Source organism: Pseudomonas sp. EA_35y_Pfl2_R5, assembly GCF_963970805.1.
In the GTDB taxonomy this organism is placed as follows: domain Bacteria; phylum Pseudomonadota; class Gammaproteobacteria; order Pseudomonadales; family Pseudomonadaceae; genus Aquipseudomonas.
On sequence record NZ_CAXAOW010000019.1, the window covers coordinates 1 to 54,880 of the forward strand.

At 59.3% G+C, this 54,880-nt stretch carries 55 protein-coding genes, 5 tRNA genes and 1 pseudogene (1 of these 61 cut by a window edge); 31 read left to right on the forward strand and 30 right to left on the reverse strand.

The window, feature by feature from the left end; all coding sequences use genetic code 11:
- The 5 genes from AACX99_RS20270 to AACX99_RS20290 all read left to right on the forward strand — a co-directional run.
- On the forward strand, window positions 1–572 hold a 572-nt coding region (locus AACX99_RS20270), incomplete at its 5' end, for a calcium-binding protein (protein ID WP_339414233.1).
- 133 nt (window positions 573–705) lie between these two features.
- A complete protein-coding gene (locus tag AACX99_RS20275; RefSeq protein WP_339414234.1) occupies window positions 706–2,454 on the forward strand; it encodes a vWA domain-containing protein in 1,749 nt (582 codons plus the stop codon).
- A complete protein-coding gene (locus tag AACX99_RS20280) occupies window positions 2,451–3,032 on the forward strand; it encodes an RNA polymerase sigma factor (RefSeq protein WP_339414235.1) in 582 nt (193 codons plus the stop codon). The genes AACX99_RS20275 and AACX99_RS20280 overlap by 4 nt, the downstream gene beginning before the upstream one ends.
- Window positions 3,029–3,787 (forward strand): hypothetical protein, encoded by a 759-nt coding sequence (locus AACX99_RS20285; RefSeq protein WP_339414236.1) that lies wholly within the window; start codon window positions 3,029–3,031, stop codon window positions 3,785–3,787. Before AACX99_RS20280 ends, AACX99_RS20285 begins: the two co-directional genes overlap by 4 nt.
- A 423-nt stretch (window positions 3,788–4,210) precedes the next feature.
- Window positions 4,211–4,432, forward strand: a complete 222-nt coding sequence (locus AACX99_RS20290; RefSeq protein WP_339414237.1) for a hypothetical protein — start codon at window positions 4,211–4,213, stop codon at window positions 4,430–4,432.
- Between the two features lie 7 nt (window positions 4,433–4,439).
- Here the strand turns inward: AACX99_RS20290 and AACX99_RS20295 are convergent, their stop codons facing one another.
- Window positions 4,440–6,266, reverse strand: coding sequence for a long-chain-acyl-CoA synthetase (locus AACX99_RS20295; protein ID WP_339414238.1), 1,827 nt, complete (start codon window positions 6,264–6,266; stop codon window positions 4,440–4,442).
- A gap of 198 nt (window positions 6,267–6,464) precedes the next feature.
- Between AACX99_RS20295 and AACX99_RS20300 the strand changes: the two genes are divergently transcribed.
- Window positions 6,465–6,848, forward strand: coding sequence for a VOC family protein (locus AACX99_RS20300; protein ID WP_339414239.1), 384 nt, complete (start codon window positions 6,465–6,467; stop codon window positions 6,846–6,848).
- Between the two features lie 42 nt (window positions 6,849–6,890).
- Here the strand turns inward: AACX99_RS20300 and AACX99_RS20305 are convergent, their stop codons facing one another.
- The 7 genes from AACX99_RS20305 to AACX99_RS20335 all read right to left on the reverse strand — a co-directional run bounded on the left by AACX99_RS20305 (window position 6,891) and on the right by AACX99_RS20335 (window position 16,401).
- Window positions 6,891–7,709: an SDR family oxidoreductase gene (locus AACX99_RS20305; protein WP_339414240.1), complete on the reverse strand. Its 819-nt coding sequence runs from the start codon at window positions 7,707–7,709 to the stop codon at window positions 6,891–6,893.
- 91 nt (window positions 7,710–7,800) lie between these two features.
- Window positions 7,801–9,789 carry an acetyl/propionyl/methylcrotonyl-CoA carboxylase subunit alpha gene (locus tag AACX99_RS20310; protein WP_339414241.1) on the reverse strand — a complete coding sequence of 663 codons (1,989 nt, stop codon included), beginning with the start codon at window positions 9,787–9,789 and terminating at the stop codon, window positions 7,801–7,803.
- Between the two features lie 132 nt (window positions 9,790–9,921).
- Entirely contained in the window at window positions 9,922–10,719 is a 798-nt protein-coding gene (locus AACX99_RS20315) for an enoyl-CoA hydratase/isomerase family protein (protein ID WP_339414242.1), read from the reverse strand.
- Window positions 10,720–10,917: 198 nt separating this feature from the next.
- Window positions 10,918–12,075, reverse strand: a complete 1,158-nt coding sequence (atuD, locus tag AACX99_RS20320) for a citronellyl-CoA dehydrogenase (RefSeq protein WP_339414243.1) — start codon at window positions 12,073–12,075, stop codon at window positions 10,918–10,920.
- 24 nt (window positions 12,076–12,099) lie between these two features.
- On the reverse strand, window positions 12,100–13,716 hold the full coding sequence (gene atuC / locus AACX99_RS20325) for a geranyl-CoA carboxylase subunit beta (protein ID WP_339414244.1): 1,617 nt from the start codon (window positions 13,714–13,716) through the stop codon (window positions 12,100–12,102).
- A 4-nt stretch (window positions 13,717–13,720) separates the two neighbouring features.
- Window positions 13,721–14,599, reverse strand: a complete 879-nt coding sequence (locus tag AACX99_RS20330) for an SDR family oxidoreductase (RefSeq protein WP_339414245.1) — start codon at window positions 14,597–14,599, stop codon at window positions 13,721–13,723.
- 2 nt (window positions 14,600–14,601) lie between these two features.
- Window positions 14,602–16,401, reverse strand: coding sequence for an acyclic terpene utilization AtuA family protein (locus AACX99_RS20335; RefSeq protein ID WP_339414246.1), 1,800 nt, complete (start codon window positions 16,399–16,401; stop codon window positions 14,602–14,604).
- A gap of 228 nt (window positions 16,402–16,629) precedes the next feature.
- On the opposite strand from AACX99_RS20335, the gene AACX99_RS20340 reads away from it, so the two are divergent.
- The 3 genes from AACX99_RS20340 (at window position 16,630) to AACX99_RS20350 (ending at window position 19,042) form a co-directional block, all read left to right on the forward strand.
- A complete protein-coding gene (locus AACX99_RS20340; protein ID WP_339414247.1) occupies window positions 16,630–17,253 on the forward strand; it encodes a TetR/AcrR family transcriptional regulator in 624 nt (207 codons plus the stop codon).
- Between the two features lie 116 nt (window positions 17,254–17,369).
- Window positions 17,370–18,149, forward strand: a complete 780-nt coding sequence (locus AACX99_RS20345; protein WP_339414289.1) for a substrate-binding periplasmic protein — start codon at window positions 17,370–17,372, stop codon at window positions 18,147–18,149.
- A gap of 134 nt (window positions 18,150–18,283) precedes the next feature.
- The gene (locus AACX99_RS20350) at window positions 18,284–19,042 is read left to right on the forward strand and encodes a transporter substrate-binding domain-containing protein (protein ID WP_339414290.1); all 759 of its coding nucleotides are present in this window, start codon (window positions 18,284–18,286) and stop codon (window positions 19,040–19,042) included.
- Here AACX99_RS20350 and AACX99_RS20355 read toward each other — a convergent pair.
- The 8 genes from AACX99_RS20355 to AACX99_RS20390 form a co-directional block, all read right to left on the reverse strand.
- Window positions 18,993–19,751 (reverse strand): CPBP family intramembrane glutamic endopeptidase, encoded by a 759-nt coding sequence (locus tag AACX99_RS20355; RefSeq protein WP_339414248.1) that lies wholly within the window; start codon window positions 19,749–19,751, stop codon window positions 18,993–18,995. The genes AACX99_RS20350 and AACX99_RS20355 overlap by 50 nt on opposite strands.
- 22 nt (window positions 19,752–19,773) lie before the next feature.
- Entirely contained in the window at window positions 19,774–19,941 is a 168-nt protein-coding gene (locus tag AACX99_RS20360; RefSeq protein ID WP_339414249.1) for a DUF2897 family protein, read from the reverse strand.
- Between the two features lie 72 nt (window positions 19,942–20,013).
- A complete protein-coding gene (locus AACX99_RS20365; protein ID WP_339414250.1) occupies window positions 20,014–21,360 on the reverse strand; it encodes a class II 3-deoxy-7-phosphoheptulonate synthase in 1,347 nt (448 codons plus the stop codon).
- A gap of 106 nt (window positions 21,361–21,466) precedes the next feature.
- Window positions 21,467–23,257: an N-acyl-D-amino-acid deacylase family protein gene (locus tag AACX99_RS20370; protein WP_339414251.1), complete on the reverse strand. Its 1,791-nt coding sequence runs from the start codon at window positions 23,255–23,257 to the stop codon at window positions 21,467–21,469.
- A 148-nt stretch (window positions 23,258–23,405) separates the two neighbouring features.
- Window positions 23,406–24,137 carry a sulfite exporter TauE/SafE family protein gene (locus AACX99_RS20375; RefSeq protein WP_339414252.1) on the reverse strand — a complete coding sequence of 244 codons (732 nt, stop codon included), beginning with the start codon at window positions 24,135–24,137 and terminating at the stop codon, window positions 23,406–23,408.
- Complete coding sequence (locus AACX99_RS20380; RefSeq protein ID WP_339414253.1) at window positions 24,137–24,919, reverse strand: SDR family NAD(P)-dependent oxidoreductase; 783 nt, start codon at window positions 24,917–24,919, stop codon at window positions 24,137–24,139. Before AACX99_RS20380 ends, AACX99_RS20375 begins: the two co-directional genes overlap by 1 nt.
- Window positions 24,919–25,845, reverse strand: coding sequence for a bile acid:sodium symporter family protein (locus AACX99_RS20385; RefSeq protein ID WP_339414254.1), 927 nt, complete (start codon window positions 25,843–25,845; stop codon window positions 24,919–24,921). Before AACX99_RS20385 ends, AACX99_RS20380 begins: the two co-directional genes overlap by 1 nt.
- The gene (locus AACX99_RS20390) at window positions 25,845–27,191 is read right to left on the reverse strand and encodes a flavin-containing monooxygenase (protein WP_339414255.1); all 1,347 of its coding nucleotides are present in this window, start codon (window positions 27,189–27,191) and stop codon (window positions 25,845–25,847) included. Before AACX99_RS20390 ends, AACX99_RS20385 begins: the two co-directional genes overlap by 1 nt.
- Before the next feature lie 162 nt (window positions 27,192–27,353).
- Between AACX99_RS20390 and AACX99_RS20395 the strand changes: the two genes are divergently transcribed.
- A complete protein-coding gene (locus AACX99_RS20395; RefSeq protein ID WP_339414256.1) occupies window positions 27,354–28,127 on the forward strand; it encodes a spermidine synthase in 774 nt (257 codons plus the stop codon).
- Between the two features lie 308 nt (window positions 28,128–28,435).
- Here the strand turns inward: AACX99_RS20395 and AACX99_RS20400 are convergent, their stop codons facing one another.
- Window positions 28,436–29,227 carry a crotonase/enoyl-CoA hydratase family protein gene (locus AACX99_RS20400; RefSeq protein WP_339414257.1) on the reverse strand — a complete coding sequence of 264 codons (792 nt, stop codon included), beginning with the start codon at window positions 29,225–29,227 and terminating at the stop codon, window positions 28,436–28,438.
- Between the two features lie 332 nt (window positions 29,228–29,559).
- On the opposite strand from AACX99_RS20400, the gene AACX99_RS20405 reads away from it, so the two are divergent.
- The gene (locus tag AACX99_RS20405) at window positions 29,560–31,275 is read left to right on the forward strand and encodes a DEAD/DEAH box helicase (RefSeq protein ID WP_339414258.1); all 1,716 of its coding nucleotides are present in this window, start codon (window positions 29,560–29,562) and stop codon (window positions 31,273–31,275) included.
- 142 nt (window positions 31,276–31,417) lie between these two features.
- On the opposite strand, the gene AACX99_RS20410 is transcribed toward AACX99_RS20405, so the two are convergent.
- On the reverse strand, window positions 31,418–32,188 hold the full coding sequence (locus tag AACX99_RS20410; protein WP_339414259.1) for a DODA-type extradiol aromatic ring-opening family dioxygenase: 771 nt from the start codon (window positions 32,186–32,188) through the stop codon (window positions 31,418–31,420).
- Window positions 32,189–32,359: 171 nt separating this feature from the next.
- Here AACX99_RS20410 and AACX99_RS20415 point away from each other — a divergent pair, with 171 nt between their 5' ends.
- On the forward strand, window positions 32,360–33,016 hold the full coding sequence (locus AACX99_RS20415; protein ID WP_339414260.1) for a thiopurine S-methyltransferase: 657 nt from the start codon (window positions 32,360–32,362) through the stop codon (window positions 33,014–33,016).
- A 52-nt stretch (window positions 33,017–33,068) separates the two neighbouring features.
- On the opposite strand, the gene htpX is transcribed toward AACX99_RS20415, so the two are convergent.
- The 4 genes from htpX to AACX99_RS20435 form a co-directional block, all read right to left on the reverse strand.
- Window positions 33,069–33,941 (reverse strand): protease HtpX, encoded by an 873-nt coding sequence (htpX, locus tag AACX99_RS20420; RefSeq protein WP_339414261.1) that lies wholly within the window; start codon window positions 33,939–33,941, stop codon window positions 33,069–33,071.
- A gap of 144 nt (window positions 33,942–34,085) precedes the next feature.
- Window positions 34,086–34,538 (reverse strand): hypothetical protein, encoded by a 453-nt coding sequence (locus AACX99_RS20425; protein ID WP_269382392.1) that lies wholly within the window; start codon window positions 34,536–34,538, stop codon window positions 34,086–34,088.
- The gene (locus AACX99_RS20430; protein WP_339414262.1) at window positions 34,538–35,281 is read right to left on the reverse strand and encodes an SDR family NAD(P)-dependent oxidoreductase; all 744 of its coding nucleotides are present in this window, start codon (window positions 35,279–35,281) and stop codon (window positions 34,538–34,540) included. Before AACX99_RS20430 ends, AACX99_RS20425 begins: the two co-directional genes overlap by 1 nt.
- A gap of 12 nt (window positions 35,282–35,293) precedes the next feature.
- Window positions 35,294–36,505, reverse strand: a complete 1,212-nt coding sequence (locus AACX99_RS20435) for a pyridoxal phosphate-dependent aminotransferase (RefSeq protein ID WP_339414263.1) — start codon at window positions 36,503–36,505, stop codon at window positions 35,294–35,296.
- A 290-nt stretch (window positions 36,506–36,795) separates the two neighbouring features.
- Between AACX99_RS20435 and msrB the strand changes: the two genes are divergently transcribed.
- From msrB to AACX99_RS20450, 3 genes are all read left to right on the forward strand, one after another.
- Window positions 36,796–37,191, forward strand: a complete 396-nt coding sequence (msrB, locus tag AACX99_RS20440) for a peptide-methionine (R)-S-oxide reductase MsrB (RefSeq protein ID WP_339414264.1) — start codon at window positions 36,796–36,798, stop codon at window positions 37,189–37,191.
- Window positions 37,192–37,300: 109 nt separating this feature from the next.
- The gene (locus AACX99_RS20445; protein WP_339414265.1) at window positions 37,301–37,786 is read left to right on the forward strand and encodes a glutathione peroxidase; all 486 of its coding nucleotides are present in this window, start codon (window positions 37,301–37,303) and stop codon (window positions 37,784–37,786) included.
- The gene (locus AACX99_RS20450; protein ID WP_339414267.1) at window positions 37,783–38,256 is read left to right on the forward strand and encodes a MarR family winged helix-turn-helix transcriptional regulator; all 474 of its coding nucleotides are present in this window, start codon (window positions 37,783–37,785) and stop codon (window positions 38,254–38,256) included. Before AACX99_RS20445 ends, AACX99_RS20450 begins: the two co-directional genes overlap by 4 nt.
- Here the strand turns inward: AACX99_RS20450 and AACX99_RS20455 are convergent.
- Window positions 38,232–40,544, reverse strand: a complete 2,313-nt coding sequence (locus tag AACX99_RS20455) for a response regulator (RefSeq protein ID WP_339414291.1) — start codon at window positions 40,542–40,544, stop codon at window positions 38,232–38,234. The genes AACX99_RS20450 and AACX99_RS20455 overlap by 25 nt on opposite strands.
- 97 nt (window positions 40,545–40,641) lie before the next feature.
- Between AACX99_RS20455 and AACX99_RS20460 the strand changes: the two genes are divergently transcribed.
- Window positions 40,642–41,535, forward strand: a complete 894-nt coding sequence (locus AACX99_RS20460; RefSeq protein ID WP_339414268.1) for an ATP-binding protein — start codon at window positions 40,642–40,644, stop codon at window positions 41,533–41,535.
- Complete coding sequence (locus AACX99_RS20465; protein ID WP_339414270.1) at window positions 41,528–42,010, forward strand: GAF domain-containing protein; 483 nt, start codon at window positions 41,528–41,530, stop codon at window positions 42,008–42,010. The genes AACX99_RS20460 and AACX99_RS20465 overlap by 8 nt, the downstream gene beginning before the upstream one ends.
- Window positions 42,011–42,069: 59 nt before the next feature.
- Here the strand turns inward: AACX99_RS20465 and AACX99_RS20470 are convergent, their stop codons facing one another.
- Entirely contained in the window at window positions 42,070–42,732 is a 663-nt protein-coding gene (locus AACX99_RS20470; protein ID WP_339414271.1) for a glutathione S-transferase family protein, read from the reverse strand.
- Window positions 42,733–42,782: 50 nt separating this feature from the next.
- Window positions 42,783–43,553: a hypothetical protein gene (locus AACX99_RS20475; protein WP_339414272.1), complete on the reverse strand. Its 771-nt coding sequence runs from the start codon at window positions 43,551–43,553 to the stop codon at window positions 42,783–42,785.
- Between the two features lie 224 nt (window positions 43,554–43,777).
- On the opposite strand from AACX99_RS20475, the gene AACX99_RS20480 reads away from it, so the two are divergent.
- The 4 genes from AACX99_RS20480 (at window position 43,778) to AACX99_RS20495 (ending at window position 44,181) form a co-directional block, all read left to right on the forward strand.
- Window positions 43,778–43,853 (forward strand) — tRNA-Glu (locus tag AACX99_RS20480).
- 36 nt (window positions 43,854–43,889) lie between these two features.
- A tRNA-Gly gene (locus tag AACX99_RS20485) sits at window positions 43,890–43,965 on the forward strand.
- A gap of 43 nt (window positions 43,966–44,008) precedes the next feature.
- A tRNA-Glu gene (locus AACX99_RS20490) sits at window positions 44,009–44,084 on the forward strand.
- 21 nt (window positions 44,085–44,105) lie between these two features.
- Window positions 44,106–44,181: transfer RNA gene (locus AACX99_RS20495), tRNA-Gly, on the forward strand.
- Between the two features lie 105 nt (window positions 44,182–44,286).
- Here AACX99_RS20495 and AACX99_RS20500 read toward each other — a convergent pair.
- Complete coding sequence (locus tag AACX99_RS20500; RefSeq protein WP_339414273.1) at window positions 44,287–45,720, reverse strand: M48 family metalloprotease; 1,434 nt, start codon at window positions 45,718–45,720, stop codon at window positions 44,287–44,289.
- 106 nt (window positions 45,721–45,826) lie between these two features.
- Here AACX99_RS20500 and AACX99_RS20505 point away from each other — a divergent pair, with 106 nt between their 5' ends.
- Entirely contained in the window at window positions 45,827–46,078 is a 252-nt protein-coding gene (locus tag AACX99_RS20505; RefSeq protein ID WP_339414274.1) for a sulfurtransferase TusA family protein, read from the forward strand.
- Between the two features lie 68 nt (window positions 46,079–46,146).
- The gene (locus tag AACX99_RS20510; protein ID WP_339414275.1) at window positions 46,147–47,211 is read left to right on the forward strand and encodes an AI-2E family transporter; all 1,065 of its coding nucleotides are present in this window, start codon (window positions 46,147–46,149) and stop codon (window positions 47,209–47,211) included.
- A gap of 52 nt (window positions 47,212–47,263) precedes the next feature.
- On the opposite strand, the gene AACX99_RS20515 is transcribed toward AACX99_RS20510, so the two are convergent.
- Both AACX99_RS20515 and AACX99_RS20520 read right to left on the reverse strand, forming a co-directional pair.
- Window positions 47,264–47,737 (reverse strand): peroxiredoxin, encoded by a 474-nt coding sequence (locus tag AACX99_RS20515; protein WP_339414276.1) that lies wholly within the window; start codon window positions 47,735–47,737, stop codon window positions 47,264–47,266.
- Window positions 47,738–47,750: 13 nt separating this feature from the next.
- A complete protein-coding gene (locus tag AACX99_RS20520) occupies window positions 47,751–48,308 on the reverse strand; it encodes a glycine cleavage system protein R (RefSeq protein ID WP_339414277.1) in 558 nt (185 codons plus the stop codon).
- Between the two features lie 234 nt (window positions 48,309–48,542).
- On the opposite strand from AACX99_RS20520, the gene dapA reads away from it, so the two are divergent.
- The 3 genes from dapA (at window position 48,543) to AACX99_RS20535 (ending at window position 51,514) form a co-directional block, all read left to right on the forward strand.
- Complete coding sequence (dapA, locus tag AACX99_RS20525) at window positions 48,543–49,421, forward strand: 4-hydroxy-tetrahydrodipicolinate synthase (protein ID WP_275963535.1); 879 nt, start codon at window positions 48,543–48,545, stop codon at window positions 49,419–49,421.
- 17 nt (window positions 49,422–49,438) lie between these two features.
- Entirely contained in the window at window positions 49,439–50,557 is a 1,119-nt protein-coding gene (bamC, locus tag AACX99_RS20530; protein ID WP_339414278.1) for an outer membrane protein assembly factor BamC, read from the forward strand.
- Window positions 50,558–50,644: 87 nt separating this feature from the next.
- Complete coding sequence (locus AACX99_RS20535; protein ID WP_339414279.1) at window positions 50,645–51,514, forward strand: phosphoribosylaminoimidazolesuccinocarboxamide synthase; 870 nt, start codon at window positions 50,645–50,647, stop codon at window positions 51,512–51,514.
- A 157-nt stretch (window positions 51,515–51,671) separates the two neighbouring features.
- Here the strand turns inward: AACX99_RS20535 and AACX99_RS20540 are convergent.
- Window positions 51,672–51,761, reverse strand: a tRNA-Ser gene (locus AACX99_RS20540).
- A 209-nt stretch (window positions 51,762–51,970) separates the two neighbouring features.
- A pseudogene (locus AACX99_RS20545) lies at window positions 51,971–52,063 on the reverse strand (DNA-binding protein); the annotation flags it as partial.
- A 477-nt stretch (window positions 52,064–52,540) separates the two neighbouring features.
- On the opposite strand from AACX99_RS20545, the gene AACX99_RS20550 reads away from it, so the two are divergent.
- The 5 genes from AACX99_RS20550 to AACX99_RS20570 all read left to right on the forward strand — a co-directional run.
- A complete protein-coding gene (locus AACX99_RS20550) occupies window positions 52,541–53,038 on the forward strand; it encodes a hypothetical protein (RefSeq protein WP_339414280.1) in 498 nt (165 codons plus the stop codon).
- Between the two features lie 164 nt (window positions 53,039–53,202).
- Window positions 53,203–53,646 carry a hypothetical protein gene (locus tag AACX99_RS20555; RefSeq protein WP_339414281.1) on the forward strand — a complete coding sequence of 148 codons (444 nt, stop codon included), beginning with the start codon at window positions 53,203–53,205 and terminating at the stop codon, window positions 53,644–53,646.
- A gap of 49 nt (window positions 53,647–53,695) precedes the next feature.
- On the forward strand, window positions 53,696–53,902 hold the full coding sequence (locus AACX99_RS20560) for a hypothetical protein (protein WP_339414282.1): 207 nt from the start codon (window positions 53,696–53,698) through the stop codon (window positions 53,900–53,902).
- A 58-nt stretch (window positions 53,903–53,960) separates the two neighbouring features.
- Entirely contained in the window at window positions 53,961–54,437 is a 477-nt protein-coding gene (locus AACX99_RS20565) for a DUF2569 domain-containing protein (protein WP_339414283.1), read from the forward strand.
- Between the two features lie 21 nt (window positions 54,438–54,458).
- Window positions 54,459–54,880, forward strand: the 5' portion of a protein-coding gene (locus AACX99_RS20570) for a hypothetical protein (RefSeq protein ID WP_339414284.1). Its footprint extends 328 nt past the window's final position; 422 of the gene's 750 nt are visible here — the first part of the coding sequence; its start codon is at window positions 54,459–54,461; its stop codon lies off the right edge, out of view.

The following is a 54,880-nucleotide window of genomic DNA, read 5'->3' on the forward strand; positions in this document are numbered from 1 at the left end:
ATGTCGAGAACCTGACCCTGACCGGCAGCACGGCGATCATGGGGCATGGTAACGAGCTGGATAACACTATTCGCGGCAATAGTGCGGATAACCACTTATTTGGTGGCGATGGGAATGACCGGCTCTATGGTGGGGCTGGAAATGATGTGTTGGATGGTGGTGCCGGTAACGACAGCCTTGACGGCGGTGAGGGTTCTGATACTTACCTGTTTGGTATCGCTTCAGGTCATGACCTAATTACCAATAATGACAGCTCGCTGGGTAGCGTCGATACCTTGTTGTTTAGTGACGGTATATCACTGGAGCAGCTGTGGTTCCGCAAGGTCGGCTCAAGTCTGCAAGTCAGCGTCATCGGTACTGACGATAAAGCAATGGTGAGCAACTGGTATTCTGGCAGCAACTATCATCTGGACCAGTTCAAGACTGCCAATGGTAGAACTTTGTTGGACGGGCAGGTGCAGAGTTTGGTCGACGCCATGGCCTCGTTCGGTGTACCGCCTGGTGGTGAGGCTAACCTCACTGCCGATCAGCGCGCGCAACTGGATGTGGTGATCGCCGCCAACTGGCAGTAAACCCAACGTAAGTGCTTAAACAAAGGCCCATCCGATGATGGGCCTTTGTTTTTATATCCATCTAACCCGTCTTTGCGCAGCACTGCGTCTACCTAAGCGAATGGTTTGTTCCGATCGCTCAGGAGATGCGCCCATGTCTGCTTACCCCGTATTGCTTACTCGTCCTCTGCTTGCTGGCTTTGCCGCTGGCGTACTGATCAGCCTCGGCGCGTGCAGCGCCGCCAACCCTGAAGCACCGGCCACCGAGGCTGGCAGCCCGCAGCTCAGCGATCAGGCCCATAAGCGTGAACGTGCCGAATTGCATGAACAGCTGACCGCAGCCCCGGCGGAACTGCAACGCAAAAGCCAGGTTGCGGGCAGAGCCGTGATGCCCAGCGTGGCGTATGCGCCGATGCCGATGTCTGTGCAGGCCGATGCCTTGCCGCCAGGCTACCGTGACGAGAATCGCGAGCAGTACCAGAAACTGGCCAATAACCCGGTGCATGCGGTGGCCGAGACGCCGGTGTCGACCTTTAGCATCGATGTGGATACCGGCAGCTACGCCAATGTGCGGCGTTTTCTCAATGGCGGGCAGTTGCCGCCGCAGGATGCGGTGCGTCTGGAGGAACTGGTCAACTACTTCCCCTACGGCTATCCGCTGCCGAAGGGCGATGTACCGTTTGGCGTGCACACTGAGCTCGCGGCCACACCGTGGAACCCGCAGAGCCGCCTGCTGCGTATCGCTATCAAGGCCTCGGATCTGCGCGTAGAGGAATTGCCGCCGGCCAATCTGGTGTTTCTGGTGGATGTCTCCGGCTCGATGGATCGCCGCGATGGCCTGCCCATGGTGCAAAGCACGTTGAAGCTGCTGGTCGAGCAGCTGCGCGTCCAGGACAAGGTATCGCTGGTGGTGTATGCCGGCTCATCCAGCGTGGTGCTGGAGCCAACATCCGGCAGCGAGAAATCCAAGATTCGCGCCGCTATCGATCAACTTACAGCGGGCGGTTCAACGGCTGGTGAGTCGGGTATTCAGCTGGCGTACCAGCAGGCACAGCAGGGCTTTATCGATGGCGGTATCAACCGCATTCTGTTGGCCACCGATGGCGACTTCAACGTTGGTGTCAGCGATTTCGAAACGCTCAAACAACTGGCTGCCGATAAGCGCAAGACTGGCGTCTCTCTGACCACCCTGGGTTTTGGCACCGACAATTACAACGAGCGGTTGATGGAGCAGCTGGCCGACGCCGGCGACGGTAACTACGCCTATATCGATAACCTGCGCGAAGCGCGCAAGGTGCTGGTTGATCAGCTCAGCTCGACCCTGGCGACGGTTGCCAGCGATGTGAAGATTCAGGTCGAGTTCAACCCGGCTGAGGTCAGCGAGTATCGCCTGCTGGGTTACGAGAACCGCGCGCTAAAGCGTGAGGATTTCAGTAACGATAAGGTCGATGCCGGTGAAATTGGCGCAGGCCATACCGTGACCGCGCTCTATGAAGTGGTGCCGGTGGGCGGCAAGGGCTGGTTAGAGCCGCTGCGCTATCAGGCCGCTGCAAAAAACGACGGCAAAGCGGGCGAACTGGCCTGGCTGCGCATTCGTTACAAGGCGCCAGGGCAGGACGTCAGCAAACTGCTTGATCAGCCGATTCAGGCCAGTGATGTGCCTGCCATCAGCCAGGCCAGTGAGGATCTGCGCTTTGCTGCCGCGGTGGCCGCCTTTGCTCAGCAGCTTAAAGGCGATACCTACACCGGGCGCTTCAGCCTGGCCGACAGCGCCGAACTGGCGCGCAATGCCAAAGGTGACGACCGCTTCGGTTTGCGCGGCGAGTTCGTACAGCTGGTGGAACTGGCGCAGAGTCTGCAAACTGCGACGAACCGTTCAACTACCGCACGAGTACAGCAGTGAATCGACCCCTCACGGATGACGACGCCGCCTTGTTGCGGCGCTACCGCCGCGGTGACGCGGCGGCTTTCGCCGAGTTGTACCAGCGCCACCGGCTTGGCTTGTTCCGTTTTCTGCTTGGCCTATGTGGCGACCACGCCCTGGTCGAGGAGGTGTTTCAGGACACCTGGATGAGCCTGATCCGCAGTCAGAGCGAGCAGCGCGAAGCGGTGCAGTTCAAGACCTGGCTATACCAGATCGGCCGCAACCGGCTCATCGATCATTGGCGCAAGCACGGTCGGCACCAGGCGGGGCATGATGAATATGATGAACAACAACATGCCCCGCACGACCCGCAACCGAACCCCGAACAACAGCTCAGCCTAAGCCGCGATCAGCAGCGTTTGCAGGCTGCTCTAGCGGATTTACCAGAGGAGCAGCGTGAAGTGTTTCTGTTGCGTACCCACGGTGATCTGGAGCTGGCCGAGATCGCCGAGCTGACCCAGATACCCACAGAAACGGTGAAAAGCCGTTTGCGCTATGCCCTGCAGAAGTTACGTCGGCTGCTGGCTGACCCGGCCGCCGAGGAGTTGTCCGTATGAACCACGATCAACATAGGCCCGATGAGCAGGAACGGCAGATGCTGGAGCATTTCCGCCAGCACAGCGGCGGTGAGCCCAGTGCGCAACTGGATGCGCAGATTCTCGCAGCCGCCAACGCCGCCGTGCGTAATGCGGCCATAAATGAGGCTCAGCCCAGTTTGGGCGCGCGCCTGCACAGCTGGCTGTTTGGCGCTGGTGGTCGGCAGCGCTGGTCAGTGGCGTTGGCCGGGGTTGCCTGCCTGGGGGTTGGTGTAAGCCTGACCTGGCGTACTTTCGAGCAGGCACCGGATGCCTTTGATGCCGTGCCCAGCGGCGCACCCATGGCGCCGGCTGCGGCGAGGATGGCACCGCAATCTGCGCCGATGCCCGCACCACTGGCGGAGTCCGCAGCGGTGGCTGATGAGCCCGAGCGTTCGCGTGCGGCGCAGTCTGCACCGGTGATCCAGAGTTACAGCGCCGATGCTGCCAAGGCCGAGAAAAAGCTCTCGGCCGGTGCGTCCAATCAGCTGTTGCGTGAAGAGGCCGAGGTCGATGCGTTGCATGATGTTGCGCCCGCTGTATCAGCCCTCGGTAAAGCGGCAGAAGCGGCGGCCAACCAAGCCGAACAGCAGCTGCACAGCGAGTTGCAACGCTTGCTCAAGTTGCGCCGTGATGGCTGGGTGGATGAGGCTGATGCCTTGTTATTGCAACTGATGCGCGAGCATCCCGAGCTGGATATCGACGCACAGTTGCAGCAACTGCAGGCGCCTGAATAGGCGGTGTAGGCAAGTCACTGGCGGTCATCGACACCGATGTGCCGTCGGCTGAACCTCACGCGTTGTTACCTGCTGTACCGACTACGGGCTTGCCAGAGTGCAGGGCAGGGGCCAGCATAGTGGCTTGTGTCACTGCCTTTGTATCTGCTTATGTTGCCTATTCGAAGCCTCGCCCTGCTGCTGACTCTGTTGTCAGTGGCTGCCTGCGAGCAAAGCACCAACCCGCCTGCAAAGCCCAAGGTTGAAACCGCCAAGTCTCAACCGGCGCCAGCTACGGCTACCAGCAAACCAGCCAAAACCGAGCCTGCACCCGTCGTAAACCAGCCAGCGCAGCCCAGCGCCCCTGAGCCCAAACCTGCGGCAGTGGTTCAAGCCAAACCAAAACCTGTGGTTGCTCCTAAGCCTGAACCTGCAGCGCCAAAAGTGCCACTGGATCTGAGTCTGCATACCGATGTGTTTGAGCCCCTGCCGCCAGTGGTTCCACTCAGCGACCTGTCGATCCCGTTATTGCCGCCTATGTTTGGCGACAAGGATAAGACTGAGGGTCCTTTTCAACTCAATGGCAAGCTGATCACCAACGAGCGCGATGATGATTACTGGCAATCGGTCGAGGGTGCACAGCTGGAATTTGAGTTCAAGCGGTAGCCGGCAATCAGAAACGGTAAGTCTGCTCGCCGATGGCGGTAAACAGGCTGTGATCCAGCGGGGTAAAGTGCGCCTCGCCCGGCAGGCGCACCCACAGTGGTTCCTGCACCGCAGCGGGGTTGTAGGCGGCCTGTTTGAGGTCGGTCTTCTTGTATTTGAAGGTGCCGGTGGTTTCCACCTCCCCGAGCAGGCGGATAAACAGCGGCGCGGCGTACACCGGTAATTCAGCATCCAGATGCGCGGCAAGGGCGGCGCTATCCAGCTGCTGGCCCTCACTCAGGCGCAGCGCGGCCATGCCGCAGCGGCCATTGGTGCCGGGGATTTCCACGCCATAGACCACTGCATCCTCGACGCCGGGGAAGGCCCCCAGGGCGTTCTCTACCTCGGTGGTGGAGACGTTTTCGCCTTTCCAGCGGAAGGTGTCGCCCAGGCGATCAACAAACTGCGCGTGTTTGCAGCCGATATCGCGCATCAGGTCGCCGGTGTTAAACCAGGCATCGCCCTTCTTGAATACGTTGCGCAGGATCGCCGCTTCGCTCTTGGCCGGGTCGGTGTAGCCGTCGAAGGGCCATTTGGCGCTGATTTCACTGATCAGCAAGCCCGCTTCGCCCTTTGGGGCTTTTTCCAGAAAGCCTTTCTTGCCGCGTACCGTCTGGTCGTTCTCCAGGTCGTAACGCACGATGGCGTAGGTGGCAGGGGAGAAGCCCACGGTGTTGTCGAAGTTGAATACGTTGGTAAAGCCGATATTGCCTTCGCTGGAGGCATAGAACTCGGTGATCTGCTCGACCCCGAAGCGCGCCTTGAATTCGGCCCAGATTGAAGGTCGCAGGCCGTTGCCGATCATGCAGCGCAGGCTGTTGTTCTGCTCGGCGGCGCTTTCGGGCTGATTAAGCAGGTAGCGGCACAGCTCGCCGATATAGCCGAAGCAGGTGGCCTGGTAGCGCTGCACATCCGCCCAGAATGCGCTGGCGGAGAACTTGCGGCGCAGGGCAATGGCCGCGCCACCGGCGATGGCGGCGCTCCAGCACACGGTGACGGCATTGTTGTGGTAGCAGGGCAGGGTCAGGTAGAGCACGTCCTGATTACCCAGTGTCAGGCCGGAATGGCCGAAGCCGCCGTAAGCCTTGATCCACTTGCCGTGGCTCATGATTGAGGCCTTGGGCAGGCCAGTGGTGCCGGAGGTGTAGATCAGGAAGCAAGGGTCTTTCATCTGCACCTGGGCGCTGTCGGGCGGATTATCGCTGGCCTGGCTACGCGCCAGTTGCATCAAATTGGTCCAGCCGTCAGGTGCCTGGCCTGCATCGTTGAGACAGTCCTGATCGGCCACCCAATAACGTGGCGTCTGCGGGTTATCGAGCTGTTCGGTGATATCAGCGAAGGCCGCCAACAACTCTTCACCGATCAGCATAAAACCCGGTTTGACCAGATTCAGGCTATGCGCCAACACCTTGCCGCGTTGGGTGGTGTTGACCAGCGCGCCGACCGCGCCGAGTTTGCTTAGGGCCGCGAGAATGACCAGCAGCTCCAGGCGGTTTTCCAGCATCACCGCCACCACACTGCCATGGCGCACCCCTTCAGCCTTGAAGGCCCAGGCCAGGCGATTGGCCCAGGCGTTGAATTGGGCATAGCTGAGGCTGCGCGACTCATCCAGCAGCGCCGGACGGTCGGGATGCTGCTGCACTGTGCGCTCCAGCGCCCAGGCCAGCGACAGGTTCTTCTCGCGGTTGCGGATACCGGCGTAATACAGGCCGCGCAGCATGCGCGGTACGCGCGGCAGGTGCTGGGGCAGGCGGGCAAGGAAACGCAGGGGGGAAATCAGATCGGTCTGGCTCATGGCGCTCGCGTTTAGGGTTGTTATGCGGGGGCGAAGCCCAACTCTAGTCGCCCATATGCACGCCTGCCATGGCTCTGGCGCAAGCCTGGCCGGGCAGATCGGCAAATAGCGCTGCACCTCTTTTATTGCCAGTGTGTGCGGGGCTGTGGCATTAGTTCGACACGCCAGCGCAATTGTGCGCAGAACCAGGAGGGTGCGATGAACCTGAACCAAATCACCGTGGCGGTCAGCGATGTGCCGCGATCTATTCGCTTTTATCAGGGCCTGGGCCTGCAACTGATTGTCGAGAGTCTGCCGGACTATGCGCGGTTCTGTTGCCCGGATGGCCAGGCGAGTTTTTCCCTGAGTAAGGTTACGCAGGTGCCGGCGAGCCAGACGTTGATCTACTTCGAATGCGCTGAACTGGATCAGACCGTCGCCCGCCTGCAGGCCCAGGGTATAGAGTTCAGCATGCTGCCGACCGATCAGCCCTGGCTATGGCGCGAAGCCTATCTACAGGATCCCGATGGTAATCCGTTGTGCCTGTACCACGCCGGTGAGAATCGCTTGAACCCGCCTTGGCGGCTCCAACAAGACGCCTAATGCACTGCGCCACGACCCGCTCCAAGGAGCGGGCCTGCCGATTTAGTCGACAAACAGATCGTTCATCAGTTTGCCGGCTGGGTCATAGCGGTACTGCTCGAAGTCGCTCTGGCCCTGCTCACGGAGGATTTCCTCGTCGATCAGCAGGCGTCCGCTGATGCTGCGTTCGCTGCTGGACAGGATGGCATGGGCCGCATCGGCCATGATCGCCGGCAGGCGCGCGGCCTTCATCACCGCCGGACCGCCGGCTTCGAACTCGATGGCGGCGGTGGCGATCACCGTCTTCGGCCACAGCGAGTTGACGCTGATGCCGTACTTCTTGAATTCCTCATGCATGCCTAAGGTCAGCATGCTCATGCCGTACTTGGTGGTGGTGTAGGGGCCGTAGTTGGCGAACCACTTGGGGTCGAGGTTAAGCGGCGGCGACAGGCTGAGGATATGGCCCTTGCTCTGTTTGAGGTAGGGCAGGGCCGCCTGGCTGCAGACCATCACCGCGCGGGTGTTGATCTGGAACATCAGGTCGAAACGCTTGGGTTCGAGTTTCTCCACGCCCACCAGCTTGATCGCCCCGGCGTTATTGATCAGCGCGTCGATGCCGCCAAAGTGTTCGGCTGCCTGGGCCATGGCGGCTTTTACCGCGTTCTCGTCACGCACATCGACTTGCAGGGCCAGGGCCTTGCCGCCGACTTCCTCGACCTCGGCGGCCACCGAGTGGATGGTGCCGGGCAGCTTGGCGTGGGGCTCGGCGCTTTTTGCCGCAATCACGATATTGGCCCCCTCACGCGCTGCGCGCAGGGCGATTTCACGGCCGATGCCGCGACTGGCTCCGGTGATAAATAGGGTTTTGCCTTGCTGTGACATAGGCGTGCTCCAATTTTTGTTGTTATGTAGGGTGGATGACGCAGTGATGGATGGGTGACGCGTCAGCTACGCGCCCCGACCCACCCTACGATCAGGCGTCTGCGGCTTCTATTTCCACCAATAGCTGGCGGTTTTTCACCTGATCGCCGCGGCTAATGCCAATGCGGCGCACCACGCCGTCGATGCTGGCCTTGAGCGGGTGTTCCATCTTCATCGCTTCCAGCACCACCAGCAGTTGGCCTTTGCTGACGCTGGCGCCTTCCTCGACCAGTACCTCGACAATCGCGCCGTCCATTGGCGCCTTGACGCTGCCCGAGCCGGCGCCGGCAGCACTGCTGACCGGCAAGTGGGTGATATCGCTGAGCTGCAGATTGCCGTTATGGCCGTACAGCCAGAGGTTTTCGCCAGCTTGGTGATAGGCCAGTCGCTGGCGAATGCCATCCAGCTCCAGGGTGGCCCATCGACCATCGCTGGCTAGCAGTTTGAGGCTGACTTGCTGCTCGCCAACCTTCGCCAGCAGGCTGGGTTGTGGGCCGTCTGCCAGCACGTCCAGCTCCACGGTATATGGCTGTTCGCCTTGCTTAAGCAGAAAGCGCCATGGCGCGCTGCCGGCATTGCGCCAGCCGGAAAGGCCCGGTTGATGCGCGCGGGCATTGGCCGATTGCTGGAACAGCAAGGCCGCTGCGGCGGCCAATTCGGAAGTCTTTGGCGGCTGCGGGCTTAGGCTCGGGTCATCGGAGAAATGCTCGGCGATAAACGCGGTGGTGGCATTGCCGGCGGCAAACTCGGTGTGGCTGAGCAGGTTGGCGAGAAAGCGCTGGTTGCCGTTGACGCCCAGCAGCACGCAATCCTCAACCGCACGCACCAGCTTGCGCCGCGCTTCTTCGCGAGTCGCGCCATAGGCGATGACCTTGGCCAGCATCGGGTCATAGAACGGCGTGATGGCCTGGCCTTCGACCAGGCCGTGGTCGATGCGAATGCCGTCGCGCAGCGCCGGCTCCCAACGCAGGGCGGTGCCTGTTTGCGGCAGGAAATTCTGCGTGGCGTCTTCGGCGTACAGGCGCACTTCCATGGCGTGGCCGGTCAGGCGAATCTCGTCTTGCTTAAGCGGCAGCGGCTGGCCTTCTGCGACGCGAATCTGCCAGGCGACCAAGTCCTGGCCGGTGATCAGTTCGGTGACCGGGTGCTCTACCTGCAGGCGGGTGTTCATTTCCAGAAAGAAGAACTCGCCACTCTGATCGAGGAGGAACTCCACAGTGCCGGCGCCGACGTAGTTCACCGAGGCCGCGGCTTTCACCGCCGCCTCGCCCATGGCTTGGCGCAGCTCGGGCGTCATCACCGGGCAGGGCGCTTCCTCGACCACTTTCTGGTGGCGGCGCTGCACCGAGCAATCGCGCTCGCCGAGATAGACGATATTGTCGTGCTGGTCGCCGAATACCTGAATTTCCACATGGCGCGGGCGGATCACCGCGCGCTCGAGAATCAGCTCGCCGGAGCCGAAGGCGTTCTGCGCCTCCGAGCGTGCGGTACGGATCTGCGCCAGCAACTCGCTGGCCTCTGCTACCTGCCGCATGCCACGACCGCCGCCGCCAGCGCTGGCCTTGATCATCAGCGGGTAGCCGATGCGCTCGGCCTCGCGGCTCAGGGTCTCGTCGTCCTGAGCTGCGCCCTCAAAACCGGGAATGCAGGGCACGCCGGCTTCGAGCATGGCGATCTTCGACAGGCGCTTGCTGCCCATCAGGTGGATGGCTTCCACGGTCGGGCCGATAAACACGATGCCGGCGGCCTCACAGGCGCGGGCGAACTCGGCGTTTTCCGAGAGAAAGCCGTAGCCGGGGTGGATCGCGTCGGCGCCGGTCTTCTGCGCGGCGGCGATGATATTGGCGATCAGCAGATAGGACTGGTTGACCTGGGCCGGGCCGATGCACACGGCCTCGTCGGCCAGCTGCACATGGCGGGCATTGGCGTCTGCTTCTGAGTACACGGCCACAGTGCGGTAGCCGAGATCCTGGGCGGTGCGCATCACCCGGCAGGCGATTTCCCCGCGGTTGGCGATCAGAATTTTGTTAAAGGCGGGCATCTGTGTGCTCCTGCTGGTGATGGGTATCGCTGTGCTCAACCCATCCTACGGTCTTGTTGTAGGAGCCAGTTTGCTGGCGATCCCTGCGTACGCTGATCGCGAGCAAGCTCGCTCCTACAGTCGGTGTTGTGGCTACTGCGCCCACTTCGGCGCGCGTTTCTGTACAAAAGCCATGGTGCCTTCGATGCCTTCTGCGCCGGTTACCGCTGCCGCGAACTGCTCGGCGGCGCGGTCCAGTAGCGGGCCGAGGGCTTCTTGCTCGGCGGCCAGCAGCAGCACCTTGGTCTGGGCATTGGCCTGCGGCGCGCATTGCCGAACCTGGCTAAGCACCTGTTGCAAGCGCACGTCGAGGTGCTCGCTATCGACTTCACTGAAATGCACCAGGCCCAGGCGCTCGGCTTCGCTGCCGTTAAAGCGCGCGGCGGTCAGGGCCAGGCGACGGGTCTGAGTCAGTCCGATGCGCTTGACCACAAAGGGCGCGATCTGCGCCGGCAAAACCCCCAGGGTGGTTTCCGGCAGGCCGAACTTGGCGTCCTGCTGGCAGATGGCGATATCCGAGACGCAGGCCAGACCGAAGCCGCCGCCCAGCACCGCGCCTTCCAGCACGGCAATCAACACCTGCGGCGTGTTCTGCGCTTCTTCCAGTAGGCTGCCGAAGGCGCGATTAAGGCTGCGGTAGGCATCGCCACCCGCCGCTCTGGCACCGGCCATATCCTTGATATCGCCACCGGCGCAGAAGTGCCCGCCGGCGCCGCGCAGCACGATGGCGCGTACGCTCAAATCAGCGCGCAGGCTTTCCAGCACCGCGCGCAGTTCGCTGACCATGGCCAGGCTCATTGCGTTGCGGTTGTCCGGGCGGTTGAGGGTGACGTGCAACACGCCGGCATCGAGGCTTAGCAGCAGGGTTTCGCAATTCGGTAGAGCGGCCATGGCAGGTTCCTTGATGTATTGGCAGAGGGCGGCCGTAGGGTAGGTCACGTTTTACCGACCCACCGAGCGGTGCCACGGTGGACGTAAAAAGCGACGTCCAGCCTACGGTTTTCTTGTTCTTCGCCCTTCTTTATGGCCTGCCATCCCTGGCGGCCACCCTTCGGGCCGTCGCTACGCGACGTTAAAAATAGCTTCCGGCTATTTTTTCTTGCCCGGCAAAATGCCCATCAGCTTGCAGATGATGCCGAGCATGATTTCGTCGGCGCCGCCGCCGATGCTCACCAAGCGCACGTCGCGGTAGGCGCGGGCCACTGGGTTTTCCCACATGTAGCCCATGCCGCCCCAGTACTGCAGGCAGCTGTCGGTGACTTCACGGCCGAGGCGACCGGCTTTGAGCTTGGCCATCGAGGCCAGGTTGGTGACGTCGCGGCCGCGCACGTATTGCTCGGTGGCCTGATAAACCAGGGCGCGCAGGCACTCGACTTCGGTCTGCAGCTCGGCCATGCGGAAGTGGATGACCTGGTTGTCGATCAGCGCATTGCCGAAGGTCTTGCGCTCCTTGCAGTAGTCGATGGTGGCGTTGATGCAGTGCTCCAGGCCCTTGATCATGTTGGCCGCACCGAACAGGCGCTCTTCCTGGAACTGCAACATCTGCATCATAAAACCCGCGCCTTCGTGGCCGATGCGGTAGCGCTGCGGCACGCGCACGTTGTCGAAGAACACCTGGGCGGTCTCCGAGCTGCGCATGCCGAGCTTGTCCAGATGCGGGCTGACGCTGATGCCTGGGGTGTTCATCGGCACGATGATCAGCGATTTGTTGACGTGGGCCTTGTCGTCGCTGGTGTTGGCCAGCAGGCACATAAAGTCGGCTGACGGCGAGTTGGTGATCCACATCTTGCTGCCGTTGATCACATAGTCGTCGCCGTCTTTCTTGGCGGTGGTTTTCAGCCCGGCCACATCCGAGCCGGCACCCACTTCGGAGACGCCGATGCAGCCGACCATTTCGCCAGTGATGGCTGGGCGCAGGAACTCTTCACGCAGCTCATCGGAGCCGAAGCGTGCCAGGGCCGGTGTGCACATGTCGGTTTGCACGCCAATGGACATCGGAATGCCGCCGCAGATGATGGTGCCGAACTCTTCGGCCGCGACGATCGAGTAGCTGTAATCCAGGCCCATACCGCCGAATTTTTCCGGCTTGGAGATGCCCAGCAGGCCCAGGTCACCGGCTTTCTTGAAAATCTCGTGGATCGGGAAGCGTCCGTCTTTTTCCCACTGCTCGACGTGCGGGTTGATTTCTTTGTCGACGAAATTACGGACGGTGCGGCGTAGCTCTTCGTGTTCTTGGGTAAAGATCATTTCTTATTCTCCTCAAAACTGTTTTCAGAGGCGGGCTACGCCGAAGGTGTTGGCTTTAAGCGGGCGAACAGCGGCTTCGGCACAGATATCCAACAGATAGCCGAGCAATTTGCGGGTATCGCGTGGGTCGATCAGGCCGTCGTCCCACAGGCTGGCTGTGCCGTACAGCGCAGTGGACTGGCTGTCGAGCTTCTGCGCGGTAACGGTTTCCAGCATGTCGAGCATCTTCGGGTCGGCTTCTTTGCCTTCCTTCAGGTGTTTGTCCTCGGTGACGATGCGCAGCACCTTGCCGGCCTGGGCGCCGCCCATCACGGCGGTTTTGCTGTTGGGCCAGGCGAAGATAAAGCGCGGATCCAGCCCTCTCCCGCACATGGCGTAGTTGCCAGCGCCATAGGAGCCGCCGACGACGATGGTCAGTTTCGGCACCGTGGCGTTGGCCACCGCCTGGATCATCTTCGAGCCGTGCTTGATCACGCCGAGCTGTTCCGACTCGGTGCCGACCATAAAGCCGGTGGTGTTGTGGAAAAATAGGATCGGCGTGTTGCTCTGCTCGCACAGCTGGATAAATTGCGCCGCCTTGGCCGCGCCTTGCGGAGTGATAGGGCCGTTGTTGCCGATAAAACCGCAGGGCTGGCCTTCGATCTGCAGGTGGCCGCAGACGGTCTGGTTGTCGAACTCGTTCTTGAAGTCGAGAAACGCCGATCCGTCGGCAATGCGCGCGATGATCTCGCGCACGTCGTAGGGCTTCTTGGCGTCTGCCGGCACCAGGCCGAGCAGTTCTTCGACCGGATACAACGGCTCGCTGTAGGCCTTGGCTGGGCGTGCCGGTAGTTGGGCGTTCCACGGCAGCATGGCGAGGATTTCCCGGGCGATGCGCACGCCATCGGCGTCATTCTCGGCCAGGTATTCGGCGGTGCCGGCGACCTGGGCGTGCATCTCGGCGCCACCCAGTTGTTCGTCGGTGGCGATTTCGCCGGTGGCGGCTTTCAGCAGCGGCGGGCCGGCGAGGAACATCTTGGCCTTGCCGCGCACCACCACCACGTAATCCGACAGCCCCGGTTGGTAAGCCCCGCCAGCAGTAGACGAGCCATGCACCACGGTGATTTGCGGCAGACCCATGGCCGACATACGTGCTTGATTGGCGAAACCGCGCGCGCCTTCGACGAAGATGTCGGCGGCGTAGTTGAGGTTGGCGCCGCCGCTTTCCGCGAGAGTCACCACCGGTAGTTTGTTCTCGAAGGCGATCTGCTGCAGGCGCAGGGTTTTCTTTAGACCGGTGGGGGAGATGGTGCCGCCCTTGATCGCGCTGTTGCTGGCGCTGACCAGGCAGCGCACCCCGGCGATATAGCCGATGCCGGAAATAATGCCGCCGCCGGCCTGGGTGCCGTCTTTGTCGTCGTGCAGCTTGTAGCCGGCCAGCGACGACAGTTCGAGAAACGGCGCGCCGGGGTCGAGCAGCAGGTTCAGGCGCTCACGCGGCAGCAACTGGCCGCGCTTTTCGAACTTGGCCTTGGCCTCGGCAGCCTTGTTCAGGCAGTTCTGTTCGATCTCACGAAAGCTGGCCACGGCGGTGAGCATGGCTTCGCGGTTATTGGCGAAGTCCTCACCATGCACGTCGATCTCGGAATGGATTACCGGCATCGCATCACTCTCCCTGGTCTTTCAGCACATCGGGCAAATAGGCTCGGTGGAAGCCGTTGTAAGACTGGCTTTGCCCGGCCTTGGCCTTGAACAACGGGAAGGCGCGGCTGCCCTGGCTGGCGGCACCGTCGATGCGCACCGTGTTGCCGCTGATAAAGGCGGCGCCCGGCGATAGCAGAAAGACGATGGCGGCGGAGACCTCGGATTCGCTGCCGATGCGCTTGAGCGGCACGTGCTCGCGCAGGGTCGGGATCACCGCCTTGAATGCGCCTTCGTAGGTGTCCATGCCGCTGGAGGCGACCCAACCCGGCGCCACTGCATTGACCCGCACCCCGGCGTGGCCCCACTCGACGGCGGCGGTCTTGGTAAAGTTCTCCATCCCGGCCCTTGCCGCCCCCGAATGGCCCATGCCGGGCATGCCGCCCCACATATCGGCGAGCATATTGACGATGCTGCCGCCGGTCTTGCTCATGCTCTGGTTGAACACCTCGCGAGCCACCAGAAAGCCGCCAACCAGATTGGTGCGCACCACGGTCTCGAAGCCTTTCTGGTTGATCGAGGCGAGCGGCGAGGGGTACTGGCCGCCGGCATTGTTGACCAGGTGGTGGATCGCCCCGTGTTCGCTGACCACTGCTGCGACCATGGCCTTGACCGATTCCTCGTCGCGGATGTCGCAGACCTGGTAGCTGACGCTGCCGCCATCTTCACAGATTTCGCCGGCGGTCTTTTCCAGCTTGTCGGCCTTGCGCCCGACCAGCACCACATGAGCGCCGAGGGCGGCCAGTTCGTGGGCCGTACAACGGCCGATGCCGCTGCCGCCGCCGGTGACCAGAATTGTTTGGCCGCTGAATAGGCCGGCTTTAAAGACCGAGTCGTAGCTCATTGTTATTGTCCTTGTTCGAGGCTAGCGGCCAGCGCCTTGGGCACCGGTATCGGGAATTCCAGCAACTGTTGGGCGAAGGCCTTGCCTTGCGGGTCGATGCGCAGGGAAGCGACGCCGCCACCGCCCAGGGCGTTTTCCAGCAAGAAGTTCAGGCTATGGCTGCCAGGCAGATACCAGCGGTCAACGCGGCCGATCTGTGGATCGAGCACGTGGCCCATCCAGTCGACCACTGCTTCGCGGGTCAGCGCAGCCGCGATCCACGCCAGATATTCGGGCTTTCTCGCCATAACACCGATATTGCTGTGGTTGCCCTTGTCGCCGGACCGCGCCACCGCCAGTTTGATCAATGGCACGCTGGCGTCGGCATCGCCTTGCGCTACCGGCGGTTCGGCGTCGACGGCCAGATCAGCCAGCTTTAATGCCTGAGGCTGCGGCAGCACAATGGCGTGCCGTTGTCCCTGCAACTCCACTTCCAGCTCGCAATGACCTTTGTCGGCGAGGAAGGAAAACAGGCGGATCACTGGGTACACCGTAGGGCGGCCACCGACGATGCCGGTCAGCCCCGGAGCCATACCGGTTGCGGCCTGGGCGATTTCACGGGAGAACAGGATCAAGGCTTCCTTCTTCGCATGGCGCACGGCGATTTTGATCACGATCTCGCGGGTGTCGGTGCGCTGGCCATGCATGCCGTAAGTGGCTTCGCTGCCGAGCAGTTCGATACTGACCTCCTGATAAGCGGCCCAGCCGCGTTCGGCGAACATTTCCTCGGTCTTGTTGATGATCGCCTGGCTGACCCGCCGGGCTTTTTTCACCGCATCGACGCCCGCCATCAGGCAGCTCGCCGTGCAGCGAAAACCGTCCGGGTAGGTGGCGCTGACCTTGTATTGATCTGTCGGCGGCAGGCCGCGGGCGCCTTTGAGGAGCACGCGATTGTCGCCGACCTGGCTAAGCTCGACCTGGGTGAAATCGCAGATCACGTCCGGCAGCAGGTAAGCGCGCGGATCGCCGATTTCATAAAGCATCTGCTCGCCCACGGTAAAAGGCGTGACCAAGCCGCCGGAACCATCCGGCTTGGCCACGACAAAACTGCCATCGGCCGCAACTTCCACCACTGGGAAGCCAATGTGTTCATAGTCCGGCACGCTTTCCCAATCGGTGAAGTTGCCGCCGCTGCACTGCGCGCCGCACTCGATGATATGCCCGGCCAGCGCCGCCTGTGCCAGGTGGTCGTAGTCGCTCCAGGCCCAGTTGAACTCATGCACCAGTGCAGCGCTGACCACCGCGCTGTCGACCACGCGCCCAGTGATGACGATATCGGCGCCGAGCTTCAGCGCCTCGACTATCCCTGGTGCACCGAGGTAGGCGTTGACCGAGACGCAGAAGGACGGCAAAGCAGCGCCTGTGAACATCTCCACGGTGCCGGCTTTGGCCAGCTCAGCCAGCTTGGGTTGCAGGTTGTCGCCATGCAGCACGGCAATCTTCAGGTTCACCCCGGCCTGCTCGCAGGCCGCTGCCAAGGCAGCAGCGCAGGCACTGGGGTTGACCCCGCCGGCATTGCTGATCACGCGGATGTTCTTCGCGGCGATATCGGCCAGCAGCGGCGCGAGGGTTTCCACAAAATCGGTGGCGTAGCCGGCGTCAGGTTTCTTCATCCGTGCGCCGGCCATAATCGACATGGTCACTTCGGCCAGATAGTCGAATACCAGGTAATCCAGTTCGGTGCCCTGAACCAGCTGGGCGGCGGCGGTGCTGGTGTCGCCCCAGAAGGCGGAAGCGCAGCCGATGCGTACGGTTTTAGTCATTGATATAGGTCCGCAACACATAAATAAGGTGACTTGAAGGCTACCAAGCAAGCGCTTGGTTGAAAAGCCCTGGTGCGAATCTTTCTAACCTAAAGTGTGGCCAAGCGCTTGCTTGGGTGGCTGGCGCAGCATAAATTTCACCAATAACGACAAGCACTTGGGAAAACGCGCAGGGCAGAGTGCTCAAGGCGTAGAGCTCAAGACGATAAGAGTTGGAGAGTATTAAGCGTGGATGATCAACAAGCGCAGGCGGTGATGCAGCAACTGGTAGCCAGTGGGCAGATCACCGATCCGGACAGCGCACGCGGCAAACTGCTGCAAACCGCAGCGCACCTGTTTCGCAGCAAGGGTTATGAGCGCACTACGGTGCGTGACCTGGCCAGCGCCGTAGGCATTCAGTCCGGCAGCATCTTTCATCACTTCAAGAGTAAGGACGAAATCCTGCGGTCGGTGATGGAGGAGACCATTCGCTACAACACCGCGCTGATGCAGGCTTCTCTGGCCGAGGCCAGCGACTTGCGCGGCCGTGTGCTGGCGCTGATCCGCTGTGAGCTGCAGTCGATCATGGGTGGCACCGGTGAAGCCATGGCGGTGCTGGTGTATGAGTGGCGCTCGCTGTCGGAGCCGGGCCAAGCGTTTATCCTTGAGCTGCGCGACAATTACGAACAGCTCTGGCTGCAGGTGCTGGGCGAGGCCAAGGCTGCCGGTTATTTCAAGGCCGACCCGTTTATTCTGCGCCGCCTGCTGACTGGCGCACTAAGCTGGACCACTACCTGGTTCCGTCCGGAAGGGCCGATGACCCTCGATCAGCTGGCTGAAGAGGCGCTGTCGCTGGTGATCAAGGAAGCTTGAGGAAATTCAGCTACGCTAAGGTGGCGCGTTGATAGTATTTTGGCGTCAATGGATTGTTAATGGTTCCGGTCACGGAAGAAGTCCCTGCATTTTGTTGTGAGGTTCGCCGTTTGGCCATGCTGCTACGAGGTCTGTTGCTCGCGTTAATGCTTTGTGCAGTGTGCGTTACGCAAGCTGCAGAAGCCGTGCGAGTGGGGGCCTATCATTTCCCGCCCTATGTGATTAAACCGGAAAGTGAGCGCCCAACAGGCCTGCTGCCGGAGCTATTGCAGGCGCTCAATCAATTGCAAAGCGATTACCGTTTTACCCTAGTCGCGACCTCGACCATGCGCCGTTATCGCGACTTGCAGAGTGGCCGCTTTGATCTGATCCTGTTCGAGTCACCGGCCTGGGGGTGGCAGGACACCGAGCATACCGCGCTGGATTTGCATATCGAAGATGCTGAAGTCTATGTTGCACGTCAGCAGCCAGGGCGTGATGAACGCTATTTTGATGAGCTCAAGGGCAAGCGTATGGCCCTTTACAGTGGCTATCACTACGGCTTTGCCGGGTTCAGTTCGGATAAGCAGTTTCTCGCCGATGAATTCGATGCGGTGTTGACGTATTCCCACGACAGTAACCTGATTATGTTGCTGCGCGACCGGGCGGATGTGGCGGTGGTTACGCGTTCTTATCTTCGCGCCTATCAACAGCGTCACCCGGAGCAGAGCAGTGCCTTGCTGGTGTCCCAGCGGGTTGATCAGGTCTACCAGCACCAGGCGTTATTCCGCCCTGAGTCAGTGATGCAACCGCAAGCCTTTGCCGAGTTGCTCAAGCAGCTTAACCGTGACAAGCAGCTGGACAAACTATTGGGGCGTTATCACTTGCACGATGCATCCGTGCTGATAAATCACTGAAAAATGCACTGTTCGGTCAGATTTGCCTGATGTAGGCTGCGACTATCTGGAAAAAGGGAAGCTGGCGTCGAATGGGGCTCTTCAGGCATGGGGTAAGCAGGCTTTTTGGTGCGGGGCTGGTGTTGCTACTGGCCATGCCGCTTATGGCAGCGCAGGAAGTGCGTGTGGCCGCTGTAGATTTTCCACCCTATGTGTTTAAAGCCGAGCAATCCCATGCCACCGGGTTACTTGACGAGTTGGTCGCCGCGCTGAATCAAGCCCAGGCTGACTTTCGCTTTGTTTTGGTGCCGACCGCGGTTAAGCGCCGCTTCCGTGACTTTGAGCACCAACGCATTGATTTGGCTGTCTTCGAAAACCCGGATTGGGGTTGGCGGAATGTTCAGCACGTTGCGTTGGATATGCACCTGGAAGACTCTGAAGTGTTTGTTGCCCGCGCTGAGCCGGGCCGTGATCAACGCTATTTTGATTCGTTCGAAGGTAAGCGCTTAGCCCTCTACCATGGTTATCACTATGCCTTTGCTAATTTCAATTCCTCCCCGGAATACCTGAGCACGACGTTCAACGCCACCCTGACCCATTCCCATGACAGCAATCTGCTGATGGTGCTGCATCAGCGGGCTGAAATTGCCTTGGTTACGCGCTCCTATATTGGCGTCTTTCTCGAACGCAATCGTCAATACGCAGGGCAACTGCTGATATCCGAACGCGTCGACCAGCGTTATCGCCATCATGTGTTGTTGCATCCGCAGGCGCCGATCACGCCTGATCAATTTATGGTGTTGTATGAAGCGCTGCGTGATAGTGGCCAACTGAAGAGTATTTTCAGCCGCTATCAGGTCGCGGTCATCCCGCGCGTAACGGATAGCTCAGTAGCAGCAGGTGCAACAGATTGACCGCACCATGCAGGGCGATGGCTAGGCTGATCCGCCCGCTGAAGTGATAAATCAGTCCGTAACCCAGGCCCGCGATGCCGGCAACCACTGCAAACAGTGGACTGAACGGCAGATGCACGGCGGCGAACAGCAGCGCCGTCAGACCAATCCCCATCCAGGCGCCGAGCCAGTTGACCAGACTGTTTTGCAGTAAGCCGCGAAACAGTAACTCCTCGGCCAGTACGGCCACCCCCAGATTGACCGCTAGCCACAGCCATAGCTCGGCTGGCCATTTTGGTTGCCAGCCAACCAGGCCCAGCGCCAATGCCAGCAGTGGCACGACCAACAGGGTTGCTGCCGCCGTTCGCCAGATGCTCGCTGACAGCGGTTTGCTTGGTTGTTTTTGCCCCAGCCACCAGGCCAGCAAAGTAACGCCGACCAGCAGTTTGTCCCAAGACAGCCGCAGGGCATAAGGTGGGGCATCAATACTGAGTTGGCGCGGCGGCCACAGGGGAGTGGCGCTAAAGCCTGGAACCAAATGGGCGGCGAAGACAATACAGGCCAGCAGGCTTAGTAATGTCCATAACGCGTTGGGCAGGTGTTTGTCGGCATACAGCAGTAATGTGCATAGCATGACCCCGGCCGCCAGCCCCGGTAGCTGGATATAACCCAAGGCCAAACCGCCGGCCAAGCACAGGGCGGGCAGCAGCAGGCGTAGATGCAATGGCATGGCACATCCTTGTCGTTCGCGGTTAAGGCTCGCCGGCGTCCTTGGCCTTCTGTTCCAGCTCACGCTGGCGGATCTTTGCCAATTGCTCTTCGCTCAGTGGCAGAGGTTTTGCGGTGCGCAGCAGTACCATCAGGCCGCCAATGATGGAGCCCAGCACCAGAAGCATCAGCAGCCAGATATACCAGGTCATGATGGTTCCTCCATGTGGGAAGTGGTCACCATAACCTGTCGGTGGTCTGCCAGACCAGTCATCGACCAGGGCCTAGCGGCGTACCTGCTTGAGGGTTTCGGCGATCAGGAAGGCCAGCTCCAGCGACTGATCGGCGTTCATCCGTGGGTCGCAGTGGGTGTGGTAGCGGTCTGAAAGGCCGTCTTCGGTGATCGGTCGCGCGCCGCCGATGCATTCGGTGACGTTCTGCCCGGTCATCTCGATATGGATGCCGCCAGCGTAGCTGCCCTCGGCCTGATGCACGGCGAAGAATTGCTTCACCTCGGCCAGGATCTGCGCAAAGTCGCGGGTCTTGTAGCCGCTTGAGGCCTTGATGGTGTTGCCGTGCATCGGATCGGAACTCCACAGCACCTGGCGACCTTCACGCTGCACAGTCTGGATCAGACGCGGCAGGCCGGCTTCGACCTTGTCGGCGCCCATACGTACGATCAGATTGAGGCGGCCGGGATCGTTGTCCGGGTTGAGGATATCGATCAGGCGGATCAGGTCTTCGCTGTCCATACTCGGGCCGACTTTCACCCCAATCGGGTTGCCAACGCCGCGCAGAAATTCGACATGCGCGCCGTCCAGCTGGCGGGTGCGATCGCCGATCCACAGCATATGCGCCGAGCAGTCGTACCAGCCGCCGGTGAGACTGTCCTTGCGCACAAAGGCCTGTTCGTAATTCAGCAACAGTGCCTCGTGGGCGGTGAAGAAGCTGGTTTCACGCACTTGCGCCGCACCGTCCATGCCACAGGCGCGCATAAAGGCCAGGGTTTCGTCGATGCGTCCAGCCAGTGCGTTGTACTTCTCACCGAGGTCGGAGTTGGCGATAAAGTCGAGGTTCCACTGATGCACCTGATGCAGGTCGGCAAAGCCGCCCTGGGCAAAAGCGCGCAGCAGGTTCAGCGAGGCGGTGGACTGGTGGTAGGCCTGCAGCAGGCGCTCCGGGTCCGGTACACGGCTTTTCTCGTCAAAACCGATGCCGTTGACGATATCGCCACGGTAGGCGGGCAGTGTTACGCCGTCGATGGTTTCATCATTGGCCGAACGTGGCTTGGCGAACTGGCCAGCCATGCGCCCGACTTTGACCACCGGGCATCCGGCGGCGAAGGTCATGACGATGGCCATCTGCAGCAGCACCTTGAAGGTGTCGCGGATTTTTGCTGCGCTGAACTCGGCAAAACTCTCGGCGCAATCGCCACCCTGCAGAAGAAACGCACGACCCTGAGTGACCTCGGCAAACTGGCGGCGCAGTTCGCGGGCTTCACCAGCAAACACCAGCGGTGGATAACCGGCCAGGGTCTGTTCGACCTGGGTCAGTTGCGCGGCGTTCGGGTACTGCGGTTGTTGCTGGATCGGTTTGGCTCTCCAGCTTTCAGGGCTCCAGGGTTGCGACATTGCGGCTCTCGGCTTAAGTCAATTTAGGCGGACGGGCATGGTAACCGATAAGCCATCGCCGGCAAGCCGATAGGCGCGATAGAGCCGCTGCATGGTGACGTGCGGCTCAGGCTGTGACAGGCCTGAAGCCACTTGCGGTTACTGTGCGTGGCAATACGTCACGCCCAGGAAGAAAGCGGCCAAAGCCTGGCTGCTTGCCCAGAGCCTCAGGGAACTCGCTGCCATGGCGGTAGGCAATACGGCCGTTGATCAGCGTCGCATCCACCGCTTCATCATTGCGTTTGACCACCCGCTCCAGGCCAAGCACTTCCATCGGCGCTTCATGGATGTCGTCCAGCTCATCGGTCAACCCGGCCGGGTTGATGATGGCCACATCCGCTCGATCGCCGACGCGGATATAGCCAGCGTCCACCCCAATAAAATCCGCCAGTTCACCGCTCAGGCGATGGATAGCGCGGCCGGTGTCCATAAACGGCGTGCCGGCCAGTTCGGCATCGCGCACGTATTTGAGAAAACGCAGCGGGAAGTTGTACTGGGCAATGGAGCGCAGGTGCGCGCCAGAGTCGGCAAAGCCCGGCTGAGTCCAGTGGCTGGACAGCAGTTTGTGCATCACCGGCAGGCGCTGGTTGCCGTAGCAGGTGGTCCACTTGAGGTCTTCGCGATACTGGCAAGCCAGTTCGAAGTAGGCGTCCACCGGGTCCAGGCCACGGGTGTCACCGAGCTGTTTGAAGTTTTTGCCGACCAGGCTGGCGTCCGGGCATTCGGTGACCCAGCAATCGGAGAAATCGCGGTGCCACAAACCTTTGGTCAGCACGGCTTTGACCTGCTTTTTGAACAGCGCGCGGAACTCGGGTTCCAGCACCTTGCTGTAGAGCTCGTCCGGGTCTTTGATGTTGCGCAGAATCTCGCCGGCGCCGAACTCTTCGAAGGCATTTACGTTGAGGCCTTCAAGGCGCAGGGTGAACGGCGCTGGCAGGGTTTGCCAGCGGAAGTGGCCACGCAGCACGCGGTTGGCCAGCCAGCCGGAAAGGCGGGTAAAGCGATGCAGCAACGGCTGCGACTTGAGGTCCAGGGCGGTGAGCATCGAGCACTTCAGCGGTTTGCGGAACCAGCCGTGGGCTTGATAGAGGAAGGCGAACACGTTGACCTTGGTCACTGCATTCGGCGCGCCCTGCATCACTGCGCCACGCCGCCGGAGGATGGCGAACAGGCGCGAGAATTCCTTCCAGCTGGCGAAGGTCGACGGCAACGGGCTGGACCAGGCGCGGTCGCCGTCCATTTTGTCCAGGCGCGTGGTCATGACCGAAAGGCCGATGCAACCGGCGTCCAGCGCTTCTTCCAGCAGTTGCTCCATGCGCTGCAATTCGGCCTCGATCGGGGTGATCTCAGAGGTGGCGCGTTCCAGGCCCATGACCGCTACGCGCAGCTCGGAATGACCCAGGAACGAGCTGACATTCGGCCCCAGGTCGTGCTGGTCGTAGAAGGCGCGGTAACCGGCGGCGTCGCGCCAGGTTTTCTTCTCTTCAAGGATTGGCAGCACGTATTCACGCGGCACCGCTTCGACGCGGGTGAACAGATCCGAGCAGTCCATGGCATCGGCCAGCACCATGCTGATCGAGCAGGAGCCGATGGTCACGCTGGTGACGCCGTGGCGCACCGACTCTTTCAGCGCCGGCGCGGCGATCACTTCGGCGTCGTAGTGCGAGTGGATTTCCAGAAAGCCCGGCGTCACCCACTTGCCGGCAGCATCCAGAACCTCAGGGCAGCCGCTTTCATCCAGCGGGCTGAAACTGAGCACGTCGATACGACCATCCTTGATGCCGACATGGCGCACTTGCCCAGGCTGGTCACTGCCGTCGAAATACAGGCCGTTCTTGATGATGACGTCATAGCTCATAACAAACTCCAAGGCGCTGTAGGCCGCTGAAAAACTACCTGCGTTGCCATCGCGGCGTTAAAAACAGGCTCAAAGTGCTCATTTACAACTCGTAAACTCCGCCTTTTCGCCTGTTTTTGCCTTGCGCTGGCGGCCTCGCTAACGTTTTTCAACGGACTACAAACAGCAAACCGCCGGTGACCAGCAGCAACAGGTAAATGGCGATGCGGAAATGTTGTTCATTGAAGCGCTGGTGCAGGCGCTCACCGAGCCATACGCCGACCAACAGCAGCGGCGCGTAACACGCCACTTGCGGTAACGCTGGCAGCAGGCGACCGTCGAGCAGGAAGGCGATGGTCAGCAGGCTGTTGAGGGTGAACCAGACCGTGACCAGAGTGGCGCGCAGGCGCGCTTTATCCAGCGCCGTACCGGCCAGGGCGAACACCAGCAAGGGGCCGCCGGAGGCGAACAGGCCGTGGCTGATTCCGGCACACAGGCTGATCAACCGGCTGAGCCATAGCGGGCGCAAATGGGCAGCGCTGTTGTGACGCAGACGCCACAGTTCGCGGGCGGCGAACCACAGCACCAGTGCGCCAAACAGGCGCTTGGCCAGGGCCGCATCGAGATAGGGCAGCAAGGCGTAGCCAAGCAGGGTGCCAATCACCATGCCGGGCAAAATCATGCCCAGCAGCAGGCGGCGGTCGATTATCTGCCGATGACGCCAGGCCAGGTAGCCGGTCATGCAGATGTTCAGCGGCACCAGAATTGGCAGCAGCACCTCAATCGGCAGCAGCAGGGCGCCCAGTGATAAGGCGATGACGATGCTGCCGAAACCGGTGATGGCTTCCAGGGTGTACGCCAGCAGAATGAAACAGCCGAGGGCCAGCCAGATAATCTCCATCAATCCATCTCCGCGGCGAAACGCGCACTCATCTTGCGGTAGTAAGTGGACGGCGCGATGCGCCAGAGCAGGCTGGCCAACCAGCTGCCGCGGTCCGGGAATAAGCGTTCATAGCCACGCGCCTGGGCCTGAATAATCTGCGCGGCCATCCAGTCGGCGCCGCGAATATTGCCGATGGTGGAGCGCCCGTGTTGGGCCGGCTGGCCGTTGCCGCCGAGGGCGTTCTGGTCGATCGGTGTATCAAGAAAGCTCGGATAGACCAGCAATGTGCGAATGCCATCACGGGCGACTTCGGCGCGCAGTACTTCAAAAAATTGGCCAAGGGCGCTTTTTGCCGCGCAATAACCGGCGCGGCCGAGCACTGGCATCCAGCCGGCCATGGAGCCGATGGCGATAATCTGGCCGCCACTTTTACGCAGCAGCGGCAAGGCGCGGAGGGTCATCTCGACGGGGGCCTGGTAATCCACTGCCATAACTTTGCGAAACACTGCCGGGTCGGTTTGCGTGGTGGGCGAACGATGGGTGATGCCGGCGTTATTGATCAGTATGTCGAGGCCGCCGAAACGCTCAGTGCAGGCCTGTAGCAACTGCTGGTGCAGGGCAGGGTCGGTGATATCGCCGGCCATGCCCATTACGCGCTCCTCGCCCAGATCGGCAACCCGGGTGGCCAGCCCTGCGGCGTTGATATCGGTGAGTAGCAGGTTGCAGCCGCGCACGTGATAGGCGCGTGCAAGCTCCCAGCCGAGGCCGCTGGCGGCCCCGGTAATCAAGACGGTGTGCATTATTTTTCTCCGATTGGCGCCAGGGGCAGCGCTTCTTCTGCCAGCGGCCGACGTGACCAGTAGGTGGCCAGCGCCATACCTGATACCAAGTGCCATGTGCCCCAGAACGCTGCGATCAGCAGCATGCCGGTCACCTGCGGGAAGAAGGTAAAGATGATCACCAGGCCCAGGGCCGAGTTCTGGATGCCCACCTCTAGGGTGATAGCGCGGCGCTCGGCGTCTGGCAGGCCGCTCAATCGCGCACTGAGGTAACCGATGCTCAGCGCCAAGCCGTTATGGGCGACCACCAGCCAGAAGAACAGATGGAAGTGGGAGAGGAACTGGTCGAAATTCTTGCCGAAGGCGAGGCCTACGAAACCCAGCATCACCGCCAGGGCGAATACGCGTAGAGGCTTCTCCACCTTGCGCGACAGGCCTGGGAAGCGGCGGCCGATAAACATGCCTAACGCCAGCGGCACGCCGAGTACCAGAATCACCATGAGTAGCAGACTCAATGGGTCCATGGCGATTTCGGTCAACAGTGGGCGGGTGTAAGGGTTGAGCCAGGCGTATAGGCCGAAGTTGAGCGGGGTCAGCACGCTGGCCGCGAGGCTGGACACGGCGGTCATGCTTACCGAAACGGCCACACTACCGCGCGCCATCCAGGTCATGATGTTGGAGAAACTGCCACCGGGGCAGGCCGCGATCAGGGTCATGCCGAGGGCCAGTTGCGGGTCGATGCGTAAAGCCCAGCAGGCCAGGCAGGTCAGTGCTGGCAGCAATAAAAACTGGGCGAGCATGCCGATGACTGGAGCTTTGGGTGCGCGCAGGATGCGTTTGAAGTCTTCCCCGCGCAGGTCCAGGGAAACCCCGAACATCATGATCGCGACGATGATATTGATCAGCACCAGGCTGCTGGGATCGAACTGGATATGCACCGCTTCCATCAACGACTCCCAGCTGTGTGAGCTTGAGTGCTGCTGGCTGCCGACTGCTTGGGCAAGCCTGCACGCAGAGCCGCGCTGTGCTGCGCGATGCTCTGACGATAGCTGTCTTTGTGCACGTAGTAGGCCATGCGCTCCAGTTGCAAGTAGCGGTAGCCGCCGTCCAGGCGAATGCTCGCCCGTTCGCGTTTGACCTTCTGCAGGTCCTTGGCGGCAGCCGTGCCGGCCTGCAGGCTCTCGATAAACAGCGCCACCAGCTCGGCCTGTTCGTCGCGGCCCTGCCAGCCGAGGCCCGAGGCTTCGACCATGCCCATCATAAACAGGTCGTCGTACTCGGGATGGAACACGTTGAGGTACAGCTGCGGCGCGCCGACTTTATCTGGCCAGTTGAGGTGGGCACGGTCGATAAAGGGGTAGTCGAGCTTGTAGCCGGTGCCTTGCAGGATCAGGTCGTACTCGGCCTGTTCGCCATCGCTAAAGGTCACGAGTTTCTCTTCCACCTTGGCCACATCGCGGCGTGCCCGGATATCGCCATGGCCGAGGTAGTGCAGCACCAGGGAATTCATCACCGGGTGTGATTCGTAGAGTTTGTAATCCGGGTCGGGCAGGCCGTATTGCGATGGCTTGCCGACCAACGCACGTACCAGCAGGCCATCGAGGAATTGTTTGAGCGGGCGCGGCAGCTTGATCGCGCCGCCGAGGGTGTCGGTAGGCCTGCCGAGGGTGAATTTGGGCAGGAAGTAATAGCCGCGGCGTACCGACAGGTCCACCGAGGCTGCGCGGTGCACGGCATCCACGGCAATGTCGCAGGCCGAGTTGCCGCAGCCGAGCACCAGTACGCGCTTGCCTGCAAATACCGCCGCAGAGCGGTATGCGCTGGAGTGCATCAGCTCGCCGCTGAACGTGCCCGGCAGCGGCGGCTGGTTGGGGGTGTGCAGGGTGCCATTGGCCATCAGCACGCCGTCGACCAGCCATTCACGCTGCACGCCATCGCGTTCGCTGATCAGCTTCCAGCCCTTTTCCAGGCGCTGCACCTCAACCACGCGGGTGCTGAATTGATAGTGCGCATACAGCCCGAAGTGTTCGGCATAGTCACGAAAATAACGGCGCATTTCGCTGTGATGCGGATAAGGGGCCACCTCGGTACGCATCGGAAACTCGCTGAACTGGGTGGTGCCCTTGGAGGAAATCAGGTGCGCCGAGTCATACATGGTGCTGTGCGGATTATCGATGTCCCACAGGCCGCCGACATCCGCGTGCAGTTCGAAACCGACAAAGTCGATACCGTGCTTGTGCAGTTGACGTGCTGTACACAGCCCCATAGGGCCGGCACCGATAATGGCGTACATGGCAAACCTCGATAATCGTTTTTATTGTTGTAGCCGCACAGCGCCGAACTCGGCGCTCCCGACTGCGCAAATTATCGCGTGACCAGGGGTAGGTGCCTCAATGACAATTAGCGCCTTTCCCCTGGCCGAAATGGTCGGGGATGTCATGGTGGAGTGTGCTGGATGCCAGGTTTACCTCCGGTCGGTCAGATGCCGGATCCGCTATTGATCGCCGAAGTGCACGATGCCTTCGGAGTGATCCAGGTGGTCGAAATGGGCGCTTACCGTTTTCTTGAGTTTGGCGAGTCGATTGAGCAGAGCTGCGTCTATATGCCGGACCCCAGTTGGCTGGAGTACGACTACACCCGCGCCATGCTGCTCGGCGCGTTGTGCCATGAGCACCCGGAAAGCGCGCTGTTTCTCGGCCTTGGCGCCGGCAACCTGACCCAGGCCTGCCTGCGGTTTCTGCCGTTGGAAGATGTTGAGGTGATCGAGCTGCGCGCCGATGTGCCGCGCTTGGCCATGGAGCATATGGGCCTGGTCGATGACCCGCGCCTGACCATCCGCATCGGCGATGCCCTGGAATTGCTGGAAAGCGCGGAAAAGACTGACCTGCTGTTTGTCGACCTGTACACCGACCATGGCCCGGCGACTGGGCATCTGGCCTGGCGCTTTCTGGAAAACTGCCAGAAGCAGCTCAACCCCGGCGGCTGGCTGATCATCAATCAATGGGCCGGTAATGACGGCAAACCACTCGGAGCACCGCTGTTGCGCGGTCTCTATCATCGGCATTATTGGGAGTGCCCGGTGAAGGAGGGCAATGTGGTGCTGCTGGTACCGGCGGATCTGGAACAGGAAATCGACTTTGCCGAACTGCGCCGCCGCAATGAGCTGCTGGCACCGCAGTTCGGCTATTCCCTGGAGTCGCTGATTAAAGCGGTGCGTCCGGCGACTTGAGAGCCTGTTTACGGTCTGCTGCGCGTCGGCCCTGCGGCGTTAAAAACAGGCTCGGCAAGTCGCTTGCGGCTAACGCGCTTTAGCGCGGCCCGAAGGGCGAGCGAAGCGAGTAATGCTCATTTACAGCTCGTAAACTCCGCTTGATTCGCTGCGCTCACCCTACGGGCCAGCCGTTGGCTGTTACTTCGCTGCGCTACGTTTTTCGCCTGCTTTGACCAGCCGGAGGCTGTTACTAACGTAGCGCCTTGCATGGCCCTAGCTCGCTATACCGTAAACCAGGTTCTGAACAGCACGTCGGATAACCACATTCAGCGTCCTTTAAAGTCGCCCGGCCGGCGTTCCAGCATGGCTTTGACACCTTCCTGAGCGTCTGCACTGGCCATCAGTCTTGTCACGGTCGGATGCAGGCTGGCGGCGGCTGCAGCCGGGCCTTCGAGCACAGCCTGGCGCGCTGAGGCCAGGGTGGCCTGTACGCCCAGTGGCGCCTGCGCGGCAATGCGCTCGGCGAGCCACAGTGCCTTGGGCAGCAGCTCTTCGCTGGCGACAACCTCCTGGATAAAGCCCAAACGATAGGCTTCGTGAGCATCGAACTCATCGCCAGTCAGCAGCCAGCGCATGGCGTTGCCCCAGCCGGCGGTCTGATGCATGCGTAAGGTAGCGCCGCCGAAGGGGAAGATCCCGCGCTGCACTTCCATCTGGGCGAAGCGTGTATTACTGGCGCACAGGTTGATATCCGAGGCCAGCATCAGCTCGATGCCGATGGTGTAGCAGTAGCCTTGCGCGGCAACGATCACCGGTTTGCTCACGCGCGGCCCGCCGAATACGCCCCAGGGGTCGCAGCCGCCTTCAGGAATCTTCCAGCCGGCGGCAAACTGCGCTGCCACATTGGCCAGGTCCAGTCCGGCGGTGAAGTGCTCGCCATGAGCAAACACCAGCGCCACCCGCGCTTCGCTGTCGCGCTCGAACTCGCCGTAGGCCAGGCACATGTCGTCGAGCATGGGCATATCGAAGGCGTTGCGTTTGCTCGCTCGGTCCAGGCCGATCAACATGATCTGGCCGCGTTTTTCACGGCTGACGCGGCCGCTGGTGCTTTGGGTCATGGCGGGGAGTCCTTGTGCGCAGGTTAGTGAGCTGGGGTGTGAAGCTGTTACAGCATGGCAGTTGCAGGCTATCAGAGGATGACCATCCGGCGTGCTATATGCTCTATTTCAGGAAAAACCAGTACATTTGGCCAGGTTTTCCGGTATAGTGCGCGCCGGTCAATTCTTGGCCACGTTCAGGTAGTACAACTCGCCCGAAGGTTTACTTTGGCAGTTAGTCCGTCTTGCGGACTATCCTTGACGATTCATTTATCACACGTTTTCGCAAATCCCCGCCGACATGGCTGCCAGGGTGACTCTCGGGTCTTACACGGCATGCGCAGCTTTGGAACATGGGTCTTTGCGGATGCACTAGAGGCAGACCCATGACCCAGGAAATCGGCGGCTTCGCCGCTCTCGATCTACATCCCAATGTTCTTGCTGCTGTTATTGCCACTGGCTATGAAGAGCCTTCGGCTATTCAGATTCAAGCGATCCCAGTAATTCTCGCTGGCCACGACATGATCGGCCAGGCACAGACCGGTACCGGTAAAACCGCTGCCTTCGCCCTGCCAATCCTCAGCCGTATAGACCCGGCCAAGCGTCAGCCGCAAGCGCTGATTCTGGCGCCGACCCGTGAGCTGGCGCTGCAGGTTGCTACCGCGTTTGAAACTTACTCCAAGCAAATGCCAGGTGTGAGTGTTATCGCCGTTTACGGCGGCGCGCCGATGGGCCCACAGCTCAAGGCCATCCGCAACGGCGCACAGATTGTTGTGGCCACCCCAGGTCGTCTGGTTGACCACCTGCGTCGCGATGAGAAAGTCCTGTCGACTATTCAACACCTGGTCCTCGACGAAGCCGACGAAATGCTCAAACTGGGCTTTATGGATGACCTTGAAGTCATCTTCAAAGCCATGCCGGAAAGCCGTCAGAGCGTGTTGTTCTCTGCCACTCTGCCGCACTCGATCCGCGCAATCGCTGAAAAACACCTGCGTGATCCCAAGCACGTCAAAATTGAAACCAAGACCCAGACCGTAACTGCCATCGAGCAGGTGCATCTGATGGTTCACGCCGACCAGAAGCACGCCGCTGTACTGCGTCTGCTGGAAGTCGAAGAGTTCGACGCACTGATCGGTTTCGTACGTACCAAACAAGCCACCTTGGATCTGGCCGCTGCGCTGGAAGCCAAGGGTTACAAGGCTGCCGCACTGAACGGCGACATCGCGCAGAACCAGCGTGAGCGCGTGATCGACTCGCTGAAAGATGGCCGTCTGGACATCGTTATCGCCACCGACGTTGCCGCTCGCGGCCTCGACGTACCGCGTATCACCCACGTAATGAACGTGGACATGCCGTACGACCCGGAATCCTACGTCCACCGTATCGGCCGTACTGGCCGTGCCGGCCGTGCCGGTCGTGCCCTGCTGTTGGTGACGCCGCGTGAGCGTCGCATGCTGCAAGTGATTGAGCGTGTAACCGGGCAGAAAGTCGGTGAGGTCAAGCTGCCAGACGCCCAGCAAGTGCTGGACGCCCGCATCAAGAAGCTCACCAACAGTTTGGCGCCGCTGGTTGCCGATGCCGAAGCCAGCCACGGTGAGCTGTTGGATCGTCTGACTGCCGACATCGGTTGCAGCCCGCGCGCCCTGGCCGCAGCGCTGCTGCGCAAGGCCACCAATGGCCAAGCGCTGACTCTGGCTGAAGTTCAGCGTGATCAGCCGCTGGTGCCAAACAGCAGTGGCCCGCGTGAGCGTAGCGATCGTGGTGATCGTCCTGAGCGTCCTGATCGCGAAGGCAGCCGTGAGCGTCGTGCGCCAGTGCCATTGGCCGAAGGCCGTGCCCGTTGCCGTACCGCCCTGGGTGCTCGTGATGGTATCGCCGCGAAGAACCTGCTCGGCGCGATCCTCAACGAAGGCGGCCTGGTCCGTGAAGCCATCGGCCGTATCCAGGTGCGCGAGAGCTTCAGCTTGGTCGAGCTGCCGGAAGAAGGTCTCGAGCGCTTGCTGACCAAGCTAAAAGACACCCGCGTCGGTGGCAAGCCGCTGAAGCTGCGTCGTTATCGCGAAGATTGATGCTTCGCTGAATAAAAAAGCCCCGCCTAGTGCGGGGCTTTTTTATGTGTTGAAGTTTTTCGGTGCCGCGCTGAGCTCACCTGTTGGATTGTACGTGGGCCATGTAAGCGGACTTGTCCGCGATAAAGGCTGAAAGAGCGACTCAGCTGAAACTGTAGATATCCATCCCCAGCGCACCTTCGGTAAAGCCGCTGTGTTCCACCTTGAACTGTCCACCTGCGCCGCGGGCGAAGAATAGCGGCAGCAGGTGTTCGTCTGTGGGGTGGCTGCGTACGGCATGGGGCGCTTGGTGGCGATAGTCGTGCAGAGCCGCCTGGTCGTATGCGCTCAGCCGGTCCACCATCCAGTCGCGAAAGGCCTGGGCCCAGGGCGCGATGCAGTCTGGGCCCGCCCGCCAGTCCAGCTCGCTGAGGTTATGGGTGATGCTACCTGAGCCAATCAGCAGCACGCCTTGTGTGCGCAAGCTGGCCAGGGCCTTGCCAACCTGATGTTGCAAGGCTGGGCCCTGCTGGCTGGGCAGTGAGACCTGCACCACGGGAATATTTGCTTGTGGGTACATCAGCGACAGCGGTACCCAGGCACCGTGATCCAGCGGTCGCTCCGCATCGAGCTGGGCTGGCAGGTTGGCTGCGGCCAGCAGTTGGATTATCTCCGCCGCCAGCGTTGGGTTACCGGGCGCCGGGTATTGGACTTGATAGAGCTCGGCAGGAAAGCCGCCAAAGTCATGCCATGTGCGCGGCTGCGCCGCGCCGCCGACCCGCAGTTCGCGGCTTTCCCAATGCGCCGAAACCACCACAATCGCACGCGGCTCAGGCAGTTGGCTGGCCAGGCGGGCGAGGGCAGGACCACTGGCGCCGGGTTGTAGGGCCAGCATGGGGGAGCCGTGGGAGATAAACAGGCTAGGCAGTGGCATGGCAGACTCCTGATGGGTTGCTTGCATCTTCTATCAGCCAATCTGTGTATAAAAGTGCAAAAACTGAGGTGTTTTGATCGCTTTAATAGATGTTTTTGTGCAGGTGGAATCCCTTGGCCTTATTGGCTGTGTTGCGGCACGATCCTCAGCTGAATCTTTACAGGAGCATTTATGCACGCAGAATTCTGGCAGGCGCGTTGGGCGCGCAGTGAAATCGGCTTTCATCTGCCTGAGGTCAATCCATATCTACAGCAGTACTGGCCTGCGCTGGGTTTGCCGATTGGCGCGCGGGTGCTGGTACCTCTGTGTGGCAAGAGCCTGGACCTGGCCTGGTTGGCGGCGCAGGGCTACCAAGTGACCGGTGTTGAGCTGGCGCAGTGTGCGGTGGAGGATTTCTTCGCTGAGCACGGATTGCAGCCGGTGGTCAGTGAGGTCGGTGCTTTCAGGCTATATCAGGCTGGTGTTGTGCAAATCTACTGCGGTGATGTCTTTGCCCTGACGGCGCAACAGCTTGCCGGCTGCACTGCGCTGTACGACCGCGCTGCACTGATTGCATTGCCGCCAGAGATGCGCGCTCGTTATGTGGCTCATTTGACGCGGATTCTGCCTAGCGGCAGCCAGGGGTTGTTGGTGAGCCTGGACTATGATCAGGCGCAAATGGACGGCCCGCCCTTCGCCGTTGCAGGCGAAGAGGTGCAGCGCTTGTTTACGCCCGCTTGGCATTTAGAGGTGCTGGCGTGCGGTGATGTATTGGGCGACAACTGGAAGTTTCTCAAGCGCGGCCTTGAGCGCCTGGATGAGCGGGTCTATCAGCTGCGTAAAGGCTGAAACACTGTCACAAAAAAGGGCGACTCAGAGTCGCCCTTTTAGCTTTGGCTATTTAGCCGCGCTGACGTAGGGCTTCGATACGCACTTCCAGTGGTGGGTGAGTCATCAGCAGGCCAGCCAGGCCACCTTTCAGGCCGCCGTTAATGCCGAAGGCGGTCAGGCTGTTGGGCATGGTAACGGGCACTTCCTGTTCGGCACGCAGGCGCTGTAGGGCGGCGATCATCGCACCAGTGCCGGCCAGGCGGGCGCCGGCTTCGTCGGCCTTAAATTCGCGCTTACGCGAGAACCACATAACGATGATGCTGGCCAGTATCCCTAGAACAAGCTCGGCGAAGATGGTCGCGACGAAGTAGCCGATGCCCGGGCCGCCTTCGTTTTTCAGGATGGCCTTGTCAACGAAGTTGCCGAAGATCCGCGCGAAGAACATCACGAAGGTGTTCACCACGCCCTGGATCAGCGCCAGGGTGACCATGTCGCCGTTGGCCACGTGGCCGATTTCATGGGCCAGCACGGCGCGTACTTCATTGGGCGAGAAACGCTCCAGCAGGCCCTGGCTGACCGCAACCAATGCATCATTCTTGTTCCAGCCGGTGGCGAAGGCGTTGGACTCATACGCCGGGAAGATACCCACTTCCGGCATCTTGATACCGGCTTCGCGGGACAGTTCTTCGACGGTCTGCAGCAGCCACTGTTCGTGACGGGTGCGTGGCTGGGTGATGATCTCGGTCTTGGTGCTCATCTTCGCCATCCACTTGGACAGGAACAGCGAAACCAGCGCACCGGCGAAACCGAAAACGGCACAGAAGATCAGCAGGCTGCCATGATTCTGGCCGGTAAAGCGGTCAACCCCGAGCAACTTCAGGGTGATGCTGGCGATGATCAACACCGCAATGTTGGTGGCCAGGAACAGCATAATGCGCATCATGGTGTATTGAGACTCCTCACGGGAAACATCTATCAGGCCGCTGAAAACCCTGTGTTGGCTGCTTCGCCTGGTTTTCAACGGCCACTATTGGTTATGACGGCTATATAAGGGCGCACCCCCAGGCACTTCAACCTGGCGACTATTTCAAACTATGTCGTTTGCGCTGTTCAGGCTGGACTCGAACAGCAGGCGGGTCAGGCGCGCTACGCGTTCGCCATGTCGCTGGCCCAGTGCTTCACGCAGCTGAAAGGCCAGGGTGGCGTGCACGCGTCGCACGCTGGGCGGCAAGGCATCGCCCTCGCGCAGGGCGTGGGGGACGCCGCGAGTCAGGCGCAGAAAGCCTTTTTCGCTGAGTACAGCTTGATCCAGGGCGTCGTAACCGATGGTCGAGTCGAAGCGGATATAGCCTTCCTCGGCCAACCACAGCAGGGCGCCCAGGCAGCTTTGATGGCGCGGAGTGGGCAGGCCGAACTCGTCCGGTTCTTCGCGGCCGATCAGGTCTTCGACATACAGCGCGACTTTGCTGGGGAACGCCTGGTACAGGGTCAGCATGCCGGCGGCGGCATCCTTGTAGAAGTCGTCAATCTGCAAGTCCATCAGAATTTGCCAATCATTGAAGTTGGAAGATAAGGCAGCACACGGCCCAGCAGCGCCCAGGGCCAGCCAGGGACGTATGCACTGACGGCGCGTTTGTCGATGTGTTTGGCGATCAGTGCTGCGCCGCGTTCCACGTTAATCAGGAATGGTCGGCTGGCCATGCTGCTGTTCAGGGGTGTATCGATAAAGCCCGGCAGCAGCAAGGTGGTATCGATGTTCTTGCCTAGCAGTTCAGCGCGGGTGGCTTCCATGTAACTGATCAAGCCAGCCTTGCTTGCCGAGTACGCGGCGGTGTGGGGCAGGCCGCGTTTGCCGGCGACTGAAGCCACTGCGACCAGATGGCCGTGACCTTGCTGGCGAAACAGCGCACAGGCGGCATCCAGGCAGGCAATCGCGCCGATCAGATTGGTTTCCACAGTCAGTCGAGCGCGCTTGAAGTGGCCACCGCCGGCTTTGCCGGTCAAGGCGATACCTGCGTTGGCGATAATCCCGTCCAGCCCGCCCAGGGCATTGGCAGCCAGGCTCACGGCGTCCTGGCACGCGTCGTAGTCGGTCACATCCAGCGGCAGCACCACTACCTTGCGCTGAAAGCGCGCCTGCAGCTCGGCAGCCAGCAGGTGCAGGCTGTCCTCACGGCGCGCGGCCAGCGCCAGGTCATAACCCTTGGCCGCCAACTCGCGAGCCAGGGCGGCACCGATGCCAGAACTGGCACCGGTCAGCAGATAGCGTTTGCCCTGGCTCATGGGTTGCTCCGATTACTGTTGGTAAGTCTTGAGGAAGCTGCCGATGCGGCCGATGGCCATTTCCAGCTCATCCACGCGCGGCAAGGTGACCACGCGGAAGTGATCCGGCCACGGCCAGTTGAAGGCGGTGCCCTGAACGATCAGCAGTTTTTCCGAGAGCAGCAGATCGAGGACGAACTTCTCATCGTTATGGATCGGGCAGACCTTCGGGTCGATCTTCGGGAAGGCATACAGTGCGCCCATTGGTTTGACGCAGCTGACCCCGGGGATGTCGTTGAGCAGCTCCCAGGTGCGGTTACGTTGCTCCAGCAGGCGACCTTGTGGCAACACCAGGTCGTTGATGCTCTGGTAGCCGCCCAGTGCTGTCTGGATCGCATGCTGGCTCGGTACGTTGGCACACAGGCGCATATTGGCGAGGATGTCGATGCCTTCGATATAGCTCTGCGCACGGTGCTTGGGCCCGGAAATCGCCACCCAGCCGGAACGGAAGCCGGCCACGCGGTAGGACTTGGACAGGCCGTTGAAGGTCAGGCAGAGCACGTCTGGCGCCAGGGATGCGGTGCAGATATGCTGAGCTTCGTCGTAGAGAATCTTGTCGTAGATCTCGTCGGAGAACAGCACCAGATTGTGCTGGCGCGCCAGTTCAACGATGTCCATCAGCACTTCTTTGGAATACACCGCGCCGGTGGGGTTGTTCGGATTAATCAGCACCAAGGCCTTGGTGTTAGGGGTGATCTTGGCCTTCATGTCGGCGATATCGGGGAACCAGCCGGCCTGCTCGTCGCACAGGTAATGCACTGGCTTGCCGCCAGACAGGGCTACTGCAGCAGTCCACAGTGGGTAGTCCGGCGCAGGGATCAATACTTCGTCGCCGTTGTTGAGCAGCGCCTGCATGGCCATGACGATCAGCTCAGAGACGCCGTTGCCGAGGTAGATATCCTCGATACCAACGCCTTCTACCTGCTTCTGCTGGTAGTACTGCATCACCGCCTTGCGCGCGCTAAACAGGCCCTTGGAGTCGCTGTAGCCCTGCGCTGTCGGCAGATTGCGAATTACGTCCTGCAAGATTTCCTCAGGTGCTTCGAAACCGAACGGCGCCGGGTTGCCGATATTCAGCTTGAGGATGCGATGGCCTTCCTCTTCCAGGCGCTTGGCGTGCTTGAGTACCGGCCCGCGGATGTCGTAGCAGACGTTGGCAAGCTTGTTCGATTTGCTGAACTGCATGTAAGTGATCCCGAATGGTGGAACGCCGCTGAATTACCCTGCAAAAAGAACTGATCTTGCGCGCCTTGGCAGGTTGTAACGCCGGTGACAGACTGGGGTCGAATGATACGTGGCAGCCCGACCTTGGCAAAGGTACTGGCCGGGCTTTTTTGTGCTCAGCACATCCATGTGCTTCACCCCTTCGGGGCTTGCGCACAAAAACGCTCCCTGCGTTTTTGTGGCGTGCCATCCATCGCTGCGCGACGTTAAAAATCGCTCCCGGCGATTTTTCATGTAGAGGAGACCTGCCTGTGAACAAGCTGGAAAAGCCCCTGGAAGCCTGGCGCGAAGAGCTTTCTGAGGAACAGTTTCATGTATGTCGCCTGGGCGGCACCGAGCGCGCCTTTACTGGCCAGTACCACGACAGCAAGGTGCCGGGTATTTACCACTGCGCATGCTGCCAGGCCGAGCTGTTCGACTCGGATGCCAAGTACGACTCCGGCAGCGGTTGGCCGAGTTACTTCCAGCCGGTCAGCGGCGAAGCCATCACCAGCCTGGATGATTTCAATCACGGCATGCACCGTATCGAAGTCAAATGCGCCAAGTGCGATGCTCACCTGGGGCATGTGTTCCCTGATGGGCCGGCGCCGACGGGGCTGCGTTATTGCATCAACTCAGCATCGCTCAAGCTCATACCTAAGGCCTAAGGCCATTGCATAGGCCTGCATCAGCGGGCCTTATCTTGCTGCAATTAGATTGCATGCAATTTAATTGCTCGCTATTTTACGGGCACTCCCACTTATCAGGATGACCAGCATGAGCAACGCACTCTTCGATATTCCGGTTACCACCATCAAGGGCGAGCAGAAAACTCTGGCCGATTTCGGCGGTAAAGCCGTGCTGGTGGTCAACACCGCGAGCAAGTGCGGCTTCACCCCACAGTACAAGGGCCTGGAAAATGTCTGGCAGCAGTACAAGGACCAAGGTCTGGTGGTGTTGGGCTTCCCTTGCAACCAGTTCGGCAAGCAGGAGCCAGGTGATGAGGGCGCGATCAGCGAGTTCTGCGAGCTGAACTTCGGTGTGAGCTTCCCGCTGTTCAAGAAGGTGGATGTCAATGGCAGCGATGCCCATCCGTTGTTCGTCAACCTGAAGAAGAGTGCGCCAGGCTTGCTTGGCAGCCAGGGCATCAAGTGGAATTTCACCAAGTTTCTGCTGAGTGCCGATGGCCAGGTGATCAAGCGTTTCGCCCCGACCACCAAGCCTGAAGACCTGACTGCCGAGATCGAAGCGCTGCTGAAATGATCCCGGCCAGTCTGCACGTGGATGACGGGCTGCAGCTGGACAACCAACTGTGCTTCAAGCTCTACGCCGCTTCACGGGCGGTGATCCGCGCCTACAAGCCGATGCTCGATCAACTCGGCCTGACCTACCCGCAGTACTTGGCCATGCTGGTGCTGTGGGAGTGGCAGCAACAACCGCCGGCCTTGCCGACGGTCAAGGCGCTGGGTGAGCGCTTGTTGCTCGACTCCGGCACGCTGACCCCACTGCTCAAGCGCCTGGAGCTGCAAGGTTTGTTGCAGCGCAAGCGTTCGGCCAGTGATGAGCGTGAGGTGCATTTGGCGTTGACCGATGCTGGCTGCGCCTTGCGTGAGCAGGTGTTGCCGTTGAAAAACCAGCTGCTCTGCGAGCGAGGGATTGATCTCGATCAGGTTGCCGCGTTGCGCAGCCAGGTGGGTGTGCTGCTCGATCAGTTTATGGTGCTTAACCACTGATCGAGCAGGGCCGCCAGCTCATCCTTGCGAAAGGGCTTGGCCAGGTAGTCATCCATACCCGCGGCGCGGCAGCGCTCGCGTTCATCGGATAACGCGTTGGCTGTCAGGGCAATGATCGGTAGCTCGGCGAATTCGGTTTTCTGGCGAATTCGCCGGGTGGTTTCATAGCCATCCATGACCGGCATATTGCAGTCCATCAGGATCAGGTCGACTGCCTGGGTCTCCAGCAGGTTCAGGGCCTCGCCGCCATGATTGGCCAGCAGTACCTCACAGCCGAGTTTGCCCAGCATGCCCTTGGCTACCAGTTGATTGACCGGGTTGTCTTCCACCAGCAGTACGCGGGCCTGACGATTGCGTTGTGGCTCGTTGTGTTGTTCGGCAGCATGCGTGTCGACCTGGCCGAGGGCGCGGCGCAAGGCCTGCAGCAACGCCTGGCGTGACAGCGGCCGGGCCAGTTGTTCGATAGGCGAGAGTTTTTCCACCTGTTCGCTGCTGAGAAAGTTGCCATAGGCGCTGACCAACAAAATTGGCAGGTTGGATAGCGCGCGCAGCTCATTTAAACGCTGCGGGCAATCGCTAATCAGTAGGTCAGCCTCAAGCGGGCCTAGCGCGGCATCGGCATCCAGGTGCTGATACTGCAGGCCCCAGCTCGGCAGCAGATTTGCCAGTTGTTCGCTGAGCCCGGAGCTGGCCGGGCTCAGCCCGATAATACGTCCGTGCAGCACGGGCAGTTGCTGGGCGCTGGTCTGGCCGGGAAGTGGCAGGTCGACGCAGAAGGTGCTGCCAAAGCCTTCTCTGGTTTCCAGGCTCAATTGGCCGTGCATGGCCTCGCAGAGGCGCCGCGTGAGGGCCAGGCCCAGGCCGGTGCCGCCAAATTGCCGAGTAATACCAACACCAGCCTGGGCAAACGGATGGAAGATCCGCGCCTGGGCATCTTCGGCAATACCGATGCCGGTGTCGCGGACAATAATCCTGACTCCGCTGGCCTGGGCACTGACGCTGATGTCGACGCGGCCAAAACGGGTAAATTTCAAGGCATTGGACAGCAGGTTGCTGACGATCTGCCTGACCCGCGTTGGGTCGCCGAGCAACTGGTTGGGCAGTTGTGGATCGATCAGGCAGGTCAGTTCAACGCCGGGAGCAGCATTCTGCGAGAGCAGGTTGGCGGTGTCTTCGACCATGCTGCCGATGTCGAAGGGAATCTGTTCCAGCTCCAGTTGCCCTGCCTCGAATTTCGACAGATCGAGAATGTCGTTAAGCAGCTCGACCAGCACTTTTCCGGAGTCGTGGGCAATCGACAGCTGCTGGCGTTGTTCGTTATTCAGCGGCCCGTCTAGTGACAGCGCAAGCATGCCCAGTAGACCATTGAGTGGGGTACGAATCTCGTGGCTCATATTAGCTAGGAAGGCCGAGCGCGCCTGGGCCATGTCCAGGGCCGTGCGTTTGGCCTGCTCCAACTCGCGGTTGGAATCGAGCAGGCGGCTATTGGCGGCTTCCAGCTGCTCGGTGCGCGCCGAGACCATGTCCTCCAACTCGGCCAGGTAACGGGTCAGCCGGGCTTCGGCTTGCTGGCGTTGCTCGATTTCGCTGGCGATGCTGCTCAACTGGCGATTGGTCACATCTACCAGTACACCGATCTCGTCACGCTCATGGTTGGGTGGGTAGGGCAGCTTGGTGTTGCTGGGGCTGCTCAGGTTGCGTTCGCTGAGGGCGCGGATAAACCCAGTCAGCGGCTTGGTCAGCATGAAATAGAACATCACCAGCAAAATCAGCGATAACAGCAGGCTGCGGGCGAAACCGGTGAGCAGAGTCAGTAGTGAGCGGCGCAGGAAATGGCTACCAAAGGCATAGGTGTCAACTTCCAGGCTCAGTTTTCCGAGGGCTTCGCTGGGTGAGTGACTGACGAACAGCGCGGTTTCGAAGTATCGGCGTTGGCCGAACATAAAGTCGCTGAGGACCCGGTAGCGGCTTTCCATGGCGGGGCGGCTGACGCTGGCCAAGGTCAGCTGATTGTTGTCGGTGATCTGTGCGCTGATCACTGCCGGTGAACGCAGCAGGCCCAGCACCAGTTCTTGGGCCAGTTCGGCGTCGATGTTATAGGCGATGCGTGCAGCTGGGTTGTGGCTGATCTCCATCAGCGCGTTAATCTCACGGTCGATGGAAGCATCTTCGCTGGCATAATCGATGCCCACTTGCATCAAGCTGAGCGCCGTGCCGAGGATAAAGGCTACCAATACGGTCAGGCCGGCCTGTTTGAATGACAGGCGTTGGGTTAGCGCTATATCCATATGGCCGGTTGTTCCCATGTTGAGTCGCCTGCCAAGCATAGCCCATCTGTTTTGCCGGACGGCAGTGGCAAATGGTTCGAAAACCCGGGAGTGTGTTGTGGATTCGCGTTTAAGTGATTTTTTGTTGCGTGCCGATGCTGTGTTGGCGCGCCTGGAGCCGTTGCTGCCGGTGCAGCGCCCGCTTATCGACTGGCAGCAGAGCCTGGCGGCACGCTGGCAGCGTGATGGTCGCAGCGGTTTTTTGGCGCCGCTGCAGGTCAGTCTGGATGTGAGTCTGCAGGACCTGATCGGGGTGGATCGGCAGCGTGCGCAGTTGGCACGTAATACCCAGCAGTTTATTCGTGGGCTGCCGGCCAACCATGCATTGCTCTGGGGCGCACGCGGTACGGGTAAATCATCGCTGGTGCGGGCGCTGCTGGCCGAGCATGCGGCGGCTGGGCTGCGTCTTATCGAGATTGAGCGTGATCATCTGGCCGACCTGCCGCGCATCGTCGAGCAATTGAGCGATATGCCGCAGCGTTTCGTGCTGTTCTGCGATGACCTGTCATTCGAGGCCGGCGAGGGCGATTACCGCACGCTGAAAACCGTGCTCGATGGCTCCTTGGAGCGCGCGCCGGACAATGTGTTGCTGTATGCCACCTCCAACCGCCGCCATCTGCTGCCGGAAAAGCAGAGCGACAATGAAAATTGGCAACGAGTCGATGGTGAGCTGCACCCCAACGAGGCGGTGGAAGACAAGATCGCGCTGTCTGACCGTTTCGGCCTGTGGCTGTCATTCTATCCCTTCACCCAGGAGCACTTTCTCAACGTGGTCCGCCATTGGGTTCAGGTACACACCGCGCAAGCTGGCTTGGCCTGGCAATGGCACGACGAGCTGGAAAAGGCTGCGATACGCTGGGCCTTGGGGCGCGGTAACCGCAACGGACGTTGCGCCTATCAATTTGCCCGCGACTGGGTGGGCCTGCAATTACTGAGTAAAACTGATGATTGATCTACAACAAAGCGGGCAGGGGCTCGATGGCTACCCATTGTTGATCGCGCAGCTGCAGGCTCTGTTGGCTGGTGAGCGAGACTTTATTGCCAATGCGGCGCAGTTTTCGGCATTTTTGTTCCAGGAACTGAGCGACCTGAACTGGGCAGGTTTCTACCTGGCCCGTGGCGAGGAACTGGTACTCGGGCCGTTCCAGGGCAAGGTGGCGTGCGTGCGAATTCCCTTCGGTCGCGGTGTGTGCGGCGCCGCAGCGGCCACTGGACAGACTCAGCGCGTTGCAGATGTACATGCATTTGCCGGGCATATCGCCTGCGACAGTGCTTCCAATAGCGAACTGGTGGTGCCGCTGTTCAAGGGCGGCCGCTTGCTTGGCGTGCTGGATCTCGACAGCCCGTCATTTGCACGTTTTAGTGCAGTGGATCAGTCAGGTGTCGAGCGATTGGTCGAGGTGTTTGTCGAGCTCACTGACTGTTGAGGTCGCAGATACGCAAGAGCCCGGGTCAGCCGGGCTCTTTGTTTTCTGGTGCTGCCAACTCAGACCTTGGCAGTCATCTTGGCCAGCACTTTTAGCTCACCTGGTAACACGCTCTGCACCGAGTCACGTGCGGTGATTCGCGCATAGTGTGCACTGAGGTTGGGCCAGCGCTGCGCATCCAGCTGTTCTCCGCCATGCTGCATATTGATCAGCTGACAGGCCAGGGCCAGGTCGGCCAGGGTCAGGCTGTCGCCGACCAGGTATTCGGCTGAGCCCAGGGTCTGTTCCAGGTAGTCGAAATGCGCAGGCAGCTTTTCGTGCAGGGCTTTCTGTACGGCAGCCTCATCGCAGCTCTGGCCCATGCTGGGCTTCAGCGCGCGGTTGCGGAACACGCTGAAAGTGCACAGCGGTGCCAGTTCATAGTCGGCGTATTTTTCCAGCCAGCGCACTTGGGCTCGTTGTTCGGCGTTCTGCCCGAGTAGGCTGGGGCGTTCTGGATACTTATCGTCAAGGTACTGGCAAATCACGCTGGAGTCGGCGAGGGTGAAATCACCATCTTTGAAGGCCGGAATGCGCCCCAGCGGGTTCAGCTCGCGGTACCAGGCCGGTTGACCAAACGGTAGGACGATTTCCAGCTGATACTCCAGGCTCTTTTCAGCCATAAACAGGCGAACTTTACGGACGAAGGGTGACAGCGGGGCGCCGTAAACGGTCAGGCTCATGCGTGGTTCTCATCGGCGGGCTACAGCGCGCAAGTCGCGCGCTGGCAGGGTTAGTCGTAGATGTTCTTCTTTTTCCACTCGTCATCGCCGCCGAGAGACTCCAGGCCGGCATCGAGTTCGCTGGGCTGATCGCTGGCGGGTTTGCTGCTTTCCAAAACCATGGCATTGGCGCGTGCCAGCTGCTCTTCGAACTTCTTTAAGGTGTTCTGATAAGGCGCAGGGTCAGGTTGTTTGCGCAGGTATTGCACGCCACGCTCGAAGGCCAGGCGTGCCTGGCCTGGCTGCTTTTGCTGCAGCGCCTGTTGACCAAGGTTGCCGAAGAATTCGATGTGCACTTGGGTCAACATATGACGCACTTCTTTGAGCCAGTGTTTGGCTTCGCTGGTCGGGATAATCCCGTCTTTGGCACAGCGGGTCAGTTGGCCGTGAAGATCTTCAAGCTGGAAGCGTACTTCCTTGGCCTTAGCTTCATTGAGTATGGATTGTGGCGGGTTGTTGACTGTAATTGATTCGCCCTGGGCGATCAGCTTGCGCAGCTCTTCAGTGCGCGCCTTGAGGGCATTGTTGCTCTTGTCCAAAGGCAGCATGCGTTCGCTGAAATGCAATTGCAGGCGACTGAGCATCAGTTTCAATGCTGGGCTCATCAGTTGGCCGGGGAGGGCTTCGGCAAGATCCGTGCAGCGGCGTAGGCGATCATTGAGGTCGGCCTTGATGCGTGCCTTCTCCAGCTTGTTGTTCTCGACCATATGATTGATGTAGGCAATGGCGATCAAGACGACGATGCCAGAAACAATCAATATGGTAATCACGAGTGGGGACATGGGTGGAGCCTCTCGATCACCGGTTTTTCTCCCGAGTGTAGTGCCTTAGCTGAGAGGCTGATAGAGCTGCCTTACATTCGTGGCTGAAGTCTTTGATTTATAAAATTTTTTACGCAAAGGTTGACGGGCCTTGTAAGGCTCCATAGAATGCGCGCCACTTCGTAGCGCAATGCCTCACGGCAAAACGTGTAGAAGCCGGATAGAAGTTGTAGTTTCCGGGCTGCGTCCCCTTCGTCTAGTGGCCTAGGACACCGCCCTTTCACGGCGGTAACAGGGGTTCGAGTCCCCTAGGGGACGCCACTTCTTTATGAAGTGTGCTGCAAAACCAAGTTGTATGCGGGAATAGCTCAGTTGGTAGAGCACGACCTTGCCAAGGTCGGGGTCGCGAGTTCGAGTCTCGTTTCCCGCTCCAAATTTAGGTGATCTGCTCAGGCAGGTAGCCGACAAGTTCCAAGGTCCCCTTCGTCTAGTGGCCTAGGACACCGCCCTTTCACGGCGGTAACAGGGGTTCGAGTCCCCTAGGGGACGCCATTTTTAGTACCAAGCTGTATTGCGGGAATAGCTCAGTTGGTAGAGCACGACCTTGCCAAGGTCGGGGTCGCGAGTTCGAGTCTCGTTTCCCGCTCCAATAAAAAAACGCCGCTCAATTGAGCGGCGTTTTTGTTTCTGTTGTTATTCGTGCATAAAAATCCAGGCATTTGCCTGGATTTTTATTTTCTAGCGCGACACTGCGCTAGCGCAGCATCTGCTCGATGATGCGCTGCTCTTCGATCAGCTCGCGTTGCCTGGCGTCGATCCGTGAGGCCAGCTGGAAGTTGTTGCTGGCGCGGCGCTTGGCAAAATCAAGCTGCTCCAGTGCTTGGTTATAGTCGCCAACCAGAGCGAAGAATTCGCCACGGGCTTGATGCAAGCCGATGGTGTTGCCGCTCAGGCCGCGGACTTCGGCCACCTGGTACCAGACATCCGGGTCTTTGCTGCGGCTTTTCAGCATGTCATCAAGCGCGCGTTCGGCTTCCTGAATGCGTCCTTGCTTCATCAGCAGGTCGATATGTGCCTGATTGACCGGATAGTTATTCGGATAGAGAGTCAGCAGCCGTAACGTGCGGCTTTGCGCATCGCTCAGGCGATTGGCGGCCATATCCAGTTCAATCTGGGCCAGGTTGTAGGTCGCATCGTTCGGTGAATTTGCCAGCAAAGGCTGCAGGGTTTCGCGCGCTTGTTTGTACTGGCCACTTTTGATCTGAGCAATTGCCAGGCCGTAGCGGGCGGCCTCCATCTGCGGGTTTTCGTCGAGCATATTGCGAAAACGCTTAGCGGCGATCCCCGGGGTTTCTTCATAGGTCAGCTGCACGCGGGCGCGCATCAGTTGGTAGCGCACGCTGTCGGTGATGCCCGTAGCGTTGTATTGCTCGGCACGGTTGCGGGTGTCGGCGATGCGCGATTCCGATACCGGGTGAGTGAGGAGGAATTCCGGCGGCTTTCGGTCGTAGCGGTACTGGCGCATCAGGCGCTCGAACATGCTGGGCATGGCGCGTGGGTCGAAGCCAGCTTTCTCCAGGTTGACCAGGCCAATGCGGTCGGCTTCCTGCTCGTTCTGCCGAGAGAAGCGCCGTTGTTCCTGCATGGCTGCTGCCTGGGTCGAAGCGATGGCCGCGATACCCAAGTCACCAGCGCCGGCCGCGGCAGCAATGATACCTGCGAGCATGCCGGCCATTACCGGGATCTGCATACGCTGCTGCGCTTCCAGGCCGCGGGCGAAGTGGCGTTGCGACAAGTGCGCCAGTTCGTGGGCCATAACCGAAGCGTATTCGGCTTCTGTCTGGGCATACAAGAACAGGCCGCCGTTGACCCCGACAATCCCGCCAGGGGCGGCGAAGGCGTTGATCTGCGGGCTGTTAAGCAGAACGAATTCCAGGCGGCGATCCTGCAGCTGGCTGGTTTCGCTCAGGCGGTAGACGCTGGTCTCGACGAAGTCCTTGAGCTGCGGGTCGTCGAGTTGACTGACCTGGCCGCGTACCAGGCTCAGCCAAGCGCGGCCCAGTTGATGTTCTTGCTGCGGGGAAACGATGGCTGAACTGGCGTCGCCAAGGGAAGGCAGGTCACTGGCCATGGCGGGGGCTGCCAGCAGGCAGGCCAGCGTCAACAGGGTAGGGCGCAGAAGGCTCATGCACAAAGCTCGTGTCGAACAAAGGCGCTACTGTAGCTGGCTGGCTGCTGTGCTGGCCAGGGTTGTGCGGCCTTGGGTATCCTTGCGGCCTTCTTGGAGTAGCTCAATGACTGATATGCAATGGCGTGCTGAGGATTTCGACGCGCAACTGGACGCCTGCGGGCTCAACTGCCCGCTACCGTTGCTTAAGGCCAAGCTGGAACTCAATCGTCTGGCCAGTGGTGCAGTGCTCAAAGTAGAGGCTACCGATGCTGGCTCGCAGCGGGATTTCCGTGCCTTCGCCAACTTGGCCGGGCATAGTCTGTTGCGTGAAGAGGTCGATAATGGCGTTTACCGTTATTGGTTGCGCAAGGCCTAAGGCCGGCTTTGCTACGCACTGATGGTGAGGCAGCGTAAATTCTGTGCTGCCCGAGTTAAGAGGTCACGATGTTCAAGGTTTTTCAGAATTGGCTGCATCGCTATTTTTCCGATGAGCAGGCGGTGGTGCTCGCGGTGTTGTTGGTGCTGGGCTTTGCCGCGATTCTGAACCTGGGCGGCATGCTGGCTCCGGTTTTGACGGGGTTGGTGCTGGCGTTTCTGATGCAGGGGCTGGTGAATGCCTTTGAGCGTTTGCATTTGCCGCAGATGCTGGCGGTGTGGCTGGTGTTCGCTCTGTTTATGAGCATGCTGGGCTTGATTCTGTTGGTGTTGATGCCACTGCTCTGGCAGCAGCTGAGTACTTTGTTTAATGAATTGCCACGTATGTTGGGGGAGTGGCAGTCGCTTTTTCTGCTGTTGCCGCAGCGTTACCCGACGTTGATCACCGATGCTCAGGTGCTGCAGCTGATTGAAGGGGTGCGTGGCGAGGCTGGCAAGTTTGGCCAATGGGCGCTGTCGTTCTCGCTGTCTAGCCTGCCGATGTTGGTCAGCATCATGATCTATCTGGTACTGGTGCCGATTCTGGTGTTCTTTTTCCTCAAGGACCGGGAGCTGATCAGTGCATGGTTTCGCGGCTATCTGCCACGCGAGCGAGCGCTGATCACCCAGGTGGCCGAGGAAATGAACAAGCAGATTGCTAACTACATTCGCGGCAAGGTGATCGAAATCATCATCTGCGGTGTGGTCACCTATATTGCGTTTGCCTACCTGGGGCTCAACTACGCAGCGCTGCTGGCCTTGCTGGTGGGCTTGTCGGTGGTGGTGCCCTATATCGGCGCGGTGGTGGTGACAGTTCCGGTGGCGCTGATCGGATTGTTCCAGTGGGGCTTTGGAGATCAGTTTATCTACCTGATGGTGGTCTACGGGATCATTCAGGCACTGGACGGCAACGTGCTGGTGCCGCTGCTGTTCTCCGAGGCGGTCAACCTGCATCCGGTGGCGATTATCTGCGCGGTGCTGCTGTTTGGCGGTATGTGGGGCTTCTGGGGGGTGTTCTTCGCCATCCCGCTGGCCACGCTATTCAAAGCGGTGATCGACGCCTGGCCACGAAGTGAGCAGGTTGCGGCTGATTAATCTGCAGACAATAAAAAGCCGGTCAATTGACCGGCTTTTTATTGCGCGCAGTTCAGGCTTTATTCAGTGCCTGGGCCGCGGCGAGCACCGCGTCAACATGCCCTGGCACTTTCACGCCGCGCCACTCCTGGCGCAGTACGCCGGCTTTGTCTATCAGGAAGGTGCTGCGATCGACGCCTAGGTATTCCTTGCCGTAGAGCTTCTTCAGCTTGATCACATCGAACAGCTGGCAGATAGCTTCATCCTTGTCGGAGATCAGCTCGAAGGGGAATTCCTGCTTGCACTTAAAGTTCTCGTGGGATTTCAGGCTGTCGCGCGAAACGCCGAAGATCAGCGTGTTGGCCGCTTGAAACGCCGGGTATTGATCACGAAAACCCTGGCCCTCGGTGGTACAGCCGGGGGTGCTGTCCTTGGGGTAGAAGTAGATCACCACTTGCTGGCCCTTGAGTGCGGACAGCTGAACGGTCTGGCCGCTGGTGGCCTGGGCCTGGAAGTCTGCAACTGGGGTGTCGAGTGCTACGGCCATAACGTGCTGCTCCTTACGGGTTCTGTGGACGCCAAGGCTCAATCAGCGCGTCCAGGTTCAGCGCGTCGGCAAAATCGAGGAACTGGTCGCGCAACCAGCTGATCTGTGTGCCTGCTGGCAGAGTTACGGTCAGCGTGGCGTTGAGCATGGTGCCGCCGGTTTGTGGCGCCTGGTAGGTGTCGCAGGTAAGGTTTTCCAACTCGACATGATGGTCGATAAAGAACTGGCACAGCTCATTGAGGATGTCCGGGCGGTAGGCCGAGCTGACATACGCCACATAAGGCAGCGCCTGTGGACGACTTTCCGAGGCGGCGCTGCGAATCACGTTGACCGAGAAACTGTGCTTCTTGGCCAGTGCAGGCAGGCTCGACTCTAGGCGTGCCAGGGCATCCCAGCTACCGGATATCTGCAATACCAGTGCGCTGTACTCGCCATGGCGGCTTAGGCGGGTGCTCACTACGGCGCAACGGTTCTCGTGGCTGGTGCGGCAGAGCACGTTGGTCAGCTCCATGGCGTTGGGGCCAAGGGCGCTGATAAGCAGAAATTGTTCGCGAACTAGGGGGGTGGACATGCAGCCTTCCTAAACGATAAGCGGTCGGCCTGCATACGCAGCACCGATCAAAGCAGGAAGGGTAGCGAAAAGCATTGCTAAGGGGAATGCCGGCAGGGCAGGGCGGTGAGGAATGTGCCGCGTTTGCCCGAGAAAGCTTGTATACGCGTTGCATCACAGCCTTGGTACTTCGCTTGTGCAAGGCAGGTGGCCCCAGTACCATTACGGCTCTCTTTTTCCGGCAGGAGCGGTTGCATGATTGCGGGCAGTATGGTGGCACTGGTTACGCCCATGGATGCACAAGGTGGTCTTGATTGGGACAGCCTGAGCAAACTGGTGGATTTCCACCTGCAGGAGGGCACCAATGCCATCGTCGCAGTCGGCACTACCGGCGAGTCGGCGACCCTTGAGGTGCCTGAACACATCGAAGTGATCAAGCGCATCGTCGATCAGGTTGCCGGGCGCATTCCGGTCATCGCCGGCACCGGTGGTAACTCCACCCGTGAATCGGTCGAACTGACCCGCGCTGCCAAAGATGTTGGCGCCGATGCCTGCCTGCTGGTCACTCCGTATTACAACAAGCCGACCCAGGAAGGCCTGTACCTGCACTTCCGCCATATCGCTGAGTCGGTTGCGATCCCGCAGATCCTCTACAACGTGCCAGGTCGCACGGTCTGCGACATGCTGCCGGAAACCGTCGAACGTTTGGCCAAAATCGACAACATCATCGGTATCAAGGAAGCCACCGGCGACCTGCAGCGCGGCCAGGAAGTACTGGATCGCGTAAGCAAGGACTTCTTGGTCTATTCCGGTGATGACGCTACCGCCGTCGAGCTGATGCTGATGGGCGGCAAGGGCAATATTTCGGTAACCGCCAACGTCGCCCCGCGCGCGATGAGCGACCTGTGCGCTGCAGCCATGCGTGGCGAAGCCGCCATTGCCCGGGCGATCAATGATCGTTTGATGCCGCTGCACAAGGCGTTGTTTATCGAATCCAACCCGATTCCGGTGAAATGGGCTCTGCATGAAATGGGTTTGATGCCAGACGGTATCCGTCTGCCACTGACCTGGCTCAGCCCACGTTGTCATGAACCGCTGCGTCAGGCCCTGCGCCAGTCCGGCGTATTGGTTTAATTGAGGAATTACTACGCATGAAGCGACTCACCGGACTCTCTGCTCTGGCCCTGATCATCGTTGGGACCAGCGGTTGTGGCTGGATCTATGGCGAAAACGGCTATTTCCGTGACCGTGGCAGCGACTACCTCGAAGCCCGTCAGACGGCCACGATGCAAATCCCGCCAAACGTCGACGCCAAGCGCATCGACCCATTGCTGCCCGTGCCGCAGCAGGTCGCGACTACCACCGATACCGGCGAATTTATCGTGCCGCGCCCGCAAGCCCTGACTGTAGCCGGTGATGCTAGCGAGTTCAGCCTGCAGAAGAGCGGCGAATCGCGTTGGGTCGTAGCGCAGCGCGTACCGGCTGAAGTCTGGCCTGTGGCGCGTCAGTTCTTTGCTGACAACGGTTTCCAGATTGCAGAAGAACGCCCACAGACCGGCGAATTCAGCACCGCTTGGCAGCGTTTTGATGCCCTGTCGGAATCTATGGCGCGTCGTCTGAGCAGCCGTGTATCCGGTGTGAGCCCTGAAGCTGAAACCCGCGTGCGGGTGCGTATCGAGCCAGGGGTGCAGCGCAATACCAGCGAAATTTTCGTGGTCAGCGCCGAGCGTCCAGCCGGCAGTACTGCCGATGTTGCCTTCACCAACCGCAGCAGCAATCCAAGCCTGGATGCCGCGCTGCTGGATGAAATGCTCGTGACCCTGGCGCGCAGCGCCGAGCAGGGCGGTTCGGTCTCCCTGCTGGCTGCTCGTGATTACGATGCGCCGAATCGCGTCAGTCTGTCCGAAGACGGCAATGGCAACCCGGTGCTGAGCCTGGGTGCCGATTTCGACCGCGCCTGGTCCGGTGTCGGGCGTTCCCTGGAAATGGCTGATGTGCGCATCGACGACATCAACCGCAGCCTCGGCGTGTACTACATCAACCTCGCTGAGCGCGCGCAGAAGCCGGACGATAAGCCGGGATTCTTCGGCAGCGTGTTTGGCAGCGCACCAAGCAAGGAAGAGATCGATGCTCGTGCCGAGCGCTATCAGGTACGCCTGACCGCCGTTGGCGACAGCGTGCAGGTCACCGTGGAAAAAGACCTCAACACCATTGCCCCCGCCGATGTGGCGCGCAAGGTGCTGGACCTGATCCAGGAAAACCTTGGCTGACAGCAGGCCACTGCTGCACCGGCACAACCAATAGGCGAAACCCGGCGGGTTTCGCCTGTTTTGTTTACCAAAGGCGGAAACTCCGACATGAGCACAGACACCACCCTGAGCCTGAAGAAAATCTATTCGGGCAAAGTTCGTGATCTATACGAGATCGACGACAAACGCATGCTGATGGTCGCCACCGACCGCCTTTCGGCATTCGACGTGATCCTCAGTGAGCCGATCCCGGACAAGGGCAAGATCCTCACCGCCATCTCCAACTTCTGGTTCGACAAGCTCAAGGATTTGGTGCCTAACCACTTCACCGGTGACAAGGTCGAAGACATCGTCCCCGCCGCCGAACTGCCGCTGGTGGAGGGCCGTGCAGTAGTTGCCAAGCGCCTTAAACCGGTCGCTGTGGAAGCTATCGTACGTGGCTATATCGTCGGCTCCGGCTGGAAGGAATACCAGAAGAGCGGCACCGTCTGCGGCATCCAACTGCCAGCGGGCCTCAAAGAAGCGGCCAAATTGCCGCAACCGATCTTCACCCCCTCGACTAAGGCCGCCGTGGGTGACCATGACGAGAACATCAGTTTCGAACAGTGCGAAGCGATCATCGGTGCAGAGCTGGCCGCCAAAGTGCGCGACACCTCCATTGCCCTGTACAGCGCAGCAGTGGAATACGCAGCCACGCGCGGCATCATAATCGCCGACACCAAGTTCGAATTCGGCCTCGACGAAGACGGCACCCTGACCCTGATGGACGAAGCCCTGACCCCGGACTCCAGCCGCTTCTGGCCAGCGGACAGCTATGCTGAAGGCACAAACCCGCCAAGCTTCGACAAACAGTTTGTGCGTGACTGGCTGGAGTCCACCGGCTGGAACAAAGAACCACCAGCCCCCGCAGTGCCCGCCGACGTCGCGCAGAAAACCGCCGACAAATACCGCGAAGCCCTGACCCGCCTGACCGTCTAAATCGCTGCAACACGCGGGTCACCTCGACAGAAAGGGGCGCTACGGGGCCCCTTTTTTGTGGCTTTCGATCTGCGCTGCGCTTGCGACATGGATTGACCGGCCTGAAACGCGAAGCCCCTGACTTCGCTAAAAAGTCAGGGGCTTCGGTACTGCTATATGGCGGGAAGATAGGGATTTGAACCCTAGGTACCATCGCTGATACAACGGATTTCGAATCCGTCCCGTTCGGCCACTCCGGCATCTTCCCGTGGCGGCGCGCATAATAACAGCTGAAGTACGTTTGGCGAACCCCTGGTTTGAAATTTTTCGCATACTTTCAGATGCTTGCGATCAAAGGCGGTGAGCAGGGGCGAAATCTGGAAGGTGGAAGGTGGAAGGCTAAACAATCGCCCATCAAGGCATGTGCTTATCCATCTTCTCTAGCCGCCTCATGGCCCAGATATGTGCTGTGTCTTAGCTAAGGCCGTTGCGGTCCGCCCAGGATTCGACGGTTTCAACGTCCTGTTGCGGGCCTATCAGCCTCGAAGGTTCCAGCACTTCCAGTTCCATGCTCGTTCCGTCACTATTCGTGTGGATTTCCACGTTAAGTGGAAAATTGCTCTATCCAATTTGACTTTAGTCGAATCGAATCATATTTGGATTGAGTCAATTGGATAGAGCCAATATAGATGATTTTGGAATGATAAAAGAACGCGTAATAACTGTTCTGAGACACAGCGGAATGAAGCTGCCTCAACTGGAGCTGCAGACAGGTATAAGCAGGTACACGTGGAGCAACCTGAAGAATCCGGCTAAGACTCGAGAGATCAAGGCGGAAGAGATTGAAGCTGTCGTAGGGCTATACCCACAATTTGCGCTTTGGATCGGAAGCGGGAACATTGCGCCAGAGGCTGGACAAATCAGTCCTGAATACGAAAAGGCCGATTCAAACTTGCCCAATCAAAACGCGGGATAGCGATTAAAACGGAAGTAGCTAGACGCTGGTATGCCCGACGATGAATTGAATTAGCGCATGTGGAGATTTTTGTGGGGATTGAAAAAAGATACAAAAAAGTAAGCGATTATACAGAAGCGGAGATGCAGGCCATAAAGGCTGAGGCTGATTACAAATATTATGAAAGTCTTGGGCGGAAGAAAAATGAAAAGGCTTTGTATATATTGATTCCGGCTATATCCGCGCTTTCAGCTTCTGCATTTTTAGTGTTTTCGCCTGGAAATATTGAGATACCTTCTACGTTAGGGGCTCTCGCAAATGCAATTTTCAATACGAAACTAATTTTTGCAGGCATTGCTGTTGCTTTGGTTGCATATTTTGTGAATGTCTTCTTTTCTTACTTGAAGCCAGAAATGCTTTCCTATTCTGATAAGGGGAGTAAGCATGATTTTAGTGTTGAGGTTTTATTAAGTGGTTATGAAAGAAAGCTAGCTTATGTTGAAAAGAAATTTGATTCAATTATTGAGAAATTGCAAAGCGGAAGTATTAGTGGTGAGATTTTTAGTAAGGATGAAAAAGCGAAATACTAAATGACCTCAAAGATAAGCTAGAAGCTAATACGTTTGAAGAATATTTCAGCAGATTAACTGCCACTATAAAGGAAGGTCATAAATTTAAGCAGCGAGAAGATGTTTTTATAAAAACCATTTCAAGGCTGGAGCTCGAAATACAAAATCAGTCAAAAAGAGGGAATGTGAATTTACTTCTTGGGATATTTACGACTGTATTTGGCGTGGTTATTTTAGGGTATTCTGTTTTGCAAGCGCCATTATTCACAAGCGGGGTTGAAATTGCTGCGCACTTTTTGCCAAGAATATCTCTGGTAATTGTGGTTGAGGTTTTCGCATATTTCTTTTTGAAATTGTATAAGCAGAGCCTTGATGAGATTAAATATTTTCAAAATGAAATGACTAACATTGAAAGTAAATATTTGGGTTTGTATATTGCGACAGAGGGTGGGCTTGAGGAAGGTGTATTGAATTCAATTAATCAGCTTTCATCCACTGAGAGAAATTTCTTGTTAGATAAAGGGCAGTCTACTGCAAGTATTGAGCTTAAGAAAATCGAAGCGACTAGTAATGGTACTGCAATGGAAAAGCTTTCTTCGATAATTTCTGACTTGGTTAAGCTGAAGTAATTATAAATTTTATAAGGCTATATTCGGGATATAAAGCAGGGAAGCAAGCATGAAATTAGATTGGGATGATACACCGGACTATATACGCAACAACAAGAAGCAATCCCCATGGCGTACGCTCGTCATTCTGGGCGTTGGCTCTGCAATCACATGGGGGCTGATCGCGCTATTTGCCAAGCCAATCGTCATCGACGTTAACCAGCTTAAGCAGGCCATCCGTGTTGGCGGCCAGCGGCAACGCTATACCATCCAATAGTTTCAATAACATCAATATCGCAGCACTGCGAAATAATTATTCATTCAAGGGAATGAGCATGACAGAAGAAAAGAAACTCGAAGGTCTGGGCGGATGGTTGATTCTGGTAGGGCTTGGGATAGTTGTTAGCCCGCTTAGAATGATTGCAGAATACTATCCGATGTACCGAGACTTGTTTGCAAATGGCGATTTTGCGCTATTAACGACACCTGGAACGGAGTATTACACTCCTGGCATGGCGCCATTGTTATACTCTGAGCTTCTCATAAATTGCCTTCTTGTTGTCGCTTGGGTATGTGTGGCTTTTTTGTTTTTTACAAAAAGAACATTGTTCCCTAAGGTTTATATCGGGATATTGGCTTTCACGGTGTCTTTCATATTGGTAGACGCAGCTGTTGTTAGTTTTGTTATCCCAGATATCGAAATATTCGACCCTGAAACGGTGAAGGAGTTAGGCAAATCAGCTGTAACAGCTGCAATCTGGATTCCATACATGATGGTTTCAGAGCGGGTAAAAGCAACATTTGTTAGGTAGGTTAACGGCAAGGAAGCAGTGATGAAATCCGACTGGGATGATGCGCCGGACTATATACGCAACAGCAAGAAGCAATCCCCATGGCGTACGGTCGTCATCCTGGGCGTTGGCTCAGCGATCACATGGGCTCTGATCGCGCTATTTGCCAAGCCAATCGTCATCGACGTTAACCAGCTTAAGCAGGCCATCCGTATTGGCGGCCAGCCGGTTTTCAGCGAGCAGCCAGCCCAAACCTACAGCGAACCCCTGCAACCCATCCAAGAGGCCCCAGCGCCTTTCGAGCCCGTGCCACAGGTTGCACAGCCATCGCCTAGCCAAGCTGATATTGAATGGTCAGAGCAGCAAGCCGCGCTAGCGGTGCAGCGAAGCCAGAACTCATTCAACGACAGTAACTACACACCCAAACAACCGGCCAGCACCTACACGCCGCCAACCTACACACA

What these genes read in the sequence shown, in the direction of transcription:
- AACX99_RS20275 (WP_339414234.1), top strand. Translation starts at nt 706, where the DNA reads ATGTCTGCTTACCCCGTATTGCTTACTCGTCCTCTGCTTGCTGGCTTT.
- AACX99_RS20285 (WP_339414236.1), top strand. Translation starts at nt 3,029, where the DNA reads ATGAACCACGATCAACATAGGCCCGATGAGCAGGAACGGCAGATGCTG.
- AACX99_RS20295 (WP_339414238.1), bottom strand. Translation starts at nt 6,266, where the DNA reads ATGAGCCAGACCGATCTGATTTCCCCCCTGCGTTTCCTTGCCCGCCTG.
- AACX99_RS20300 (WP_339414239.1), top strand. Translation starts at nt 6,465, where the DNA reads ATGAACCTGAACCAAATCACCGTGGCGGTCAGCGATGTGCCGCGATCT.
- AACX99_RS20305 (WP_339414240.1), bottom strand. Translation starts at nt 7,709, where the DNA reads ATGTCACAGCAAGGCAAAACCCTATTTATCACCGGAGCCAGTCGCGGC.
- AACX99_RS20310 (WP_339414241.1), bottom strand. Translation starts at nt 9,789, where the DNA reads ATGCCCGCCTTTAACAAAATTCTGATCGCCAACCGCGGGGAAATCGCC.
- AACX99_RS20315 (WP_339414242.1), bottom strand. Translation starts at nt 10,719, where the DNA reads ATGGCCGCTCTACCGAATTGCGAAACCCTGCTGCTAAGCCTCGATGCC.
- atuD (WP_339414243.1), bottom strand. Translation starts at nt 12,075, where the DNA reads ATGATCTTTACCCAAGAACACGAAGAGCTACGCCGCACCGTCCGTAAT.
- atuC (WP_339414244.1), bottom strand. Translation starts at nt 13,716, where the DNA reads ATGCCGGTAATCCATTCCGAGATCGACGTGCATGGTGAGGACTTCGCC.
- AACX99_RS20330 (WP_339414245.1), bottom strand. Translation starts at nt 14,599, where the DNA reads ATGAGCTACGACTCGGTCTTTAAAGCCGGCCTATTCAGCGGCCAAACA.
- AACX99_RS20335 (WP_339414246.1), bottom strand. Translation starts at nt 16,401, where the DNA reads ATGACTAAAACCGTACGCATCGGCTGCGCTTCCGCCTTCTGGGGCGAC.
- AACX99_RS20345 (WP_339414289.1), top strand. Translation starts at nt 17,370, where the DNA reads ATGCTGCTACGAGGTCTGTTGCTCGCGTTAATGCTTTGTGCAGTGTGC.
- AACX99_RS20350 (WP_339414290.1), top strand. Translation starts at nt 18,284, where the DNA reads ATGCCGCTTATGGCAGCGCAGGAAGTGCGTGTGGCCGCTGTAGATTTT.
- AACX99_RS20355 (WP_339414248.1), bottom strand. Translation starts at nt 19,751, where the DNA reads ATGCCATTGCATCTACGCCTGCTGCTGCCCGCCCTGTGCTTGGCCGGC.
- AACX99_RS20360 (WP_339414249.1), bottom strand. Translation starts at nt 19,941, where the DNA reads ATGACCTGGTATATCTGGCTGCTGATGCTTCTGGTGCTGGGCTCCATC.
- AACX99_RS20365 (WP_339414250.1), bottom strand. Translation starts at nt 21,360, where the DNA reads ATGTCGCAACCCTGGAGCCCTGAAAGCTGGAGAGCCAAACCGATCCAG.
- AACX99_RS20370 (WP_339414251.1), bottom strand. Translation starts at nt 23,257, where the DNA reads ATGAGCTATGACGTCATCATCAAGAACGGCCTGTATTTCGACGGCAGT.
- AACX99_RS20375 (WP_339414252.1), bottom strand. Translation starts at nt 24,137, where the DNA reads ATGGAGATTATCTGGCTGGCCCTCGGCTGTTTCATTCTGCTGGCGTAC.
- AACX99_RS20380 (WP_339414253.1), bottom strand. Translation starts at nt 24,919, where the DNA reads ATGCACACCGTCTTGATTACCGGGGCCGCCAGCGGCCTCGGCTGGGAG.
- AACX99_RS20385 (WP_339414254.1), bottom strand. Translation starts at nt 25,845, where the DNA reads ATGGAAGCGGTGCATATCCAGTTCGATCCCAGCAGCCTGGTGCTGATC.
- AACX99_RS20390 (WP_339414255.1), bottom strand. Translation starts at nt 27,191, where the DNA reads ATGTACGCCATTATCGGTGCCGGCCCTATGGGGCTGTGTACAGCACGT.
- AACX99_RS20395 (WP_339414256.1), top strand. Translation starts at nt 27,354, where the DNA reads ATGCCAGGTTTACCTCCGGTCGGTCAGATGCCGGATCCGCTATTGATC.
- AACX99_RS20400 (WP_339414257.1), bottom strand. Translation starts at nt 29,227, where the DNA reads ATGACCCAAAGCACCAGCGGCCGCGTCAGCCGTGAAAAACGCGGCCAG.
- AACX99_RS20405 (WP_339414258.1), top strand. Translation starts at nt 29,560, where the DNA reads ATGGGTCTTTGCGGATGCACTAGAGGCAGACCCATGACCCAGGAAATC.
- AACX99_RS20410 (WP_339414259.1), bottom strand. Translation starts at nt 32,188, where the DNA reads ATGCCACTGCCTAGCCTGTTTATCTCCCACGGCTCCCCCATGCTGGCC.
- AACX99_RS20415 (WP_339414260.1), top strand. Translation starts at nt 32,360, where the DNA reads ATGCACGCAGAATTCTGGCAGGCGCGTTGGGCGCGCAGTGAAATCGGC.
- htpX (WP_339414261.1), bottom strand. Translation starts at nt 33,941, where the DNA reads ATGATGCGCATTATGCTGTTCCTGGCCACCAACATTGCGGTGTTGATC.
- AACX99_RS20425 (WP_269382392.1), bottom strand. Translation starts at nt 34,538, where the DNA reads ATGGACTTGCAGATTGACGACTTCTACAAGGATGCCGCCGCCGGCATG.
- AACX99_RS20430 (WP_339414262.1), bottom strand. Translation starts at nt 35,281, where the DNA reads ATGAGCCAGGGCAAACGCTATCTGCTGACCGGTGCCAGTTCTGGCATC.
- AACX99_RS20435 (WP_339414263.1), bottom strand. Translation starts at nt 36,505, where the DNA reads ATGCAGTTCAGCAAATCGAACAAGCTTGCCAACGTCTGCTACGACATC.
- AACX99_RS20445 (WP_339414265.1), top strand. Translation starts at nt 37,301, where the DNA reads ATGAGCAACGCACTCTTCGATATTCCGGTTACCACCATCAAGGGCGAG.
- AACX99_RS20450 (WP_339414267.1), top strand. Translation starts at nt 37,783, where the DNA reads ATGATCCCGGCCAGTCTGCACGTGGATGACGGGCTGCAGCTGGACAAC.
- AACX99_RS20455 (WP_339414291.1), bottom strand. Translation starts at nt 40,544, where the DNA reads ATGGATATAGCGCTAACCCAACGCCTGTCATTCAAACAGGCCGGCCTG.
- AACX99_RS20465 (WP_339414270.1), top strand. Translation starts at nt 41,528, where the DNA reads ATGATTGATCTACAACAAAGCGGGCAGGGGCTCGATGGCTACCCATTG.
- AACX99_RS20470 (WP_339414271.1), bottom strand. Translation starts at nt 42,732, where the DNA reads ATGAGCCTGACCGTTTACGGCGCCCCGCTGTCACCCTTCGTCCGTAAA.
- AACX99_RS20475 (WP_339414272.1), bottom strand. Translation starts at nt 43,553, where the DNA reads ATGTCCCCACTCGTGATTACCATATTGATTGTTTCTGGCATCGTCGTC.
- AACX99_RS20500 (WP_339414273.1), bottom strand. Translation starts at nt 45,720, where the DNA reads ATGAGCCTTCTGCGCCCTACCCTGTTGACGCTGGCCTGCCTGCTGGCA.
- AACX99_RS20505 (WP_339414274.1), top strand. Translation starts at nt 45,827, where the DNA reads ATGACTGATATGCAATGGCGTGCTGAGGATTTCGACGCGCAACTGGAC.
- AACX99_RS20510 (WP_339414275.1), top strand. Translation starts at nt 46,147, where the DNA reads ATGTTCAAGGTTTTTCAGAATTGGCTGCATCGCTATTTTTCCGATGAG.
- AACX99_RS20515 (WP_339414276.1), bottom strand. Translation starts at nt 47,737, where the DNA reads ATGGCCGTAGCACTCGACACCCCAGTTGCAGACTTCCAGGCCCAGGCC.
- AACX99_RS20520 (WP_339414277.1), bottom strand. Translation starts at nt 48,308, where the DNA reads ATGTCCACCCCCCTAGTTCGCGAACAATTTCTGCTTATCAGCGCCCTT.
- dapA (WP_275963535.1), top strand. Translation starts at nt 48,543, where the DNA reads ATGATTGCGGGCAGTATGGTGGCACTGGTTACGCCCATGGATGCACAA.
- bamC (WP_339414278.1), top strand. Translation starts at nt 49,439, where the DNA reads ATGAAGCGACTCACCGGACTCTCTGCTCTGGCCCTGATCATCGTTGGG.
- AACX99_RS20535 (WP_339414279.1), top strand. Translation starts at nt 50,645, where the DNA reads ATGAGCACAGACACCACCCTGAGCCTGAAGAAAATCTATTCGGGCAAA.
- AACX99_RS20560 (WP_339414282.1), top strand. Translation starts at nt 53,696, where the DNA reads ATGAAATTAGATTGGGATGATACACCGGACTATATACGCAACAACAAG.
- AACX99_RS20565 (WP_339414283.1), top strand. Translation starts at nt 53,961, where the DNA reads ATGACAGAAGAAAAGAAACTCGAAGGTCTGGGCGGATGGTTGATTCTG.